A 57671-nucleotide genomic window follows, 5' to 3' on the forward strand; every position below is an offset into this window, starting at 1 on the left:
TAATTATAGCAATAAGGGCCGATTACTCGACCCTTATATTTACTCATTTATTCCTAATAATCAAATTATTAAGTCAATTGAGCCGCAGCAATTTTCTTGGTATCTACAGTGTTTGCAGCATCTGTATATTCGCCCATCTTGTCGAAGTTCAAATATTTATAGATGTCAGCAGACATGCTGTCGATCTGAGCAGCATACTGTTGATATTCTTCTGGGCTTGGAAGTTTACCAAGTACAGCAGCAACAGAAGCAAGTTCAGCAGACGCAAGGTAAACGTTTGCACCTTGACCTAAACGGTTCGGGAAGTTACGAGTAGATGTCGATACACAAGTCGTGTTTGGTGCAACACGTGCTTGGTTACCCATACAAAGTGAACAACCTGGCATTTCAGTACGAGCACCAGCGCGACCATAAGTATTATAGAAACCTTCTTCCATTAACTGATGTTCGTCCATACGTGTTGGTGGAGCCAACCATAAACGAGTTGTTAATGAGCCGCTTGGTACTTTTTCAAGTAACTGACCAGCCGCACGGAAGTGACCGATGTTGGTCATACAAGAACCGATGAATACTTCATCAATTTTGTCGCCTTGAACTTCAGAAAGAAGTTTCGCATCGTCTGGATCGTTTGGACAGCAAAGAACTGGTTCTTTAATGTCAGCAAGATCGATTTCGTAAACTTTGGTGTATTCAGCATCGGCATCAGCTTGAAGAAGTGATGGATTTTCTAACCATTTTTCCATGTTTTCGATACGGCGAGCCATTGTACGTGCATCGCCATAACCTTGTGAAATCATCCATTTCAACATGGTAATGTTAGAACGTAAATATTCAGCAACTTTCTCTTCAGAAAGTGTGATTGCACAACCCGCAGCCGAACGTTCAGCAGATGCATCAGACAATTCAAATGCTTGCTCAACAGTTAAGTCAGTTTCCATTTCAGTCAAGTCGATCTCAAGGATACGACCAGAGAAGATGTTCTTCTTACCTTTTTTCTCAACAGTAAGATCACCTTCCTTAATTGCATAGTAAGGGATTGCATGTACAAGGTCACGTAAAGTGATACCAGGTTGCATTTTACCTTTGAACTTAACAAGGATTGACTCTGGCATATCCAGTGGCATTACACCTGTTGCAGCAGCAAAAGCAACTAGACCTGAACCCGCTGGGAATGAAATACCAATTGGGAAACGAGTATGTGAGTCACCACCAGTACCAACTGTATCAGGTAACAACATACGGTTTAACCAAGAGTGAATAATACCGTCGCCTGGACGAAGCGATACACCACCACGGTTCATAATAAAGTCTGGAAGTGAGTGTTGCATTTGAACGTCAACTGGCTTTGGATATGCAGCAGTATGACAGAAAGATTGCATCACTAAGTCAGCAGAGAAGCCTAAGCAAGCCAAGTCTTTCAACTCATCACGTGTCATAGGACCAGTAGTATCCTGTGAACCTACAGTTGTCATTTTAGGTTCGCAGTAAGTACCCGGACGAATACCTTGACCTTCAGCAAGACCACATGCACGACCTACCATTTTCTGAGCTAAAGTAAAACCTTTGCCAGTGTCAGCAGGTTGTACTGGAGTACGGAACAATGTTGATGGCTCAAGACCCAAAGCTTCGCGTGCTTTAGTTGTTAAACCACGACCAATGATAAGGTTGATACGACCACCCGCACGTACTTCATCAAGAAGAACAGGCGTTTTAAGGTCAGATTCAGCGATTTGCTCACCATTTTTGAATGCTGTAACTTTTGCAGCAGCATGATCAATTTTTAGTGTGATTTCGTCGCCCATGTTCATGTTGGCAACATCAATCTCAACAGGTAACGCACCAGCATCTTCCATTGTGTTGAAGAAAATAGGCGCGATTTTTGAACCTAAGCAATAACCACCGTCTTTTTTGTTCGGAATGTGTGCAATTTCATCACCAAAGAACCAAAGAACAGAGTTAGTTGCAGACTTACGAGAAGAACCTGTACCAACAACGTCACCAACATATGCAACTTGGTTACCTTGTGCAATGAGGTCTTTGATCTGGTTAAGTGGACCAACTTCACCCGGTTTTTCTGGGTTGATACCATCACGCTCGTTTTTCAACATTGCATTTGCATGTAATGGAATATCAGGACGGCTCCATGCATCTTGCGCTGGAGACAAGTCATCAGTGTTGGTTTCACCCGTTACTTTGAAAACGGTTAGCTTGATTTCTTCAGGAACATCTTTACGGCTAGTGAACCATTCAGCATCAGCCCAAGATTGTAAAACAGCTTTTGCATTTGCATTACCTGCTTTTGCTTTATCAGCAACATCATGGAACGCATCAAATACAAGAAGTGTTTTTTTCAATGCTTCAGCCGCTAAACCACCAAGTTCAGCACTTTCAAGCAAATCAACTAAAGGAGCGACATTGTAACCACCAAGCATAGTGCCAAGTAAGTAAACTGCACGTTCTTTAGAAACTAATGGAGATGTCGCTTCACCTTTTGCAATTGCTGACAAGAACGCTGCTTTTACGTAAGCAGCTTGGTCAACACCCGCTGGAACGCGGTTTTCAAGCAAGTCCACAAGAAAAGCTTCTTCACCTGCTGGTGGATTTTTTAGCAATTCAACCAGATCAGCAGTTTGCGCATCATCAAGTGGCTTCGGTGGGACTCCGAGTGCGGCACGTTCTTCAACGTGTTGGCGGTAAGCTTCTAGCACAGTGTTATTCCTCTTTTTTAAAAAATTATTTGCAAATTCCTGCTTAGCAAAGCTTTGCAAATAATATGGACAGCAAAATTTTACTAAAAATCAAGTCAAAAGTTAATGCAAGCGCCGTGTTTCTTCGTGATTCTCATTATTTTATAGCGAAATAGTACTTGACAGTTTGCTATGTAAAAATCGTAGAAAATACAGAAGCTAATTAAGCTACTTGGCTTTGACATGATTTAAGTCAATAAAAAGGCAACCTATGTTGCCTGATTTTTTTGAGAAAAACCATCAAACATTAGTGGACAGTGGTGGTTTGTAAATATTGATTTAATGCGTCCCGATTTCCTTCAAATTTAATCTGGACTTCGTCTTCATGTAGCATTATATGGTCGGCACTGGCAAATGAGATAGTTACCTCATAGAGTCTGGCCTTTTCGTCAATCATTTCCTTGATATAAACTTTATCACCCACACTTAAAACGTAACTACTACCGCTGATGATTGCAACGCCTTGAGTATCTTCAAGTAACAAATCAGCATTATGCAGATAAGCAACAACTTCCATCTTTGCTCTCCTGTCGTATAATTATTAGTCAATTCATTATTCTTTATTTTTATAAAATTATCTATATTGTGTATTCATAAATACTCGATAAGTTTGTAACTGCATTATTTTCAATCCCGCAATAAAAAAACCGTTCTTAGAACGGTTTGTAGTGAGGCATTTTATCATGTGGTGTCGCAATACATTGGTCTGTTATCTGCTTGCGAATACTTTCACGGGCTGCGTCGGGATTATTTTTAAGCTGTTCAAGGGGCATCGCGTAAACTTCATCGATAATGTTTAAAATAAATGACCGCGTAATTTCATCTTCAATTTTTTTAGCATGTTCGACAGCCTGAGATTTTTCAATCGCATTTTGACGATCAAGCATAATTGATCGAGCAGCATTACCCATACTGGTACAGTATCCATGCCATTGCTCTTCAGGCGTTAATGGCTTTTTCTCGCTACAACCCGCCAGCGCTAAACCTAAAACAAGAAACAGAACTTTTTTCATCATCACACTGTACTTAATTTGGTGGCATTATCATACTGAATCTTGTCGAATTTTCCAAAAGCAATTACGTTAAAATCTTTTTCCTAATTTTAGATTTTCATTTATTACATTCCATTCTGTTTTTGTTCATCTGACACACACCACCACGTGATGATAGATAAGTATTCCCTGTAACTTTATTATAGTTATTACCTTTATCGTCACTACAGCGCACACCATTACATTGTTTGATCATATAACTTTGCTTTTTTGCCGAAGCTGTTGTGTGAACTATAGATTGATTGGTTTCTGTTTTATTCACTTTTACTGGATTTTCTTTTTCAGTGACAACAGGTGGTGCTGCTTGCTTGCTACTTTGTTTGTAGGGACTGTAGTATTCATCTGCGATTGTTGCGTTCGATTTAAAGCTTGTGCTCGTTGGCTTATTTTGACTCAATGGAGCCATTTTTTGAGATGCAAGTTGGGGTTCATTTGAACGATGCGTTGGGGGTGGCGTAGCTGAATAAGTCGTAACTCCATTGGCATCCACCCATTTGTAATATTGTTTGGCATTGGTCTGAAATATACCGCCTAAAAGTATTAAACCTACCACTGCCCAAATTCGTCCATAAATGACAGAATTCATCTTTATCTCCCCTAAATAGTCACAATTTTATTTAAAATATTCATTTAAATTCAATGATTTATATTAATATTTTTATTAAAAATGTGCAATAAATCAAGATCAGGAAAATAGAGACTTCAGCGTAAATTTATTTTCAATGCATGGCATCAACTTTTATATTCAGACGATATGGTCGTGACAGAATCCATGACAGATATATTTAGATAAGTATCAAAACTATAGATATAAAAATCCTGACGATTGCCGATCAATTTTTGAATCTCCCTGATCGACTCAAACTTATGCGCTTGATCAAAATTGGTCGTAAAAGATTTAAAAAAAGGAAATTCATTATTTTGATAGATAAAATCAATTGCAAGAAAATGTACCTGATTTTGATGAATTGGTTTTTTTATCAGGCAATAAAATTTAGTCATCATTGTATCCAACATCTATCTGTAAAGTGATTCATCAGTACGTCATAAACATCCTGCTCAATCCGTGATATTATTATGATTTTTCTTGTTTATTTCTTATCATTTTATGACGCTTTTTTTTCAATTCAAACATTCCGCTTTTTCTTGATCGGTGAATAAAACCAATGAGATAAAAAAAGCTGCTTCGAAAAGCAGCTATTTGTGTCACTAAAAACGCCAGTTATAAAATACGTCAACCGCTCTTTCTAAAGATTGACTGGCTTCTAGATACATTCGTTTGTTCATCTGGTAGCGTAGAGTCAATTTATTTACAGGTGTAAATACGCCGACACCATAGCGAATAAATAGATCTGGCGTAATATAACCCGTTAAGCTTACCTGAGTATCATCGCCTGTACCTTGTGCATCCAAAGCTAATCCACTCAAACCGAAACTGCGGCCAATCTGGTTAGTCAATGCTCGGGTTCCGCCCAAGCCCATACTGATCCCCGCGGCAGCGATTGTGTTGTTTACATCCGATTTAAACCCAGCAGTATTACTCAAACCGCTACTTCCTTCATTTATACGACCAGTCACAAGTGCATTAAGCGCTTCTTGTTCAGATAAGCCTGCATCGTTATAAATTTGAATATTAGGTACAGATGCCGTACCTGTCACACGAACACCCACTGTACTACCTTGTACGGATTTATTGGCATCTACATCTAATGTTGGATTAGAAATTGGTCCATTAAAACGAGCAATCGCACGATTTAAATCCAGACTTTGTCCATATGCTTCGATTTTAACTTTCTGACTAACCCCAATTGCACCACTGGCTCGCATTGCAGTTTCAAGACCACGCTGTGATAGATTCAAACGTCCCACCAGTGGAATTCGGCTGTTAAAGCCCTGAAAAATGACTCGCTCACTACCAATATTGATTGCGACATCCGCTCGAATATCCCATGGTTTTGCTGCTTTTAAAATTGCAAGTTGATCCTGACCATCTCGTACAATTCGTACGTCAGATGAAACTGCCACCACAGGTTCACTGGCTTCAGGCATAGAAATTAACGCACGTGGAATATCCAGCTTTCCATTAACAACCAAACGCTTACTAAGTGGATAAGCTTCCATCGATACATCTGGATTAACAATAGCAGTAATAAGAGGCGCTTGACGAACAAGTAAATTATCACCTTTTAAGCTTAGCTGAATACGTGGATCATTTTTCCAGTCCACACTTCCTGTGAGTTCACCCACACCGCGTCCACTATTAAAAGCACCTTTGATGGTTGCATTGTCCTGTCGGATAGATGAATACAATTGGATATTGGTAAGATTAACAGGCAATGACATCATGCTAATCGAACCATTTTTTAAGCGTAAATCACCTGTAATTTGCGGTTGGGTCAATGTTCCATTAATTTTTCCAGCCAGTGCTAATGTTCCATCCATTGAACGTACATCACTGATAAATGGTTTAAGCACTTTTAGTTGTACATTATTAAAAGCAACTTCACCATTCATTGGCATAGGTGTTTGATACGGATTGATAATGACTTTGGCATATCCAGTCCCTATTGCGGGTGTTTTAACATCAAGACGTAACAGTAAGCCCTGACTTACACTTTTTGCAATCACACTAAGCTGATCATAACTTAAAGTCGATGCAGGATCTTGCGGATAAGCCGCTGCCAGACCTATTTCCCCATTTTGGGTAATCAGCTGTGCATCCAGTTTTGGCTGTGCACCATTTGCCCATGATGCTTTGGCATAACCATTCAGCTTTCCTGTAATTGCCAGACCTTCAGGCATAAATGCACTAAAATCACTGAGATTCAGATCACGTGTTGCGACAGACACATTTCCGCGAGCCTGACTAACCCGTAAAGGTTGATCTAGACAAAGCTGACTATTTTGGCTCGACCAACAATGTTGCCCAACAAATAGCTCCTGACTTGCACGTGTATAAATGACAGCAGCATTTTGTTGCTGCTTTAATACCGCACGACGTGAATCGAAAATACCCTGCTGAATTTGTCCTAACCAATCATTATTTTGATTAAAACCACCTGCCAGTTGAACATAAAACTTGGAATAATAATTCCAGCCTTGTAACTGGACTAAGTGTGCCTTGCGTGTACCTGAAAGTGTAATACCCGCATATTGGATCTGGCGACCACCACGACGTAAATCATCAAGTGTTGCTTTTAATGAAGTTGGTGTAGTTTCTGAGGTAGGCAGCTCACCTAATACCTGTATTTTTTTTACACTGATATCACCAAAACCAAAATTATCCACGACCAGATTAGCGGTTGCTTTTAATCTTGGTTGAGCCTGAACATTCAAATATCCATAAGTGCGACCCCGCAAACCTGGATACAGTTCATACATTGCAGGTGCATTCACTTTCAAACGTAAATTTTGTGCATTTCCAGAAGCCTGTACCTGATTTTTACCATAGGCCAAAAATAAATTATTTGCTTCAAACTGTTGTGGCAAGAAACCTTTCTGGTTCGAATTTAGCACCATCGATAAATTACCCATACCACGAACCATTTTATTATTTATAAAGCCCGCCATATTAAGTTTTTCGATATTAATACGTTTTGAATTTTCAGCCCAAAGTCCCTGTGTTTTCAGATTTCCAGATAACTCACCCTTTACACTGGACACAAAGTATTGTGGTTTAAAACGCACCAATGACGCACTGATATCCCATCCAATCGCATTTTTTAAATTGACTGAACCCGATGCAAATATTTTACCTGCAACTCCATCGTGCTGTAATTCAGCAATTTTAATAAATTCTGGCGTCCCTGAAATATTAAACTTTAATAAACCTTTACCCTGATTAAAAGCGTTTAAGCCACCATCATAGCGCGCTGCAAAGCCTTTGAAGCCGCCGCCTGTTTTTTCTTCATTAAACACGATTGCAGCGGTGCTTTTCCCTGTGAGTTCGACCATTTCATTTTGAGTAGAATTTGCCATACGGCCCTTTAAGGAAATCGCATCAAATTGAATAATCTGCTGGTTTGGCTTGGCATAACCATTGGCTTTAATTTGACCATTTAATAAATTAACAGGCGCTGCGGCAGTAATGGTTTGTGGATTAAAATCATTGGCATTTAAAATAGCATTCCATTTGAGCTGACGTTTTTCAGATGGAAGCTCTACTTTTGCCTGACCACTTAAACTACCTTTTTGAAGTGCCTGATAGCTAAACTCAGGAATATTCAAAATATTGTCTTTCAAGTTCAGTTTTGCAGCATATTTACCCGCAGGTAATGTGGCCTGTTCGTGTGTTCGCACATTCGTAGCAACATGAATATCCTGCTTACCTTCAACCAATGCCAAATTGACTTGACCTTCATCACTATCCAACCAACCAATATAAGGCATAGCACGGTCAATATTTTTCCAGGAAACGTCTAGCATCATTGGTTGAGCTTTTTGTTGTATTGGTTGATCCTGATTGAGCTTAACTAACCATGATTCGTATTTGTCAAAATCAAGATTCGCTGTAAGTGCCATTCCTTTTTCAAGTGAACCTTCAGATGCAAGATTTGCATCTAGCGATGGTGGCAGAAAATCCACAATTGCCTGTGGAATCACCTTATCTTTAGGGTTGAGATGATTAAGCCGACCTTTAACATCCCAAGTAACATGATGATGCCAACCTACGTGCCCAGCCAGCGTCACAAACCCCTGCATAAGCTGACCATTAAAGTCATGAATATCCAGACCATTGACCAAGTCTGTAGACATTAAAGCGCTATATTGACCTTCTGGAATATTTTCGCCCTTTAAATCTGTTGCCAGTTCAAGATCAAGTTTTTCTACATTTCCTTTAAACTTGGCAATACCATCCTTAGAAAATAGCTTTTGCTCAGTCATTAGCGGCCAGTGATAATTTTTAAAATCAAGTTGACCAAACATAGGTACACCATCGCGTACTGGATGTACAACAACCCAACCTGTTAATAAATCAGGTGTATTGGTTGCCACACCAGCTTGAATGGTATCTAAACTCCCAAGCGCAGCAACTTTGATAGTGTCGATATTCAAACTTTTTAAAGACGGTATTTTTAAGTCTGCATGGGCATTGAGTGGATATTTACCACTGAATGTCATTTGCCCTGTCGCATTGTCTAGTGCAAGATAACCCATATTCATACGGGAGTTTTCAAATTTTAACTCTGTCCCAGACCATACTGCGTCCTCAAGATAAATATCATGAAAATCGACTTTTGATTTTACAGTTTGAATCAATAAATGATCAATTTCTGCTTCATTTAAACGCAATACAAACGGCAGTTTAATCTCGCTGAATTTAAAAGGCTCATTACTTGGAGGAGCATGACTAATAATTTGTAAATTACGAACATCTGCTCGACTTAAATGAATCTCTTTACTCAGGATCGCTCGCCAACCTAATGAAACATCCGCTTTGTCAATTTTGACATCCAGATCTTTGAGCTTAACCCAAATATTTTTTAAAATAATTCCTTGTAAAAGGTTACCGCCTTCGTATTCATAACTCAGGATATGCTGACGCGCCATCACTCGATCTAGTAAAAATTTACTGCCCCGATCCGTTGTGAACATAATGCCTAGCGCAGCCACTAAAAAGACAATCACAATCATGAACGTCAAAAAAACATTTCTAAGAATGCGACGTTTTTTACGAGGTGTAGGAGTAGCCGGTTGTTCTACGTCAGCCATAATAATCCTGAATCAAATTTATTTTAAAGTTGTGAACCGATAAAGAAATGCAATCGAATTGGATGATTATCATCAGAAACACCTGATGCAACATCGAGTCGAATTGGACCAATTGGTGATTTCCAGCGAATCCCCACGCCTATACTATAAGCCGTATCATTCTTAAATTTTTCGTCATACGCATTACCAAAGTCTGAAAATACTGCGGCTCGCCAACCATCCTTAAATTGATAGTTGTATTCCAAAGAACCTACAGCCAGACCCTGTCCACCGACTTTATAGCCATATTCTTCTGGCGACAAACTTTTATAGTCAAAGCCACGAATAGTTTGGTCACCACCAGCAAAAAATCTTAAATTATAAGGAACTTTGTCAAAATCATCCGTAAAGATATAACTTAAATCTGAACGTCCTACAAATTGATGGTCATCATTTTCACCCAACGAATAAATAAAACGCCAGCCTGCGGTCAAAATGGCCATATTGGCATCTGATAACAATGATTCACTGCCCAATTCAACTTTATAGCTCTGTTTAAAACCCCGTGTTGGGTTAACACTGCTGTTGCTCGTTGTTTTTGAGATTTCATAGCCAAATAACAAAGCTTCCTGCTCTGCATCTGAACCAGGCACTTTAAATGCATCTGGAATTTCATCGTTATCAACAACACCATGCTGAGTCAGACGATCCAAACGGTAACGGAAACCAAAACTTTGCTGCCAACCGCCCATAGGATTTTTAATAATCCGTTCCGCACCAAATACCGCAGATTCAGTTTCCAAACTGACATCAGGGCCAATATCATCACGGTCTTCGCGTTCGTAACCACCAACAATGTTGATATAATCATTAATCGGGTCTTTATATGGAATACTATAGCGGCCATCCAATGACTGACGAATTTTAGACAACTCAAGGTTAGCATCAAAAGAATGACCTAAACTATTGACGATAGCGCGGCGGTATTGAGTACGAATACGAAATTCTGTGTCCGTACCATAACCAATCCCCGTTTCCACACTATTTAAACGATCTGCATTTAAAGTCACAATCACAGGAACTTTCTTTTCTTCACGTGCTTGAGCTTGTAACTGTTCATTTTCAGAAGCGCGTTGCTCTAGACGTTGTTTTGCGAGTTGTAATTTTTCATTTTGTTCATCAGTCAGTTTCATGCCCGCAAACTGAGTTTCATCGGCGACATCTTGAGTCACCTCTTGACCAGACTTTGCATCTGCTTTTTGCAAAGAAGCAACTTGCTGTTCTTCAATTTTTTGCTGGTCAACCAAAGCCTGCAAATCTGGTGGTAACTCCAACGGTTTTTCAATTGGATCAGGTTTTATGGTATCGACCAACGTATAGTTAAAATAGCGTGAATTGGTCAGGTTATTTGCAAGGGTGTTAACACGCCAAAAAGCATAATCATCGCCGTCTTTCCACGGTGTCATGCTTTGCAATACTTCCATTTTTAAAGGTATTTTTTTGGAAGGATCACTCATTCTAAATTCGACATTACCCAGCTTATAACGCTCACCCGTTTCATATTTTAAATTAATCGCTGCGGTGTCTTCAGGCTGTTTGACTTTAACATCGTGCAAACGCCAATAAGCATCAAAATAACCATTATCAGATGCAGCTTCAACAATCCGACTTTTAGTCTGTTCATATTTACCATGATTAAGAATATCACCGACATCTAAATCTGGTACAAGTCGAATAACCTGAAATTGTGGAGTACTTGCACCCTCACCTGAAAATTCAATATTTTGTTCTTCAACTTTGACTGGATTATTGGGTGTTACTGTAACTTTGACTTTGCTATCGCTGAGTTTCTCAAAATTAAATTTAGCGTTGTAATATCCAACGGCTTGAGCTGCCTGATTACTTAAACTACGTAACTGTGGTAAGGCAGCATTAAAATCACCAAATGCTTCTTGAGTATAGCTAGACAATTTAGCACTGATGTTTGCTGCAAGATCCGCAGGTGCTCCCACCACTTCTGCACTAATGCGAGGATCAGCTTTCGCAGTATTTAAATTACTTGATGGTCGTATTTTATAAAGGATACGTCTAAAGAATCCGACCTTGGCATCATCTTGCTCACGTTCTGCTGTACTTACCTCATCTAAAGTTTTGCCTGAAGTGTTAGCATCAACCACGATTTGTTTATCTGATTCAATTTGTTGCATCAAATTGTCAATATTAACAGGCGCTTGATTAATCTGTGCGAGTTGCTGTTCAGTTGGATTGGAAACCCCACTTTCTACACCTTTGGAAGAGCCATTTCGGGCAGCGGCAGCCTCTTGTTTAGCCTCTTCTGCAACTTTAAAAATTTCGTTTGCCATACTGGCATCAATTTGCGTGTCTGGTAAATCATTAAGATCTTCAAACTCAATCGGTTTAAAGGCTTCAATTTTATTACCCGCCTGTTCTTGTTGTTGTAATAGAACTTGACTATCCTGCTGAGAGTTAACCTGAGATGCATGAAGTGTTGAAGGGTCAACTGGGCTTTGGTTTTGCACAGCAACCGTATCAGTCTGAGCCGATGGATTAACAACGTTATTTTTCTGTAGCACAGCCTGTGTTTTTGATTGCAGACTCTGACTTAAACTTGATGAAATCGGTTCTATATTTGTATCTTCAGCATGTGCAACAGGCGAAATATATAAGCCCAAAAGCATGCTTGAACAGATAAATTTGTTGATATCATGCACATTCAAAATAAAACGTACAGATTGGGCAAGAGTTGTATGTCTAAATTTAATATTCGCAAGCATGTAAAACTCTAAGCTTATTTTAATCGGATTAGCTTTAATGTATATAAATACATGGAAATCTATTGATTTTTCATCGTATCAACCGCTTAAAATATCATACATGATTTTCAAGGCGCTTTAACAAATTGATCACATTTCTTAATAAATCGCAATGAAGTTTTAAAAAATGAAAAATGATAGCAACCTCATGACATCGCGTCGCTTTTTACCTATGTTTTTAACGCAATTCTTTGGTGCGTTAAATGATAATGTCTACAAACAGGCATTACTGTTAGTGATTACTTATGGGCTGATTAGCCAACAGTCTGCCAGCGTCAGTACATTAAACAATCTAGCAGCCTTATTGTTTATTTTGCCTTATTTCATTTTCTCAGCGACAGCAGGACAAATTGCAGATAAATTTGAACGAGCCAGTTTGGTTCGTGCGATAAAGATTTTAGAAATTATCATCATGCTCATCGGCTCGGCAGGTTTTATCACAGGGCATTTATTATTATTGATGCTTGCACTATTTTTGATGGGTGTTCATTCCACGTTTTTTGGGCCCATTAAATACGCGATTTTACCTGAAATTTTAAAGCCCAATGAACTTATGTCAGGCAATGCTTTATTTCAATCAGGAACATCAATTGCGATTTTGCTTGGTATGATTTTGGGCGGTGCGGTGATTTCTTCATCTCATGGGAATTTGACTTGGATTAGCCTTACCGTGGTTAGCATTGCAGTGATTGGTTATTTATGCAGTCGCTTTATTCTTCCTCAAAAAATTGCTGAACCAAATTTAGAAATTGACTGGAACTTCTTTAGAACTAGCTTTCAAACCATCAAATATGCCAAAAGTCTTCCTTTAATTTTTACTATTTTGCTCGGCAACTCATGGTATTGGTTTTATGGCGCGACGTATTTGACCCAAATTCCACAACTCACCCAGCAAAATTTGCATGCTTCTGAAAATGTTGTGAGTTTACTTCTGACTTTTTTCTCGGTAGGAATTGGTGTCGGTTCGTTGCTATGCCGTAAAATTGGGGGTTCAGAATTAAATATAAAAATGGTTCCAATTGGGGCTGTCGGCTTGACGATATTTGCATTTTATCTTGCGGCTTGCTTGGCTTATGTCCCTGAAAAAACAGGTGCATTAATGTCTTTAACCGACATGTTTACTTCTGGATTGGTGTATTATCACGTCATGCTTGCAGTCACATTGTTGGGCATAAGCGGTGGATTTTATATTGTTCCACTGTATGCCATGATGCAGGCATATTCACCACGTTCACACCGTGCTCGCGTGGTTGCTGCAAATAACATTTTAAATGCTGTATTTATGGTGTCATCGGCAGTATTCTCAATCATCATTTTAAGTATCTTAAAAATCGACATTAAAATTCTATTTATCATTACTGCTGTCTTGAGTGCTATTTTTTCTTTTTGGTTGTTGCGGAAGTTGCCACCTATGTTAAATTCAGCACATGATTCTCTGGAGGATTAATTCCATGCGTCACTATACGGGTATCGACCGATTGATCAATTCTTTTGATCAGGCATTAAGAAGTCTTGTTCCTGGAGCAACTGCTGCTCATCGTAATAATCCTGCTGAACAATCTGATGCGTCATTGACAGTCAGTGATGCAAGACACGTTGCGGGCTTAATGCGAGTCAATCATAGTGGTGAAGTTTGTGCTCAAGCGCTTTATCACGGCCAAGCTTTAACTGCAAAACTACCCAATGTGCGTCATGAAATGGAACAAGCTGCGATTGAGGAACAAGATCACCTCGCTTGGTGTGAAGATCGCTTAAAAGAACTGGATAGCGTACCAAGTTTACTCAATCCCATTTGGTATGGCCTTTCGTTTGGAATGGGTGCAATCGCAGGTATTGCAGGTGATAAATACAGTTTGGGATTTGTTGCAGAAACCGAACGTCAAGTAAGTTCACATTTAATCGATCATTTAAACCAGTTGCCAGTACATGATCAACGTTCAAAACGTATTTTAGAACAAATGAATGAAGATGAACTACATCATCGTGATACTGCCTTACATGCAGGTGGTGTTGAATTACCTTTCCCTGTAAAAATCACGATGACTGCAATTTCAAAGCTGATGACTAAGACCAGTTATTATGTTTAATCGAAGCACCTAAAGTTGCCTTCGCATTGTAAATAATGCTCATCAATTCAGGATATTTAGTTAATTTTAGTCTAAATATCCTTTTTAAAATTTGCTCTCATTCACAAAAAAATTCGACGATAAAACGCTAATGCTTAACTGAACCAACAAGATAAAAATATGTTCTAACAATGATTTTTCTAAAATAGCGGTGCATCTAAAAACGATCAGTCAATTGAAAGTAGATGACACCTATCCGAAACTGGAAAGCAACAATACGCTATATTTTGTCATCATATTTCAAGAAAGTTGAATGAATTATCCTAAAAGTGCGCTTAGATAAAAATATCTAAAACACAACGATTAGGCGCTATTTCAATTCATCAAGGTAAAATCCGTCGCAAGGTTGCAAAACATTGTTGACCATTTTCGCCTGCACAGAAATTAATCGTATCTGCCGATTTCCACTGTACAAAATACTGCGAAACTTCCCCCGATTGATCTTCCTGCTGACCCGAACAATCGACTTCATTATTATCATATTTGATTTGCATAATCAGCGCAGGGAGCTTTTCTTTCATATCCTGAGATGGCTGATAATCATACACGCCGTATGACCACTCTTTACCGCTTTTTACCACAACTTCATTGGCATTACGGAAATTATAATATTCCACACATTTTTTATTGGTCGGAATTTCCATTCCCCATAAACCCATGATCTCTGGACGAGTTTCAATTTGAATGGTGTTGGCATTTAAATCCATCGCCTGAGTTTTCGCTTCCACTTGTTTTTGCTTTGCTTCATCTGCCATCGCAAATGAACAACAAAGACTTAATACACCAACAATATAAATATTTTTCATAGATTTATTGATAACTAAACGCATGAACCTAACTTACCATACTTTTTTAAAATTACATTCGATCATAACGATATAAAAACAATATTTTTATGCATAGTTGTCATCTCTCAAATCTGAATTTTTTATCACACTTGAATAAGTTACTTAATTGATTTAAAACCTAATTCAACAAAATAAAAGATACATAAAAAGGAACATATGAAACTGGATGAATATATCGATTATGATGGTTTAGGTCTAGCACAGTTAGTACAAAAGAAAGAGATTCAAGCCATAGAATTACTCGATCTTGCGCTAAAACGTTCAGAACAAGCCAATCCTAAACTCAATGCCATTATTATTCCCATGCATGAACATGCACGAGCCAGAGCACGACAAGTATTGACTGGTCCATTTGCAGGAGTACCTTTTTTGGTCAAGGATCTGTTTCAGGAATATGCAGGCATTCCCACTTCATATGGATGCAATGCTTTAAAAAAACTTCAGTATATTCCTGATCTAAATGCTGAAATTGTAAATCGGTGGGAAAAAGCAGGCATTATAACTTTTGGACGTACCAATACGCCCGAGTTTGGGATTAAAGGAATTACTGAATCTGTTGCTTGGGGAAGTTGTTCAAATCCGTGGAACTTAAAACATAACAGTGGTGGTTCCTCTGGAGGTTCCGCTTCTGCAGTTGCAGCAGGAATAGTTCCCATTGCTGGTGCTGGAGATGGTGGTGGTTCTATTCGGATTCCTGCATCTTATTGTGGACTGTTTGGTTTGAAACCCAGTCGCGGACGTACTCCATGGGGCCCACAAATGAGTGAAGCCATGCATGGTGCAGCAATTCAACATATTCTCAGCAAATCTGTACGTGATAGTGCGGCCATGCTTGATGCAACACATGGTTTCGAACATAGTTCACTTTTCAAAATAGAGAAACCAGAACACCCCTTTTTGGATTACGTACAGCGTTCACCTCGGCAGCTTAGAATTGCATTTAATACACAATCACCTATTGGTACAAAAGTATCTAAAGATGCCGAGGCAGCGATAAGACATACTGCTCTACTTTTAGAGTCATTGGGGCATATCGTCATTGAAGATGCACCCAAAATTGATGGCATGGCGGTTGCGAAAGACTTCATTACCACTTGGTTTAGTCAATTTTCCTATATGTTGCATCAAATCAAACAAATGTCGGGTGCAAGCAATAACGAGTTCGAATTAGATTCATTGGTACTTGCTGCATTTGGCGCACAAACTACAGCACATGAATATATCCATAACCTAAATAATTGGGGAGTTTACGTTACACGAATGAATCATTTTTTCGATGATTATGATTTATATTTAACCCCTGCAACAGCTTCGGTTTCTCCGAAAAATGGTGAAGTAACAACGCCAATATGGCAAAAACCAATTTTAAAAAGTTTATTAAAGATAGGAAAAGCACACTATTTAGCAAGAGGCAAACTAGTAGAACAAATTATTCGTGATAATCTAAAATGGGTTCCTTTTACCCAGTTGGCTAATATCACAGGTCTACCTGCAATGTCAGTTCCTCTGTATTGGAATCAAGACAATCTTCCATTAGGCTCTCAGTTTATTGCTCCTTTTGCTCGTGAAGATTTACTTTTACAGCTTGCAGGACAGTTAGAACAGGCTCAACCTTGGGCCAAAAGATATCAAAATATTGTTATTTAGTTGCCAATTGAAACAGGTTGTTCAAGCTGATTGGGCAACCACTTCACTAAGAATAAACCCAATAACACAATACCAGATGCCGTTATAAAAACCAGTGATCCACTAGATAGCTTCCAATAATGTCCTGCTAATATACTCCCACATGCAACGCCCAAGCCCCACATCGTGCTATACAAAGCTTGACCACGTCCTTGCTGCCCTGCTGAAAAATTTTGAAAGATCATCCGCATTGCAATCAAATGAAATAAACCAAAACTAAAAGCATGAATCGTCTGTGCCGCAAACTGAGCAATAAAACTACTGGCAAATACACCTGTAATCATCCAGCGAATACTGGTCATAATTAAACACAAACTTACTAGTTTTTTTAAACCATAGCGCGATAAAAATAAATGTGCATAGGCGAACATGATAATTTCAGCAATTACTCCAACCGCCCACAAGAACCCAATAGCAGTCGTTGTAAAATCAGATTCTTTTAAATAATTACTGTAGAAACTATAAAATGGTGCATGAGAAAATAGCAAAATAAATTCAATAGCAAAAAAAGCAAGGACTTCTGGACGTTTTAAAATAGGCAGCAACGGTTCAAGGATTTTTTGAGAGCGAGGTGCTGAATCGGGTTCCTTAATTGTAAAAGACCAAATGAATGCCAAAAATGCAACACAAAGTAAAACTATAGGTAGCATTGCGATTGGGATAATTTCAAGTAATGTTCCAACACCAAACACACCTACAATAAATCCTACAGATCCCCATTTACGAATTTTCCCATACAACTTTGCACGCTGATCCCCCAACCAGAATAAAGTTACTCCTTCAAACTGAGCTAAAATTGCATTTTGAAAAAAACTAAAAATGAGCATGAGCAATGCAATCGACTGAAAAGTATTCGGGATCATGAAAATTGCAAACCAAATACAAGATTCCATCCAAGTTGCTATGCGCACTAATTGCATTCTTTTTCCTGATTTATCTGCAATCCACCCCCAAATAAAAGGGGCAAAAAATCGGGTAATAATTGCAATGGAAGATAAAAGTCCAATCTCTTGATAATTAAAGCCACGATCTTCCAGATACAAACTCCAATAAGGCATGAATGTGCCAACAATTGAGTAGTAACAAAAGTAGAAACCACCGAGTTTAGTCGTGATTGGAAGTCGTAGCACTGGTTTATATTCCTTTGGAACTTTATGGCATCAAGAAAAAAACCGCCGAAGCGGTTTTTTATGACTTATTTGATTTTTGCTTTCGATTTTAAGTACTGCGTGTAATCATCCAGTTCTTGTTGTCCACGGAACTGTTGATATAGTTTGCTTAGCTCAGTTAACTGCTCTGGAGTTAATGCATTTGCAGTCGTTGAATTTACATTTGAAACACCAACCACCACTAATTCATCTGGAAGTTTAGCTGTCGTTACAGACCAAAACCCATCTTTAGGCGTTGTAACGCTAAATGCAGCACGTTCAATTTCACGTTTTAAACCTTGTGAACGTGTAAACGTACCAGCATCCTCAAACTTGATACCACTCGATGCAACAACTTGTGCCGCTGGTTGAGTTTTAAATGCGTCTAAAGACTGCGCAATCTTAGCTTTGGCAGCTTGATATGCTTTATCTTCAATCAGCTTAGCTTTTACATCAGCCGTTGCTTGTGCAAGTGGTTTAATGCCAGCAGCATGATAGTTGCGAACTTTTACCCAAACTGTATCGCCATTGGCAAGCTGAATATTACTCGAAGCATTACGATCACCATTTTTAACGTCATCATTGAAAATACGTGTTTTAACATTTGGATCACTTAATACAGGATGCCCTGTTGCCAAGGTAACGCCTTTTACAGACTCAAGATGTGTTGATTTGACTTCTTGAGTAATTGCCGTTAAGTCATCACTACTCACAACCATTTCATTCAGGCTATTCACTGCATCTGAATATGCATTTGCTGCTTTTGATTTTTGCACTTCGGCAGTTAAACGCGCTTTTTCAGATTCAAACGATGGAACAGTCGCAGCAGCAGTACTGACTTCAATAATATGATAGCCATACTGTGTTTTAACTGGCTTAGAAATTTGACCATTCGCCAAAGAGTTTATTGCTTGATCAAACTCGCTCGAAAAGACACCTGCTTGATATGCTGCAAGCAAACCGCCTTCATTTTTAGAACTAGTGTCGTCTGAATATTGTTTAGCAGCATCAGCAAAAGATAAAGTACCTGCACTAATTTTTGCATAAACATTGTTAGCAAGCTTTTGTGCATCAGCATCTGAACGTGCATCGGTCGTAATCAAAATATGTTTAATATCACGCTTCGCATCTTTCTGCTGTTTTTCGACAAACGCTTTATAAGCTTGCTGTAACTCTGCATCTGTGACTGGAGCATTTGTTACAACCTGCACAGGCGACAAAACAACATAATCAACATCTACGCTAGCAACTTGCTTAAAACTATTTTGATGTTTGTTATAGTAATCTGCAATTTCCTGATTGGTGACTGTAATCTCTTTTTTATAGTCATCCAATTTTATACTCGCCAAATGCAAGGTGCGCTGTTCAGTTTGCAGAGTCGCAATTTGATTAATATCAGCTTTACTGACCAGTGCTGTGCCATTAATGCTTGAAGTGAGCATTTTAAGCGCATGATCCTGACGAAGACTTGTAATCAATGCCTGACTGGTCATACCCACTGAACGTAAATAATTTTCATATAAGGTTTGAGAAAATTTTCCGTTTTCTTGGAAACTCGGCTGTTGTGCCAACATTTTCTCAATTTGACCATCACTAAGAGAAATTCCCAGTTTTTCAGCCTGTTGTAAAAGAACTGTACGAGCAATTAATGTATCTAATGCTGTTTGTTGTATAAATGGTTGGTTCAGTAAAGTTTCATCACCATGAGCCATCGATAAATACTGATCTTTATAAGTTTTTGTTAGGTTCTCAACATCTTTTTTAGGAATATCCTGACCGTTTACACTTTTTGCAACATCTGCTTTATTATGACTACCAAAATACCCTTCAATACCTACAAGCGCTAAAGGCGTCAAAAACAAGACAAGAAGGACTTTGCCAAGCCAACCCTTAATGATTGTACGAAACGATTCCATAAGTATTCCACTATTTTATTTCGGAGAGATTTTAACTGAAAAACCTTGCTGAATGAATGTGTAATCTCTTGCTTTTGCACTTTTTTAATAAAAAACGCGCCAAAAAAGGCGCGTTAATTTAACTAATGCAATTAAGCAACAGAATCTTTTAGACCTTTACCAGCTTTAAAGCTAGGTACTTTAGTCGCTTTAATCTGTAACTCTTCACCAGTTTTAGGATTACGTCCTGTACGAGCTGCACGGTCTTTAACACTAAAAGTGCCAAAACCAACTAAAGTAACAGTATCACCCGCTTTAAGTGCCTCTGTTACTGAAGCGATAGTCGCATCCAATGCTTTACCAGCATCAGTCTTAGACAATCCCCCTTTTTCTGCAATTGCATCAATTAATTCTGATTTATTCATGAAGATAACGTCCTCTTATTTCGTTTATTTAAAATCTAAGGCTGTAAGTTTAAAAGGCCATGACGCCTTTATAGCAATGCTTTAGGGCAAAAGGCAATACTGAATTAGGCGTTTTATCAAAAATAAACGTGAAATTTTTGTAGAAAAACGCCTAAATGCTATTTTTTTTATTTTTCACTCAATTTTGACTTTAAGTTTTCATTTTCTTCAAGTAACACATCAACCTTACTATGAAGCTGTAATAATAGTTGTTCTATATGCTGTAAATCCTTTGCAGTAACCAAACCAATTCGATTTAGAGAGTGATTAATACTCTGGTCAATCATGCGCTCAACTTTATCTTTAGTATCTGTAACCGACTCTTTGGCTTTTTCTGCTACTTTATTGACAGTGGTATCCGCAGCATCTAGCGTTTTTGACTCAAGTTCCTCGCCCACTTTGACTAATGAGTCAAATAATTTATTTCCTTCTTCTTCTGCACGTGAAAAAGCACCTAAACCAGCTAGCCAAATTTGCTTGGTATACTTTCTAAAATCAAGCGCAGATTTTCGGGAAGCTCTGGTTTTTCCTCTTGTTTTTTCAGATTCAAGTTCTGGCCCCTGTTCGATGCTTTCCTTTTCCATTATTTCATTACTCCTGATCACTTTACCGTCATGTAGCTACATTTAATCATAAAATGTATTCATAATAGCAAACCAAAGACTTGATCCTTTTGCTAAAGTGTTCTACAAAGCAGTTTAATTACTTTATTTTTTATTTATTTTTATAATTTGAGATTGGATCTCGAACTTTTTATAGCGTTAAGGACCATGTTGGTATGAGCGAGTCGCAACAAAGCAAAGAACAGTCTCATTTGTTGCTTAACATTTTGTTAATTGTACTTGAAACCGTTTTTTCGTTTATTTTAAAAAATGATGGCGTGATACGACTTCAGGCCAAAGCTTTTGTAAATAAAAAAGTTTCATTAAGAATCAATAGTTATATACCCTACTTTGACTTTTATGTGCAATTTACAGATAAAGGCGTTTTGTTTGATTTACAGGCGCCTGCCGATCGTAATGTTGACCTCGAAGTTAGTAGTACCCTGCTCGATTTGATTAAAATTTTTATTTTTGGTAATCGCCGTAGCATCAAGACCATGCGAATTGGAGGTGATACGGAACTTAAAGAGCAATTCAAAGATTTACTTTTATATTTTAGTTTGCCAAAACTTTTTGCAGATTGGAAACAATGGCTACGTCAGCCACATGAAGCAAATCAGGCGATTGCATCTAAAAAAAGAATTGCACCTTTACTTGAAAAAATTGATGCCCAACGTTCTCAAATTAATAACCTGCATGTTGAGCTTAAACAATATAAAAATCGTATTCGTCTTCTTCAACAGCGCCAACGTTTAATCAATATTGGTTTTACTATAATAACTGTCGTTTTAGTTGCTTTATTAGTGTATAATTTATGGTCAAAATAATTACAAAATAAAAGCAATTAATAAATCGATTGAATAAATATAAAAAAACTTGACTATTTTAGTCGGGATTCTTAAAATTAGCCTATCTAGTCTAAACATGTGTACCGAATCATGCGCCTTACAACTCGCGGTCGCTACGCAGTGACTGCTCTCCTTGATCTAGCTTTGCAGCCAACTGAACAAACGATCACGCTTGCCGAAATTGCAGCCCGTCAATCCATTTCAGTCGCTTATCTTGAGCAGTTATTTGCGAAATTAAAGCGTCATGGGTTAGTTTCTAGTGTTCGTGGTGCAAATGGTGGTTATCATTTAGCCCGTAAAGCCAGCGAAATTACCATTTTAGAAATCATTGAAGCCGTAAATGAAACTGTAGATGCAACACGTTGTGACCATAAAGGCAACTGTCAAAATGGTGCAATGTGTCTGACTCATGATTTATGGCAAGAACTCTCCCATCACATTGCCGATTACCTCGCAAAAATCACACTGTCTGATCTGGTCAATCGCGATACTGTACAAACTGTCGCACTTCGCCAAAATTCAACAGATTATGATTCTGCTCTCTTATCGGCTACAGGTATTTGAAATGAAACGTCCAATTTATCTTGATTATGCTGCAACTACGCCCGTACTGCCTGAAGTCGCAGAACGTATGATGGAATGCCTGACATTTGATGGTACATTTGGTAACCCTGCATCGCGTTCTCATGCGTATGGTTGGCAAGCAGAAGAAAAAGTTGAATATGCGCGTGAACAAATCGCAAATTTGATCAAAGCTGACCCACGTGAAATTGTCTGGACATCAGGTGCGACTGAATCCGATAACCTTGCATTAAAAGGTATTGCTCAGTTTTATGGTTCAAAAGGCAAACATATCATTACCAGTAAAATTGAACATAAAGCAATTTTAGATCCTTGCCGTGAACTAGAAGAGCAAGGTTTCGAGATCACTTACTTAGAACCAGAGCCACGCACAGGTTTAATCACCCCTGAAATGGTGAAAGCAGCTTTACGTCCAGATACAATTTTAGTTTCACTCATGATGGTAAACAACGAAATTGGTACTTTAACGGATGTTGCTGCTATTGGTGAACTCACTCGTGCGAACAAAACTTTCTTGCATGTTGATGCCGCTCAAGCTGCTGGTAAAGTTGAAATCGATCTTTCGACCATGAAAATTGATTTAATGAGCTTCTCAGGTCATAAAGTTTATGGTCCTAAAGGGATTGGCGCACTTTATGTTCGTCGTACTCCACGTGTTCGTTTAAAAGCACAAATACATGGCGGCGGTCATGAGCGTGGCATGCGTTCAGGTACCTTAGCAACCCATCAAATTGTAGGTATGGGTGAGGCATTTGAAATTGCTGGCAAAACCATGCAAGCTGAACAAACTCGCATTCGTCAACTACGTGACAAATTATGGAATGGCTTGCAGGGTCTTGAACAAGTGTTCTTAAATGGTCATCCTACTCACAACGTAGCAAACTATCTCAATGTTAGCTTTAACTTTGTTGAAGGTGAATCATTGATGATGGCACTTAAAGATGCGGCTGTATCTTCTGGATCAGCATGTACTTCCGCAACTCTAGAGCCATCGTATGTATTACGTGCTTTAGGTTTGTCTGATGAACTAGCACATAGCTCGATTCGTTTTAGTTTTGGTAAATACACAACTGAAGCTGATATTGACCACGTGCTCGAAATTACCAAGGCTGCTGTTGAGAAATTACGTGAACTTTCTCCGCTTTGGGATATGTATAAAGAAGGTATCGACCTTTCGACAGTGGAATGGGCTGAACATTAACCCAACGATCTATCGATTGAAAAACGTATTTCTGCCCTTATATTTAATATTAGGCTGACCCCGAGGTTTGGAGAAGCAACATGGCTTATAGTGAAAAAGTTATTGATCATTACGAAAACCCGCGTAATGTTGGTGTTTTAGATAAAAATGCTGAAAATGTAGGTACGGGAATGGTAGGTGCGCCAGCGTGTGGTGATGTAATGCGCCTACAAATTCAAGTCAATGACGAAGGTGTTATTGAAGAAGCACGTTTTAAAACTTACGGTTGTGGTTCAGCAATTGCATCTAGCTCTTTGGTTACAGAGTGGCTAAAAGGCAAGACACTTGATCAAGCGCAAGCAATCAAAAATATTGATATTGCAACTGAACTTGCTTTACCGCCTGTGAAAGTTCACTGTTCTGTTTTAGCAGAAGATGCAATCAAAGCTGCAATTGATGACTACCGCAACAAAAAGACTAAAGCTTAATTGAATGCTTTAATTTCACGGAGTTTTCATGATTCATTTAACTGAAAATGCAGCAACTCACATTCGCAATTATTTGCTGAATCGTGGTAAAGGTGAAGGCATTCGCGTGGGTGTGAAAACTTCAGGCTGTTCGGGTTTGGCTTATGTGCTTGAATTTGTCGATGACATGGATACACATGATCAAGTCTTTGAACAGCATGGTGTAAAAGTTTTTGTTGATCCCAAAAGTCTGGTCTATCTTGAAGGCTTGGAAATGGACTATGTTAAAAACGGTCTTAATGAAGGCTTTGAATTTAACAATCCCAACAAAAAAGGCGAATGTGGCTGTGGGGAATCCTTCACAGTTTAACGCCCTTGCTTTTTGAATTGATATTAAAAGCAGTGTTTTTACACTGTTTTTAATATATTTATTTACTACGGAATTCATCTCCCATGAATCATTTTGATTTGTTCAACTTGCCCGTAGCACTCGATATCGATTTAGCCACGTTAAAAGCAAATTTCCTGAACTTACAGCAACAATATCACCCAGATAAAGCTGAAGATAAAGATCAGGCGCTTATCAAATCCAGTGAAATCAATCAGGCGTATAAAACACTTTCACAAGTGGACAGTCGTGCGGCCTATCTATTATCACTCAAAAAGCAAGATCACCATCTGGATCAATCGATTAGTGATTTTGAGTTTTTGCAATCTGCTTTGGAAATTCGTGAACAGCTTGAAGAAGCAAGTGATACCGAACAACTTCAAACCCTAAAAATTGAAGTTAATCAATGGATTGATGGTTTGATTCGTGAATTTAAAATTGATTATGAAGATGAAGACTGGGGTGAAGCTCGCGATACTGTTCGTAAGTTGCGTTTTTTCCAACGCGTACTCAATGATATCGATAAAGCCGAAGATCAAATGTTGGATGATGACAGCTTTGACTTAGATGATGAATTTTAATTTAGTTGTACCGATTTACTTTCAAGGGATTTAACTCATGGCACTCTTGCAAATTGCTGAACCAGGTCAATCAAGTGCCCCGCATGAACATCGTATTGCGATTGGGATTGACCTTGGAACAACACATTCTTTAGTTGCCACTGTGCTATCTGGCAAAGCAAAAGTTTTACCAGATGACAAAGATCGCGTTTTACTGCCATCAATTGTGCATTATGCCGAGAAAGCGACTGCATATGGTGATAATGCCAAAGACTTTATCACGACAGATCCTAAAAATACCATTATTTCAGTTAAACGTTTTATGGGACGTTCTAAAGCGGATATTAAATTTCAACATCCTTATACTTTAATTGGTGCGGATAATGAAATGCCAGCTTTTGAAACTCGTGCTGGGCGTAAGACACCTGTTGAAATTTCAGCAGAAATTCTCAAGCAACTTAAAGATCGTGCAGAAACTAGCCTCAAAAATCCAGTCAATGGTGCAGTGATTACTGTACCTGCGTATTTCGATGAAGCCCAACGTCAAGCAACGCGTGATGCAGCTCAACTGGCAGGTTTAAATGTTTTACGCCTTTTAAATGAACCTACTGCTGCTGCTGTGGCTTATGGTTTAGATCAGGATACAAACCTACAAACAGATCATAATTATGTAATTTACGATCTAGGCGGCGGTACTTTTGACGTTTCAATTTTACGTTTTTCACAAGGCGTATTTGAAGTACTTGCGACAGGTGGTCATACTGCTTTAGGTGGCGATGATCTCGATCGTTTAATTGTGAAATGGGCAAAAAAACAGCTCAATATAGACACCCTAGATGATGCAGAATATGCCGCATTTATTGTCGCTGCACGTAAAGCAAAAGAAAGTTTATCCGATCTAGATCAAGTTAAATTTAAGGCACTCGACCATGTTTTAGAGTTAGATCGTGCGAGCTTTGAATCGATCATTAAAATTGCACTGGACAAAACGATCAGTGTTTGTAACCGCGTTTTACGCGACGCCAAACTGAGTCTGGATGATATTCAGAATGTGGTATTAGTCGGTGGTTCTACTCGCTCTTATGCTGTACAGAAAGCGGTTCGTGAAGTATTTAATCAAGAGCCTTTATGCACCATTAATCCAGATGAAGTTGTCGCTATTGGTGCTGCAATCACAGCCAATCAGTTGATTGGTAATTCGCAAGATGGCTCTCTCTTACTCGATGTCACCCCTCTTTCTCTTGGTTTAGAAACGATGGGCGGTTTAGTCGAACGACTGATTTCACGTAATACCGCAATTCCTGTCGCGCGTCGTCAGGAATTTACCACATATCAAGATGGTCAAACTGCCATGCTAATTCATGTGGTGCAAGGCGAGCGTGATCTGGTTGAACATTGTCGTTCACTTGGTCGTTTTGTGTTGCATGGTATTCCACCAATGACAGCAGGTCAGGCACGTATTGAAGTCACTTTTCAAGTCGATGCAGATGGACTATTAACAGTAGCCGCCCAAGAAACGACATCTGGCGTAAAAGCCCAGATTGATATCAAACCGTCTTACGGCTTGTCTGAAACAGATACGGAAAGATTACTGGTTGAAGGCTTTCAACATGCCGAAGAAGACAAACTATTACGTCATTTGCAAGAAACCAAAGTTGAAGCGCGACGCGAGCTTGAAGCACTTGAGCAGGCCTTAAAAGTTGATGCGGCCTTACTAGCCGAACCACAATTAGTCGCATTAAATGCTGCCAAAGATCATTTAAGCACCCAACTAAATGCAGACAACATTCAAGCTATTGAACAAGCTGTACAAGAGCTTAAAGTCTATAGCGATGAATTTGCAGCTTTACGTATGAACCGTCATATTGATCATGCACTCAAAGGCACCAAGCTTAACGACTGGTCAGACTCAAATTAAGAAACAGGTGAATATATGCCACGTATTAAAGTTCTTCCACATGCGCAAATTTGCCCAGAAGGTGCTGAGTTTGAAGTTGAGGAAAATGCCAACCTTTGCCAAAGCTTGCTAAACAATGGCATTAAAATTGAACACGCCTGCGATATGTCATGTGCATGTACGACTTGCCATGTGGTTGTTCGCAAAGGTTTTAACAGTCTCGAAGAAATGAATGATGTTGAAGCTGATTTGCTTGATCGTGCTTGGGGGCTAGAACCCGATTCACGCCTGTCTTGTCAGGTAAAAATCGTTGATGAAGATCTAGAAGTTGAAATTCCAAAGTATACGATTAACCATGCTTCAGAAAATCATTAATTGAGATGATTTAAATTTTAAGCCACTCAAAAGAGTGGCTTTTATTTTACTTCATCTTCAAGATTTAATTTGGCAACACCTTGTGAATTGGTTAGATTTTGTTGAACTTGAATCCGCTGGATCATTTTTTCTAACACTTCAACCAATTCTGGATATTCAAAATTTTGTACTTCTTCAAGGTTAAGTACCAAATGAAATCCTTTGTATTCATAATCAAACCATTGTTGATTATCGGTTTTTTTGCCCGTATATTTTTCCATGACTTGCCACGTCTTAACAACACCCTGAATACCTTTTAGATAAATAGGGGCTTTGGGCGCACATAGAAATTCATTTTTAACCAATTGATATGTGTCATCAGAAACTAAAATTTCATCAATTTCAGCCGCATATTGTAAGCGTGCTGCCAAATTTGCATCACGCCCTACAATGGTATAAGCCATACGATGAGTTGCGCCATAATTACCTACGTGACAGTAACCTGTACTTATTCCCATCCGAATATGTAGAGCGGGATAGCCCATCTTAATCCAACGCTCTCTTAAGAGTTTCATTTGTTGGCGCATGGCAATCGCCATTTCTACGCAAGATTTTGCGTCCTTTTCCACTCCCTGCGACGTTGGATCACCAAAAAATATGAGAATGGCATCTCCCATAAATTTATCAACAGTCGCTTCATATTGTTTGGCAATTTCTGTCATGTGACTTAAATAGTCATTCAGTAAAAAAGCCAAATCATCTGGAATTAAACTTTCGGAAAGCTCAGTGAATCCCTGAATATCAGAAAAGAAAATCGTCAGCTTTTTACGTTTATATTCGATTTTTGCTTCTGATTCCCCGCGCATGATCGACTGCCAAAGTTGCAACGGTGCATAACGACTGAGCTGATTAGAAAACGCCATATAACGCGTCATTTGATTATAATAGTGCTGACGCAAATGAGTCAGTTTTTCGATTTGTATATGCTGATAATAATTGCCAATATTAATAAACATAATCAGGCAAATTAAGCTAATGACCGTAAGTTCCTGACTTGTTGGCTCAAAATAGTCCTGAAAACCAAAAATAAAAATTGTACTGGCATAAAAAACACTAATCCCAATCATGCCTGACAACGAGGCAGCCATAAAAGAAATTTTGCTATTTATTGCGCTATATAATAAGGCAAATAAAGTGGTAAAGGTTAAAACCAAACTTAAATGCACACCAGCCAATGAGACTGCAACGACAATACTATCTATCACAAAAAAAATATTTCTGGATACATTCTTATCAAATTTGTATTGTAACCAGCGATCTAATTTTGGAGTTATAAATAAAATAAAAACAAGAAAAACTGGAATATAGAGCTGATAGTTAGCATCAGGCGAGGTAAAAGAATAAATAACCTCTATCAGTGACAGTATGAAATATCCCATCATACGATGAAAATAAGCAAACTGACGCGGTTCTCTATCGACCAGCCTATCTAATGGCACACTACTCTCCGATCTTTAACTTAAACCACATAAATCCCTATGTGGTTCAACACAGACTTAGTTCATATGCCAATCGAATGGCATATCACCCTGTCCACGCAAAGCTAACATCAAAGTCTGGCGCATGTGTGCGAGTACATCATTGCTATAAGGCACAGCAGGCGTTCCCCAAACTGGTTTAGGCCAAGCCACATCATTTTGATAACGAACTACATGATGAAAATGCAACTGTGGAACCATATTTCCAAGCGCAGCCACGTTCATTTTATCTGCACGAAAAACACGTGCTAATTGGCTTGACAACCAGCTAGATTCACGGAGGAACTGTTCCTGATCAGCTTGGCTCAATTCATAAAGTTCGGTAATACCTGGCACGCGCGGCACAAGAATCAACCATGGAAATTGCATATCATTCATTAAACGACATGTTGAAAGCGGAAAATCGCCTACAAAAAAAGTATCTTGAGCAAGTTGTGGATGCAAACTAAACATATCTTTATAAATGACGCATGAATTATGATGGCTAATACTATCACAACACTTGTGATGTGAATATTATTAGTACCTTGTTTACTTACAAATAACAATGATTTTATTCAATTATTCATCAATAAAAGTTCAATTTTACAGCAGCTTGATCACACATTGCAGCAATATAAAGTTAAACTAAAAAATGTAATGAAAATCGATGGATTTTCATTACAGATACTTAATGAGAAGTTAAATGTGTTAATGCAACTCATTCAGAAGTTTTCCAAGTAAATCCTGAATATATTGAATGCGTTTGTCATAATCCTGTAATTGCACTGTAATTTTTAGGCGCTGTCCACCTTCCATACGATAGTGAGTTGGATTTTTCTGCATTAACTGAATAATACTTATCGCCTGTACAGGTGTATCTGGCGAAAACTCAACATAACCACCATTTGCATTTATATCGACTTTGGTCATTCCAAGGTGTTCAGCTTTGAGTCGAATCTGATGCACACTAAATAACTGTTTCACCGCTTGTGGCAAAGTACCAAAACGGTCAATCAACTCCATACGAATATTATCAAGTTTTTCCTGTGTATCGGTGTTACTAATGCGCTTGTAAAATAATAAACGCTGATGAACATCACCAAGATAATCATCTGGAATTAACGCTGGCATATGCAGATTAATTTCAGCAGTCAGTGATAAAGGTGCATCGAAGTTCGGTGTTTTGCCTTTTTGAATGGCTTTGGTGGCTTTTTCCAACATTTCCATATACAGGCTATAGCCTATTGCCTGCATTGAACCACTTTGTTGTTCACCCAATAACTCACCTGCACCACGAATTTCCAGATCTTCTGTGGCAAGCATAAAGCCTGCGCCGAGCATCGAAGCACGTTGAATCGCATCTAAACGTTTTTCAGCATCACCTTTTAAATGTTTAATCGATGGTACAAGCAAATATGCATAAGCCTGATGATGTGAACGTCCAACCCGTCCACGTAACTGATGTAATTGTGCTAGTCCAAGTTTGTCGGCACGCTCAATAATGATGGTATTGGCATTTGGTACATCAATACCCGTTTCGATAATTGTTGAGCAGACCAGAACATTAAACTCTTTATGATAGAACTGCTGCATGACTTGCTCAAGTTCACGTTCACGCATCTGTCCGTGTGCAACAGCTACGCGGGCCTCTGGAACAAGGTGACGAATATTTTCGGCGGTACGCTCAATCGTATCAACCTCATTATGCAGAAAATAAACCTGACCACCGCGCAGTAACTCACGCAAAATTGCTTCTTTGACAGATTCGTCAGTATGTTCCTGTACAAAGGTTTTTACAGCTAGACGGCGCGCTGGTGGTGTAGCGATGATAGATAAATCGCGCATTCCAGAAAATGCCATATTCAATGTGCGTGGAATTGGTGTTGCAGTTAAAGTCAACATATCCACATCAGCACGTAATGCTTTGATTCGTTCCTTATCTCTCACACCAAAGCGGTGTTCTTCATCTACAATCATTAGTCCTAAGTCTTTGAACTGGACATTTTCCTGTAGCAGTTTATGCGTACCCACCACAATATCGACTTTCCCATCGATTAAATCATCAATAATCTTTTGATGAGTTTTGTTTGAGCCAAAACGAGATAAAACTTCAATACGCACAGGCCAATCAGCAAAACGATCTTTAAAAGATTCATAGTGCTGCTGCGCTAACAAAGTTGTTGGCACCAATACTGCGACTTGTTTATTATTTTGAACCGCGACAAATGCTGCACGCATCGCCACTTCGGTTTTACCAAAACCAACATCACCACAGACTAAACGATCCATCGGCTTTGCCAAATGCATATCATGTATCGTTGCTTCAATCGCATTCGCCTGATCGAGCGTTTCTTCATACGCAAACCCACTGGCAAATTGCATATAAAGACTCTGATCAAGTTCAAAAGCAAATCCAGGTTTAGACTGGCGACGTGCCTGAATATGTAAAAGTTCTGCGGCTACGTCATGAATTTGCTCTAGGGCCTTACGTTTTGCCTTACTCCAAGTATCTGTTCCCAATTTATGTAATGGTGCTAGATCGGGATCACCACCACTATAGCGACTAATTAAATGCAAATTGGTCACAGGCACATAAACTTTTGAACCTTCAGCATAATCAAGTTGTAAAAACTCGTGATCCTGTCCATCGATTGCAAGTGTAATCAGCCCTGCATAGCGCCCAACCCCATGATCAATATGCACAACAGGCGCACCGATGCTAAGCTCGGTTAAACTCCGAATCAGAAATTCTTCAGAAACTTCCTGCTGACGTTTACGGCGACGTTGAACAACACGATGTTCATATAATTGATTTTCTGAAATGACTGAAAGCTGATCTCGAATCACCAAGCCACGATCTAAAGGCGCATTGGTAATCGCAATTGCATATTGTTGCTTTAAAAAATCTGTAAAGCCGTCAACATTTGGAATTTCACCCAAACTTGATCTTAGCGAATCTTTTAAACTTTCACGACGACCTGCACTTTCAGCAACCAAAAGCACAGGATGATTAGACTCATCAATATAGGTTTTTACACTTTCAAAAGGCTGTTCTTTTTTAGCATCTACATGTAGTTTGGGTGGTTGTAAGGTATCGAGATTAATTGAACCTGCACGTCCATCAATTTGCTCAGAACTGGCTAAAATTCGAGGGAATTGATTAAGACGCTCAAGCACCATATTGGGCATCAGGAATAAATCTTCGGGTGCTAAAATTGGTTGATCAACGTTATGCCTGCGATTTTCATAACGTTGCATGACATCTTTCCAAAACTGCATCAAATTTTCATCAAGGTCTGAATTTGTAATGACAATGCAATTTTTTGGTAAGTATGAAGTCAATGCACTCTGATTTTGCATCACTTCTTTTTCAAAAAATAAAGGAAGATAAAACTCAACGCCAGGTGACGAAATTCCATCAAGTACATCCTGATAAATTGGATTTTTCTTAGGATTTGCTGTTGGAAAACTTTCTGCATAACGATCACGAAACACAGAACGCCCTTCTTTTAATGGAAATTCTTTTGCAGGCAATACTGTAAATTGACTCAAACTTTCAGTCGTTCTTTGGGTTTCTGGATCAAAAAATTTGAGTGTATCTATTTCATCATCAAATAAATCTACACGAATCGGCTGCTCTTGCCCTGAAGCAAAAATATCCATGATACTGCCACGTACCGCAAACTCACCGTGATCATAAACTGTATCAACCAGATGATAGCCAGCCTGAATCAATCTTAATTTTTCTTTTTCTAGATCGAATTTTTGTCCAACTCGAATATCAAAATGCTCCCCCAATACCCACGAAACAGGTGCGACACGTTGAGCCAATGTTGCAGCAGAAATGAGTAAAATACCCTTTTGCGGCATATTGGATAAAATCGCAAGACGTTCGGAAACAATATCCTGATGTGGTGATAATCGATCATAGGGCAAAATTTCCCAATCAGGAAAAATCGTCGGTTTTATGCCATAAAATTCAAGTTCGCTTTCTAACTGTGCTAAATGTTGGTTATTTCTTGCCACAATAACCAACAAAGAGGTGCATTGATCGGCAATTTCTTTAAATAGAAACGCGCCAGATGAACCCAGTATTGATCCGATCCAGCGTTTTTCGCCTGCTTTTAATTGCTGTAATTTGAGCTGAGAGATTTCTTGTTGGAACATTGAATGTATTTAGATAAAAAGACATAGCATCTATATTAACATGATGAGCCAAGACCAAACTTGATTTATGTTGTTGTTTGAGCAAGCTTTGAAGGAATTATTGATCTCGCTTAAATGTTCGATAGTACTGATTAAGCTTTTCAATCAGACCTTTGAATTGTTCTAAGTTTTCTTGTTTATTTCCCAAGCGAGCAACATAACGCCCTGTTGCAATTTCCAGATCAATTTTTTCATTAATCAACATTGATCTTAAATAAAGCTGTTCCAAATCATTAAAACTGGATAATTTTCGATTTGAAAAATATTCCAGCCGTTCCGATAAATCATTCATGACAATTCCATCAACAATATAACCTTGCTGTGAATCGAACTGAATTTGATGCTGTTGCATATATTGCTGTTCAGCCGATGGCTTGCCAGATTTAAATAGATTTGAGAGCTTGTTTAACATTGCTAGTCATCACGAATACAGTTCATTAATAGTAATAATGCTTGGGTCGTGCATGTAAAAATGCAGGAATCAGTCCCGTTAAAGCAGCACGTATATCAGCTCGCTCATTGATCAGTTGATGCGAACCCTCTTCAAGCATCAACAGAGTTTGCAGTCGAAATTTACGTCGAATAAACTCGATGTTGTAACGCCAATCCACAGTTTGATCAAGTGCGCCTTGTGCCAACCAGACTGGAATACGACATGGCGGACGTTGCTCCATTTCAAGCATCCATTTAGACATTGCCAAAATCCAGTCCATTCCCATCATACGCGGTTGTAAAGGATCTTTAAGCCGAATAAAACGTAGAAACTCAGGATTATGATTATTACGTCTGAAATGTCGCGGCACTTGGCGTTTAATCCGTTTGATAATGCCTAAGCCCACCGAGTTATGCCACCATGCGGTTTTAGCAGGCCGAATTAGTGGCGATAATAACAGCACACGATCTACAATCGGATCTTGTCTTTTTTCTGCATATTCAAGTAAATGATGCATCCAGATCGCACCACCCGTACTTTGCCCAATACCTAACCAAGGTTTTGGAAGCTGACTGGCATGTTTAACGTACTGGTGAACTGCTTTCAATACTTGCTGATAATGATCAAAATTTTGAATATTGGCAGGTGAACCATCGCTTAGACCGTGACCCGGCAGATCATAAGTCAATACACTAAAGCCCTGTTCCAATATTTCACGAATAATCGGTTGATAAATTCCACTATGTTCCAGATAACCATGCAGCAAGCAGACCGTACCCAATGGCTTCTGGTGCGGTTTGAACACCTGCACGTGTAGCTTAAATAGTGGCATTTGAATATAGCCTTGCCATTGTTCACAATCGAGCAAATCAAGACCATAGAGTTTACGATAAGCTAAAATATCTTTTGATGGCTCAAAGGCGTGATTCAGATTTAAAGGCTCAAGAACTTGCGGCGTTAAATCACGACTCGGAATTGGCAAATCCAGTTGCTGAAGAACCGCAGGATTTAAAAAAGGAATTTCTGGCATTTAAGGTACCTCCCGACATCCGCTAGAGCCAAAAAGTACATCACGAATTGTTGCCAATAATTCATAATTTGCACGGCGACTATGATCATAATTTTGTTGGCTCGGCTGCCATGCGGTCAATTGAGTTGGCATCGGGGCTTCCACAGGAATTGTTTCTATTCCATTTAAAGCAAATAAACGTCTTGTTCTTGGCATATGATATATATCAGTAACCAACATGACTGTTGGTGCACCGCCTTTCTTTTGTAATAGTAATGAACTAAATCGCGTGTTTTCACAGGTATTCATACTTCTATTTTCAAGAAGCTTCGCATCTACACCACGCACTTTTAACCACTTTTGCATGTAAGGTGCCTCAACCCCGCTTAATACTATTGGTAAATGATTCTGGTTATGTAACTCCAGCGTCTTTTCCAACCGTAAGCGTGTATAAGGATTCACAACGATATCTTTTTTATTTTCATCCAATGTAAGCCCTCCACCTAACACCACAATCGCATAAGGTTTGTTATGAGTGCTTAGCTTTTCATCGTTTTGATTTTGTTTGACCAAAGCAATATCCTGTGTGGTCTGTTGGTCAATCACTTGATCATGCTCGACAGGAACAGGATGCTTCTGTAAAAAATCAACATATTGCTGCATGAGAGCTTTGCTTTCAGAACTATTTAAGTCGAGTAATGGATTTTGTTGACTTGATTCTAACTCTGGCTCACTACTACTTAAAACTTGTCCAGGTTCGGAAACTGATGGTTTTAATAACGGAATGGCTGGCTTTTCTGGCTCGTCAGCGTCTTCCTTTTTTTGTTGTTCTATAATGCGCTCTTGCAAAAGCTTATAACGAGTTTGCAACAACGCTAAAGATTGTGAATCTTTAGAATTTAAGGCGTTTTCAATTAAACTTAAATACGCCTGTCGGGCAATCCAAAGATTTGATCCGGGCTCTAAATTATCATGTTCACTTAAAGATGCCTGTTGCTGACTTTTCGCAGCAACCTGATTCACTTCGACAGGTACAAAATAATTAAGCGCTTTTACGATCAATTTTGAATAAAATGGTGTGTAAATAAAAACCACAAGACATGCAAAAAGTACGAATAATATTCCTACTACGCGTACAAATCGAATCATCCAGTGAGTTTTGCTCATAAATACTATTCCGAATGCGATCGAATTAAGCCATTTGTATCAAATAACACAGGTTCAGGTTCAAGCTTGATATTAAACTTTTGTTTCACATCTTGTTGAACAGCCTGATAAGTGTGCTTGACATCATTTAAAGAAGCATTGGCATAATTCACTAAAACCAATGCCTGTTTTTCAAACATACCGACTGAACCTATTTTTTTACCTTTCCAGCCTGTTTGATCAATCAACCAACCTGCCGCGATTTTAACGCAACGATGTGCTTGAGGATAATGTGGAATTTGCGGAAATTTTGTAAGTAACTGGTCAAAATCTGTTTGATTAATCACGGGGTTTTTAAAAAAGCTGCCGACATTTGGATATTGTTTAGGGTCTGGCAGTTTACTTTGACGAATCTGAATGACCTGTTTTTGCAGATTTTCAGGCGTTAAATCATCACCCATCGCCGCTTTTAAATCCCCATAATGAATCCTAAGCTGTGGCTGTTTCAGTAATTGGAAAGTAACATGAGTAATAATGTAACGATTTGGATCGTGCTTAAAAATACTGTCTCTATAAGCAAACTGACAATCGATAGCTAAAACATCTTGTGTGGTTTTTTCTAATCTGTCATACACCTGCACAGACTCAATAAACTCCCCAACCTCAACGCCATAAGCACCGATATTTTGTACAGGTGATGCACCGACCAAACCCGGAATCAGTGCCAGATTTTGTAATCCATACCAACCTTTTTCAGTTGTCATCAAGACAAAATCATGCCAAATCTGCCCCCCACCCACTTTTATTTTGATATGTTCAGCAGTATCTTCAACGATCTCAACACCCTGAATATTCATATGTAATATCAGCGCATGAATCTGCTCTGGCAACAACATATTGCTTCCACCAGAAAGAATTAAGCTATTCAATTGCTGTTGATCGGCAAAATCTAATGCTGCGATTAAATTCTCGATTGAATCAATTTTGACGTAATGTGAAGCAATGGCATTTAAATTTAAAGTATTAAACGCTTTTAACTGGACGTTTTGTTGGATTTGAATCACTAGAAACCTATTTTATTGATCAGCAATTGTGATTTGCTGTTTAAACATTTGTACCCAAGCCTTAGCACTGGATTCACATTGATCCAGAACACGTTCAAAACCATCTGCCCCACCATAGTAAGGATCAGGTAGAGCTTGCTGTTTATACACAGGATCATGTTCACTCATTAATGCAACGTTTGCACGAATCTGATGCGTTTTATATTGTTTTAATGCCTTTTGCTTAAATAACTGAATATTGTCAAAGTTTTCGTGATCCATTGCCAGTATCAAATCGAACGCCAGAAAATCTTCAACTGTTAACTGGCGCGCGCGCAAAGTAGATAAGTCATAGCCACGTTTCAAAGCATGTTCTTGACTTCGGGAGTCAGGCGCTTTGTTTGGATGATAATTACTTGTACCTGCCGAATCCACAATAACATTAAGCTGATGTGCATCACAAAAGTGCCTTAAAACTACTTCTGCCGTAGGTGAACGGCAAATATTACCCAAACAGACACATAGCACCTTATAAGGTGAGTGTGATGACATATAAACCTCGAAAGTGCTTTATTTTCAGGTGTCTTATGTTAAGTTATTTAAAAGCAGAATCCTATAGAAGAACAGAACAGAAATGTTCGATTTATGATGAAAAATAAGGAAATATCCATGAGCCATTTTCAATTTCAGACAGCATCTAGCATTGTTTCAGGTCTTGGCTCAATACAAGAACTTAAGAATATCATTCGCGATGGCAATTATCGCAAACTACTGATCGTCACTGATGCAGGTATGGTTCAACATCAACTTCATTTGCCCATCATTGAGATCTTGGAACGTCTTAATATTGCGTATACTGTTTATTCAAATATTCAAGCAGACCCTCCTGAACATATTGTGCTCGATGCTACAGAGTTCGCAAAAAAAGAAAAGGTCGATGCGATTTTGGGGTTTGGTGGAGGTAGTTCAATGGATGTCGCCAAGATTATCGCACTCCTTGCACACCCTCTGCAAAAACAGACCCTGGCAGATATGTATGGTGTCAATAACGCGAAAGGGCCGAAACTTCCCTTAATTTTGGTACCAACCACTGCGGGAACTGGCTCTGAAGTTACCCCTATATCAATCGTAACGACTGGTGAAACCACCAAAACAGGAATCGTTTCACCTGCCTTGTATGCAGATTTTGCCATATTGGATGCCAATTTTACGCAAGGTTTACCTGCGCACATTACCGCAGCAACAGGGATTGATGCCATGGTACATGCCATTGAAGCCTATACCTCTAAAATAAAGAAAAATTTCTATGCCGACATGCTGGCAAAAAATGCATTGCGATTACTCAATGAGAATTTGCCTAAGGTGCTAAAAAATGGTGCTGATATGGAAGCACGGCAAAACATGCTACTGGGTTCAATGCTTGCGGGACAAGCCTTTGCTAATGCGCCTGTTGGTGCAGTTCATGCACTTGCCTATCCATTAGGTGGACATTTTCATCTTTCGCATGGACATACCAATGCACTGGTTTTGGCTGAAGTTCTTAAATTTAATGCGCCACATGCCAAACAATTGTACGCAGAACTGATGCAATGGCTTGACCCGCGCAGTAATGGAAGCTCCGATGGCTTATGTGATTTGTTTGTCGATCATATGCAAAATCATCTTGATCAAAGTGGGCTCGTTTTAAAGCTACAAGATTTAAATGTACCACGGCAGAGTCTTGAGACACTTGCTAAAGATGCGATGCTACAAACTCGCCTTTTACAAAATAATCCACGAGAAATGACCGAGCAAGCTGCGCTTGAAATCTATGAGGCGATTTACGCATGAGTAAAGAATCTACAAAACCTATCCGTAGAACTCGGGATCAATTTCATTTCTTTTTAAACATTCAGACGCGCTGGGCAGATAATGATATTTACGGTCATGTCAACAATGTCACGTACTATAGTTATTTTGACACAGCAGCCAATTCTTTATTAATTCAGCATGCAGGATTTGATATCCACCAATCCCCCATCATTGGTCTGGTTGTAGACTCGGCCTGTAGTTTTTTTCAGGAATTATCATTTCCCGAAAGCATCGAAGTGGGTGTCGCAATTGCAAAAATAGGAAATTCATCCTTAAGATATGAATTAGCCATTTTTAAACAGCATCATATTGAGCCTTCTGCTCAGGGTCATTTTGTACATGTTTTTGTTGATCGCGAGAACCGAAAAAGTACCACCATCCCAGATGCCATGAGAATAGCTCTTAAACCTTATGTATTAAAAGCGGACTCAGATTAATAACGTTTTTCTAAAAAATTGTTCATTATTTTAGCTGAATATTTTGTAATTCACCTTCAAAAGTATTCAATAATTTCTGAACCACAGTATCGGTTTTAAGCAAATATTCTGCGCGCTGGAACGCTTTTTGTTTGCGTTCCGCTTGTTTAACAAACGGAGTTTCACCTGCAACTTCAGCATATTGCACCGTAAACTGCGTATTTGGCCATAAAGACTTAATTTCAGTTTCCAATGCATATTGAAGCTGTGAAAGCATGCCTTCATATTGCTGCGGAATGGTAAAGGTACACATTCCATCGATTTGACCCAACATTAAACCATGTTGAGCCAACTCTTGAACGGCGGGTGAAAGTTGACTATTTCTAAACCAGTATTCCCATTTTTCTAGCGTCCATTCTCCTTCTAAAATTTCTACAGAAAGTTGAAGAATATCTTGTGGCATTAAATTTAGAGGATCTGTAATAACGACCTGATCATCTACACGATGATTCATTTGTGCAGCGTCTTCGGCATTTACAGCGACTTGAGCCTCCAACTCAATCGAATTTTGCACGTCCTCAATTGAATGTTTTAAATCTTTATCGGATGGATCTATATTTATAGACGATGAAGAAACAAAAGTATTTTCATCAATATGATTTTCAGATAAAGCTCTAACTTGCTTTTCATCAACCATTTCAATCGATTGCTGCTCTCTTAGAGATGCGAATGAAGGATTTGACTCTAATTCAGTTGAAAACTCTTCTACAGGTAAAACCTGCATTTCATCAATCGATAGCGTTTGTATAGATGCTTGTGAATCAAAACCAATCAAATTATCAGCGTTTGCATCAAAAACGACGATGCTTTCTTGGTCATCTACTAACGGCGCAGGAGAAGATTCTAAAGCTTCATGATCCATTGCCACCAATTGCTCTGGCTCATCAAAGCTTTGTGGCTCTTCCTCAAAACCTTCAGTATTTAATGGAGTAGCGTTTTCATCAGCTTGATCTCTTTGGGAAGAAACTTCCTGAACATTCAATTTTGCAGTTGAAGCAACTGGAATCTCAGTTGTTTTTTTTTCAAAGTTAGATGCTGTAGATTCAGAAGAAATCTCAGACCCCTGCTCAATGACAATTTCATTCAAAGCCAATGGACGAAATGCCAATAAACGCAGCACACACATTTCAAAGCCTTGTTCCTGCGTCACAGCAAGCTGTAATTCAGCACGACCTTTACATGCAATCTGATAATAAAGCTGTAAATCCTGAGCCGATACCATTTTCGACAATGATAAAATTTTCTGATTAATTTCCTCACTGTATTTGAGGCTTAACTCTGGTAAATATTGCAATAGAGCCAGTTCATGTAAGGTTGAGATTAACTGATCTAACACCAAAGAAACATCGAGTGCCTGCTGGCGAAATTGTAATAATAATTGGCTGACACGTGCCTGTTGATTTTGATGAATAGCAATAATCAGATCATAAATAATGGTACGATCAATCAGACCCAACATTTCCTTAACATCTTGATGATGGACTTCACCTTGCCCGTAAGCAATGGCTTGATCTGTTAAAGATAATGCATCTCGCAAAGAACCTTGTGCAGATTCTGCAATCTGCCAAATTGCATCTTTATCTGCGCTGATCTGTTCTTTGTCTAAAATAGTCGTCAGATGTTCGGTAATTTCATCTACAGCTAAAGGACGCAAGGTGAATTGCAGGCATCGAGAAATGACGGTAATGGGTAGTTTCTGTGGGTCAGTTGTCGCAAATAAAAATTTGACATGTTCTGGTGGTTCTTCAAGCGTTTTGAGCAAGGCATTAAATGAATGTGTAGACAGCATATGCACTTCATCAATCAAATAAACCTTAAAACGCCCCTGAGTTGGTGCGTAAGGCACATTATCTAAAAGCTCACGTGTATCTTCAACTTTGGTACGTGATGCTGCATCAATCTCAATCAGATCAATAAAACGACCTTCATTGACAGCACGACAAGTTGCACAGACTTCACAAGGTGTAGACGTTACCCCTGTTTCACAATTTAGACACTTTGCCAAAATACGCGCTATGGTCGTTTTACCCACGCCGCGCGTACCTGTAAACAAGTAGGCATGATGCAAACGTCCACGCTCAAGCGCACTAGTGAGTGCACGCGACACATGGTTTTGCCCGACCAATTCAATAAAATTACGAGGACGGTATTTTCTAGCCAGTACTTGATACATGAATGCTCCTTAATGTATTTATAAGGATACTGGTTTTTTGCCCGATAGTGAATGAATTCAGCAACAATACATCAACAAGCAAATATTAAATAAACAAATTATTTTAATACCTATTTCCCTAATCACTTACTTGCTTAGAAGGCAATGCCCACCACACAAAACCAGATAAAATTAAAAACAGGCTTCCTGCAATCGCAAGTACTTTCGCATGTGAGTGACTAAAGGCATCTGATGCTGCCTGAGTCAATGCCAACACTAAGCTTTTATCATCAAGTTGTTGTGCAACTTGCATCGCTTCAGCAATTGAATGACTGGCTGTTTGAGCTAACTCAGGTGATAACCCATGTGGAACCAATAAAGATTGCGTATAGAAAAAAGAAAGTAAAAGACCAAATATAGTAATCCCTAAACCCGCACCGAGTTCGTATGCCATTCCCTCTATCGCCCCTGCTGCGGTTGCTTTATGTGGGGGTACAGCAGACATAATCGCAGCAGTTGATGAAAGCAATGCAATTTCAACGCTGATGCCCATAACAATCATAAGACTCCAAGTTTGCAAATGTTGTGTATCAAAATTGGTAAGTGCAAAACCCCATAGACTCAAGGCACACATCATCATCCCTAAAGTGGCGACTGGGCGAAGTCCATAACGATTCATTAAAAAACTGGTAAACGGCCCACCTAAGCTGATCGCAATCATAAAAGGTAAAATAAATAAGCCTGCTTGCAACGGCGTATAACCATAAACAAACTGTAGCTCTTGCGAAAGCAGAAGTTCAAAACCGACCAAAGCAATCATCGCCACAATTGCCATCACCATGCTGGTGGAAATCACAGGGTGTTTAAATAAACTAAAATCAATCATTGGCGTTAATGACTTTAATTGTTGTTTTACAAATAAAATTAAAGTGCCTAAACCCATCATGAACAGTATAACAATAAAATAATTTAATCCATGCATTGCAGTTTTAGCAGCATAAATGATCATTAAAATTGCACTCACCAGAACCAGAGCTTGTATCAAGTTCAAGGGTTGTTTGGTTTCGACGTGCTGCTTCGGTACAATCCATGCAGTTAAAATTAATACCAAAATAATGATAGGAATATTAATCAGGAATACAGCTCCCCAATCAAAATGCTCCAAAATAAAACCACCCAGTAACGGGCCAAAAGCTGCGCCACCACCACCAACCGTTCCCCAAATCCCTAGCGCATAATTACGTTGTTTTTCATCCAGAAAGCTGTTTCTAACGCCCGAAAGAGTAGCAGGAAGAATCATGGCAGCGCCTAACCCAAGTAAAGCACGAGCAAAAATCAGAACATAAGCCGTTTGAGCCAATGCCGCCATCAATGACGCTAAACCAAATATAGTCGCGCCGATCATCATTAAACGTTTAAAACCGATACGATCACCTAATGCACCCATTGGTAAAATCAATCCAGCCATAATCAGGGAATAAATATCCATGACCCAAAGCATTTGATTACCACTTAGTGCTAAAGCTGAACTTAAAGAAGGAATTGCAACATGCAATACCGTGGCATCGATAGAAACAGGAAGATAAATTAGGACGATGATTGCAAGAATCATCCACTTACGGGACATAACACACTCAATGCAAAGTTGGACACTTGTTCAAATTAAATGAATTATACCCAAACTTGAACAAACGTCCAACTTTTATTAAAATTATGCGAAGTAAGCACAAAATATTGAAATCCAATCCTAATGAATTATTTAAATCGTGAGCAACGCCGTGAAATGATTTTAGCTGCTGCTAAAACTTTGGCATTAAAAGAAGGTTTAAATGCATTGACCGTTCGGGCGATCGCAACGCAAGCACATGTTTCTACTGGTCAAGTTCATCATCATTTTGAGTCTGCCTCGCACTTAAAAGCGCAAGTTTTTATTGAATTGATGGATCAATTGAATGAACTTGAAGCTCAGGTACTTACAGATTCATGGCTTCAACGTATTTCTTTACTACTGGGTTGTGAAAATATCGAGCAAACTCAGCCTTATTTGCGCCTTTGGAATGAAGCTGAAATTTTGATAGAACAAGATATCGAAATAAAAAAAGCCTATAACCTTACCATGCAGCGATGGCACAATTTATTGGTGCAGTTAATTCAAGATGGCATACAACAAAAGCAGTTTAAAATGCTTGAGACGACAACTGCTCAAGATGCTGCTTGGCGTTTGATTGCTTTTGTTTGTGGTTTAGAAGGAATTTACCAACTCGGCTTACAAGGCTTGGACGAACAGTCCTTTCAACATCATGTCGAAATCATGATCAAAATGGAGTTGATGAATTAAATGTCATCTCACTATATTTGCAAATGATTATTATTTATATATGATAATTAAATCCTTTCCCGCTCGTTAAATTACATAATGTCTCATGCACTTTGCCTTTCTTCAGCCCGACTATCTATAGAACCTTTTAAGCTTCAAGACTGCTCAGATATTTATCCATGCATCAGTTTAAGTCTAACTCAGTTTATGTCATGGGAACCCGCCCAATCTTTCGAGGAGTTTGAGTCAATTGGTAAAAGTTGGCTACAAGCACAAGCATTGCAGACAGATCAACATTTTGTATTCCGAGATAAAACTACCCAAAAGTTTATTGGTTTGATTGGTATTCATCGTATTCAGACTAAAACGCCTGAATTCGGTTTATGGATACGTGAAGATCAACATGCTAAAGGCTTTGCAAAAGAAGCACTGAAAGTGATTTATGATTGGGGCATTGTAACTTTTGAAGCGGATTATTTTATTTACCCTGTAGCAGAGCAAAACTATGCTAGCCGAAAACTGGTAGAAGGTTTAGGTGGAATCATCAGCCACGTCAGACAGCAACCTAAATATCTTCAGGTTACTTATCACATTCCTGCAAAGCTGAAAATTTAAATTAGAACCAGCCTTTATGCCCTTTCAATATTTTATCTGCACAACGCAAAGTTTCCTGAGTTAATCCCCATAAACGGTAATCACCTGTAATCGAACCGATTTTAAAATTATGGGTATAAGCAAAGCTTAAATTTCGATCTGGATCACACCATGCTCCAGAACCGTTATAACCTATGTGCCCAAAACCATTTTTGGCACGTTTCCCCATAGTTAAAACTCGGTGATAACCCAACCGCCAATTCATAGGAATCGGCATTACTTTATCTCTTGCATAACTTTGAATGGTGCTTAATTGTTGAAATACCTCAGGCTTAATCAATGTCTTCCCTTCCCATTGCCCACCATTCGCCAACATGGCATATATTTTACTTAGGCTATTTGCTGTAAAAGTACCATTCGCAGCAGGAATAATCGCTTGAAGTCCTTCATCACTAAAGAAACTAAAATTTTTCATGCCCTTCGGGATCATCGCATCCTGAAAATCCTGTGGATTTTGCCCTGTCCAAGTCACCAATTTATCGGTAAAAGCAGGTTTATGTGTTTTTGAAACTTTTGATTTTTTGAATTGCTGTTGCTGTTCCGATTTAGTTTTTTGAGGTATGAGTCTTGCTACACGAACAAGCTCAGAAGTCGGCACTCCAAAGTAGGCGCCCTCTAATTGTAATGGTTCTATTAAATAGGTCTGCATTAAATCAGGTAAACTGCGTTTTGTTGCTTTTTCGAGCGCCCCACCTACCAACCATCCAAACGTCAAGGCCTGATATGCATTGCCTTGACTGGCTGCAAAACGTGGCGTCGCTTGTTCAAATACCTGAAGCATATGCTGCCACTCAAGCATTTCACGTGCATCATTAATTAAATTGCGAAGATCATACAAACCACTTTGATGGCTCAGGATATGCCTAAGCGTTATTTTTTCTTTACTGTTTTGTGCAAATTCAGGCCAATAATGTGCAATTGGAACATCATATTCAAGAAACCCTTCACTGACCAAAATATGTGCCAGAGTGGCTAAAACACCCTTGCCTGTAGAATAACAAACAGAAAGCGTATCTTCAGCCCACTGTTCATTAAGGGATTTTTTTCCCGTATAGATATCAACTACTTTTTGTCCCTGAAAAAAAACAGCTAATGCCGCTCCACCCTGATCAGTACGCGCATCCTGCAAACGGCTGAATTGAACTGCCAAATCATGAAAACGCTCATCAAGCGTCCCGCGATAATTGTGAGTATCTGCAAATAAAATTTCCGTTAATGCGCTCATCACTCATCCTTTGAGAATTTAGTTTTATATAAAAAGCCCGAACTCATCGGGCAATCTTAAATCATGGTCTTATAATTCAGTGACCGTCCCAGAAACATGAGGCTTTTTAGACTTTTCATTGCGAATTAAAAAGTCAGTTTCTTTTGACTGTTGTGCGGTCAAAAACTCAACTTTTGAAGGGAGATACATAGGAAGTTTAAACCATACATCTGCTTCATAAGCATCAGGCAAGTTCACGTTTGCCAATGCTTTCGCCTTACTCCACATACCATGTGCAATTGCTTGTTTAAAACCAAATGCTTTTGCTGTCACGGCATGAATATGGATTAAGTTAAAGTCACCCGAAACTTTGGCATAACGACGACCTGTATTTTCAGCAATATCCCAAACTTGTTGAAGTTGATATTCTGGTGCTCTGTTTTCTTTCGGTTTTTCAGCCGACTTTTTCTCTACTTTCTGACGGGCTAAATATGTGGTCACGCCCTCCATGACCACTTCATTACCAACTTTAGCAGTAGTAATGAAATCAAACTGAACGCCTTTATCGTGTGGCTTTAGCTCACCAAATTTACAAGACAAAGTTAAGTTTTCATTAACCCCAATCTTACGGGTCTGTTTAATTTGATTGCGGATATGTACTAAACCCAGAATTGCAAAAGGAAATGCTTCTGTGGTCATCATATGCATTTGCAGACTTTGAGACAGCACCGCTAAATAAATCGCTGGAATAAAACCATCATTTTTAAAGCCACAAACTTCATTGTAAGCTTGTAAATGCTTTTGATCGACCTGAAATGAATCCACAACATATTCGACTTGTGGCAAAACGTTTGGGCCTTTTGGCTTTTTAAATACAAGACCTTGTATGACTTTTGGATAAGCCAGATAAGGTTTCGGAAGTTGGCTAAAATGGCGTGTATTCATGGTTGACCTTATTCAAATTTTTATAGATTTAACATAAGAATACCCTTTCCTTAAATTTTAAGAAAAGGGCAAGCATTATTTTGATCTAAAAGCGATCAAATACGATAACAACAAATTATGCACCAAGTAAGCTTTGTCCACATACGCGAACAACGTTACCATTTAAGCCAGTCGATGCTGTCGATGCATACCATGCGATTGTTTCAGCAACATCGACTGGTAAACCGCCCTGATTCATCGAGTTCATACGGCGACCAGCTTCACGAATTGCAAATGGAATCGCGGCGGTCATTTGTGTTTCGATAAAACCTGGCGCAACAGCGTTGATGGTAATTCCATTTTTCAATATTGGTGCAGTAAATTTCACCAAACCGATCACGCCTGCTTTAGATGCAGCATAGTTAGTTTGACCCAAATTACCTGCGATACCGCTGATTGAAGAAACGCAAACAATTCGACCATTTGTATTCAAACCGTCATTAGCAAGCAAATAGTCATTAATACGTTCAGCCGCAGACAAATTGATATTAATCACCAAGTCCCAAAGCTCAGGCTTCATATTGCCCAAAGTTTTGTCACGTGTAATACCTGCGTTATGTACAATGATATCCAGACCGCCTTGTTTTGCAGCAGCCGCTTTAATTTTTTCACCCGCATCTGCTGCAGTAATGTCCAGTCCTAAAGCTGATCCGCCAATTTCTGCTGCTACACGATCAAGATCCGCTTGCTGCTGTGGGACATCAAGACAAATGACATGTGCGCCATCACGTGCCAATACATGCGCAATTGCTTCACCAATACCACGACTAGCACCTGTTACCAATGCAGTTTTACCTGCCAATGGCTGATTCCAATCTACTTTTACCACATCTGCTTTAGATACACGGATCACCTGACCAGAAACATACGCTGAACGTGGAGAAAGCAAGAAACGTACAGTTGACTCAAGATTATCGGCTGCACCTTCATCAACATAAACTACTTGAGCGGTAATTCCTTTTTTGAATTCTTTACCAACAGATTTCACAAAACCTTCAAGTGCACGTTGTGCAATCGCTTGCTTAACCGTTTTTGCTGATTCTGGCGTTGTTCCAATCACAATCACACGACCAGAACTCTGAATTTGACGCGCGACTGGATGAAAGAATTTATACAATTCATTTAACTGCTCAGAGTTTTGAATCCCAGATGCATCAAAAACCACCGCCTTAAATTTAGATTCTTTATCGCCTGAATTAAAGGCACGTAAATTTAAACCCGCTTTTGCGGCAGTTTGCTGTAACTCTGCATTGTTACCTGCATAGCTATCTGCATGGATATTACTCAATACTTGAGCAATTGCACCAGACAATGAACTTGAAGGTGCAGCACCAAGTAATACAGCACCATTAATCACAGGCTCCGCACTTTCAAAACGATCCAGTACCACTGGTGATGGTAAACCTAAATTTTTTACGACAAACTTACCAAGTGGTGATTGGGTAAATGCTTGGTATTGATCAGTCATGGTTATTATCTCTCATGCAAAATAATGTATGTATAAACCCAGCGTGTTAATTGCTGTTTATATCCTTTGTTGGAAACTTGTGAACATATTAGGTTCATGGATTTGAATAAAATAATACTTGAGTTACTCTTGATATGTCTTGACCTGAATGCACTCTAGAATGTCATTCCAGTCAATACAGGTCTATTTTAATTATGTTAATGTACATCTCAAGAATATCATAAACATGCTTGGAAAAGCCTTATGAGCAAAACAACTCAAGACAATCCACAAGAGCAGTTAACAGCCACTAAATCTGCTTCTGATAATGTGTCAAATACATCAAAGCGTGCACCACGCACAACAAAAAGTGCAACTTCAGGTTCAGCCAAAGTAAGTGCTGCTACCCCTGCAAAAACTCCACGTACACGTGCCAGTAATCCGCGCACAAGAACCACTGCTGCAAGTAAAACACCAGCAGCTAAAACAACCGCTTCTCCTACTCAACCTTCTGTTCAACAGGATCAAAACATGAGTCAGAACTCTATTCGTCGCGTCGCCATTATTGGCGGTAACCGTATTCCATTTGCGCGTTCTAATGGTGCTTATTTTAAAGCATCGAACATGGACATGCTTACTGCTGCATTAAATGGTCTGGTTGAACGCTACAACCTTCAAGGTCAACGTCTAGGTGAAGTCGTTGCAGGTGCTGTACTTAAGCACAGCCGTGATTTTAATATGACTCGTGAATGCGTACTGAGTACTGCACTTGCACCAGAAACTCCTGCTTATGATATCCAACAAGCTTGTGGTACTGGTTTACAAGCCGCATTTGCTGTTGCCAATAAAATTGCACTGGGTCAAATCGATGTTGCAATTGCAGGCGGTGTAGATACAACTTCCGATGCACCTATCGCATTTGGTGACGGTTTACGTAAAGCATTGCTTGAACTGAACATTGCAAAAACGGGTAAAGATCGCTTAAAAGCATTGACCAAGATCAATCTTAAAGATCTTATGGATGCGCCAAAAAATGGTGAACCAAGAACTGGTCTTGCGATGGGTGATCATGCTGCAATTACAGCACTTGAGTGGAATATCGGACGTGAAGAACAGGATGAGCTTGCTGCTGCCTCTCATCACAAAATGGCCAAAGCCTATGAAGAAGGTTTCTTTGACGACCTAATTACACCATTTATGGGTCTTGAGCGTGATAATAACTTACGCCCTGATTCATCAGTCGAAAAGCTTGCCAAACTTAAACCAGTTTTTGGTAAAGGCGAAAATGCAACAATGACTGCGGGGAACTCAACTCCATTGACCGATGGTGCATCTGTGGTGCTTTTGGCTTCTGAAGAATGGGCAAAAGCGAATGGTCATGAAGTATTGGCTTATTTAAGTTTCTCAGAAACTGCGGCAGTTGACTTCGTTGGCAAAAAAGAAGGTCTGTTAATGGCGCCTGCTTATGCTGTTCCGCGTATGCTTGAGCGTGCTGGTCTTAAACTTCAGGATTTCGATTATTATGAAATTCATGAAGCTTTTGCATCACAAGTACTTTCTACGCTTAAAGCATGGGAAGATCCTAAATTCTGTAAAGAACGCTTAGGTTTAGATGCACCTTTAGGCGCTATTGATCGTTCGAAGTTGAACATTCATGGTTCTTCTTTGGCAGCGGGTCATCCATTTGCTGCAACTGGTGGTCGTATTCTTGCCACTGCCGCTAAAATTTTGAATCAGAAAGGTTCTGGTCGTATTTTAGTGTCGATCTGTGCTGCTGGTGGTCAAGGTGTGGTTGCCATTGTAGAAAAATAACGTTCTATAGTTCACACTGAAAAAAACAGCATCCGATTTGGATGCTGTTTTTTTTGCTGAAACAGGCTAATTTGAACGCTGTTTGAGAAAAAGAATCGATTGATCAAAAACCTCATGGCTTGCTTTAAATCGCATATTAAAGTTGAAATCATGATTAATCTGTTCAGCGTATTCTTTTGGATAAATCTGGGAGATAACTGGCACACCCAATTTCTTTAGCTTGTTTATAAAAGGAATCGTTTGAGTTTTGGTAAGTAAATCTACATCTGTCGCACTGATATAAACAGCTGAAAATTTAGCATTTAACCAAGGATATGCAGACATCAAATCGAGTTGATGATCTGAAGGTTGATTTTCCCCACTATATTTTGCAATCACACTCTGCGCACCCCAAGCCACAATTTTTCCAGCCTTCGCGCTTGAGTGGTATAAAGTTTTTAAATCATAGACACCGCTATGCAGAACTAGTCCTTTCACCTGTTGAGGTGAAATTACGGGTTTTAATTTAAGTTGTTGAGCCATCTCTGCCGCATTTAATGCCGCCACATAACTACTCGTAATATTTGCCCCCGCAGAGTCTCCACTAAAAAAAACTTGTGATAAGTCTACTGGTAATTGATTTTGATGTTGAATAACATAATCAACTGCCTGATTCAATTCTATTACTTGCTGTGGATATGCGGCTTGTGGAACCAATGTATATTCAACATTTATAACCAAAAACCCCTGATCTGCAATCAGCTTGGCATAAGGCAACATTCCTTCTTTATTGCCTGCAACCCAACCACCACCATGTACAAGAAATAAAACTGGAAGTTTGGTGCTTTGGAGTTTTTCTGGATAAACAATATCTAGTCTTTGGCTATTTTGATCACCATAATGTTGATCTGGTAGCACAATAAGCTTCTGTTTTATATTTTCATTGGCATAGTGTTCAAGATATTGAACATTCTCACGAGTTTGCTGATTATCCATTAATTTAGCAACTAGCGTGGTTGGTAAATTTTGGCAACCTGATGAAAAAATGCTTAAACCCAAAACAAGACAAAGCGTTATTTTTTTCACTTTAATCACCTAAACATAAATAATAGTTTTTGATTCATATTTGCTTTAATCAACAAAGAACCTACTCGACATAAAGAAATATAGCATTAGGAATTAAAATTCATGTCGGATTGTGCAACGAAAATAACAAAAATTACTATTTTTGATCACTAAAAAGTATGCCTCTCAACATATTGACAAGCATACTTTTTTTAAACTTGATAAATTAAAAACGATAACCTACGCCCAAATATGTAATGATTGGATCAATATCCATCTTGGTCGAAGAATGGATAAGCTCTCGATTGGTATTACTATCAATCACATTAATGGTAGCCTTATTATTCAATTTTGCATAAGACACCGAAGCCACAGTGTACCAATTAGGCGTTATATCATAAGTAAAACCAGCAGTTACAATTGGGGCAATAGCATCATCGGCATCGACATCCACACTTGGGTTTGCACTCGACTTTTTCCCATCCAACGCCGCGCCTGCCAGTCCATCATGAATGTTTTGGATCATATGACCCGCTGCTTCTAAATCAGAACGAATACCCGAATTTAGTTTAATATCACTAAAGTGAGCATACATCACCCCTGCACCCACATATGGTCTAAATTTATTAATTCCTGCCTTACCCCATTGGTATTGTGCCTCTAATGCTGGTGTCCATGCTCGTACTGAGGCTGCTTTGCCATAGGCATCCAGATTGGTAATTGGGATATCTTTTTTTAGTCCCAGATTATTCCCAATAATACTACCCGCTAAACCGCCAGGCGCAGCAGAACCAGTTAATGGTGCTTTAATAAAACCTTTTCCTTTAATATCAACTTTAGGAGGGATACCACCAATAAACTGCAAGGAAACATTGTCATTTAAGTAATAATTAAAAGTTAAGCCCAGAGTGTCTACATCATCAGCTTCCAACCCACTGCCCGCATTTTGCCAATGATCAATACCATTAATTGTTGCTACGCCTGACGTTTCAGCAGTTACGTTTCCATTTGCATCTACAAAACCCAGAGACTCTCCAATACTTGGCCCTCCATTTTCTTGTTTTTTAAAGACTAAATTTAAAATATCTTTAGCATTTTCACCTGTAGATGGGATTGTAGCATCTGGATCAACAGCCCCCATAAAAGCAGGAATTGAAATTTGACCTACATTGGCTTTAGTACCGCTTGGGACAGAGGTGGATATATCAAAGGGGTTCGCCTTTCCTTGAGGCATTACATGCAACCAACCCGCGGAAACTGAGAATCTTTTAAAATTATCTGCATGTGCCAGAGAGCCAGCAGTAATACCGATTAAACCGCATAACATTGTTTTGTAAAATATTTTACTTTTCATATTATATTCCTTTTATATTTAGCCCATCATCAATGATGAAACCTAGTTTATCGTACAAAAAATATAGGATAAAAATCATACAAAACCGATAAGTGGTTGTTTTATAAATTCCTTATTTTTCATAAATATACTTTTTAATATTAAATAAAAAACTAATAAATTCAACAATTAATAAAAAGTATTCGATACCTTAAATTATGTTATTTTTCATAAAAAAAGTCACTGATTTTACAATCAGTGACTTCGAGAATTAATTCTGAGGAACGTAACCTAAACGTATTTCTAAGTAGTCGTAACACCACTGAAATATAAAGGTATAAATTAAAATACACATGGTTAAGCCAAAATCTAAAACAATGGCCTGCCATATACTCATATTCATGGCATAGGCCACCATTGGAATCGTTGCAAGCATTAAGCCTCCTTCGAAACCTATAGCATGGAGAATACGAACTTTAATGGTTCTTTTTAGCTGATGCTTATGCTCAAATTTTTCAAAAAAATGGTTAAAAACCATATTCCAAATCACTGAAGTGACTGCCATCGCGATACCAAGCGAACCTGTTACCTCCATAGGAACATTAAAAATAAAACTTAATGCAATTGCTATGATGACCAATAGAATCACTTCATAGCTTAAAGCATGAATAATTCGTCTTTTGGAAATCAACATTTTAAAACACTCTTTTTGTTTGAAGTGTGCTCATTTTATTTTTATAATCTTGATAAATCCAATCAGGTTCTTTCAATAATTTTGACAGATGAACATTAATCAAGAGCAACTCATCATTTTTAAGACTGTTATAGAAACAGGGTCTTTTTCTGCTGCCGCCAGAAAACTAGGCAAAGTTCCATCCGCAGTCAGCATGTCTATAGCGAATCTAGAGATTGATCTTGATTTAAATTTATTTGAGCGTATCGGTCGAGAACCCGTTGCAACTCCTGAAGCACATATCCTCTATGAGAAAACCACTCAGCTCCTTATAGAAATGAATCAATGGAAACAACACGCCCATGCCTTGAGTACAGGACTTGAATCTGCCCTTAATATTGTAATTGTGTCTGAACTACTAGACACCAACTGGACAGATTATGTCAGCTTACTTTCAAGACAATTTCCAGATTTACAAATCAATATTATTTCTGCACCACAAGAAGATGCTTTAGCGATGCTACTAGATCAACGTGCACAATTGGCTTGGATGTTTGAGCGCGAACATCTGGATTATCGGGAACAATTTGTTGAAATTAAAAAAGAGTCCTTAATTCCAGTGGTCTCCAAAACACATCCGCTAGCGCATATGCAAGATATTAAATTTGAAGATATTTTACAGCAACGTCAAATCGTGGTTGCAAGTCGTGACAATACCATTAGACCTGAATTATTATTTTCAAAAAATTACTGGCGCACAGATAATCATCATTCAGCCTGTATGATGATTGTTAGAAATTTGGGTTGGGGTGTTTTACCCTCAGAAATGTTTCAAGAAAACCCTAGACTAAAACAACAATTGAAAGTTTTAGATCTTCTAGATTTCACGCCCAAATTTGAATATTACATTGATCTCGTCTGGAGTCGAGAAAGTAAATTAGGTTCTGCTGCACGATATTTAATCGAACATATTCGACAAGACAGAAAATAATCAATCGACAAGTTTTAACGTGGATTTACAATAGAATATGCTATAACTAAAGAGATAAATATTTTAAACCAAGAATGTTGATTGCAATGACACAAACAGCTTTAGACCAATTAAAACATGTAACGACCGTTGTCGCCGATAGTAGTGATCTTGAAGCTATTCGTCAGTTTCGTCCTTTGGATGCCACAACCAATCCTTCATTAATCACTGCGGCTGCAAGCCAGCCTGAAAATCGTGAACTTATTGAAGCTGCCTATGCACAGGCACGTCAAGAAGGTTATCAAACAGATCAACTGGTTGAACGTACCATTGATATTTTGACAGTCAAATTTGGCGTTGAAATTTTAAAACTGATTGAAGGTCGTGTGTCTACAGAAGTTGATGCATCTTTATCTTATGATACAGATGCCACTCTTCAAAAAGCGCGTGAATTATCTAAACTCTATAAAGATTATGGTATCGATCAGTCTAGAGTGTTAATTAAAATTGCATCGACATGGGAAGGCATTCAAGCTGCGAAAGTGCTTGAAGCTGAAGGTATTGCGTGCAACTTAACGTTATTGTTTGGCTTGCATCAAGCTCAAGCCTGTGCTGATGCCAATGTCACCCTAATTTCTCCATTTGTTGGGCGTATTTTGGATTGGTACAAAAAGTCTGAAAATGTAGATCATTATCCAATTGAAAAAGATCCCGGTGTCTTATCCGTTAAAAAAATCTATTACTATTATAAACAGCAAAATATTCAGACTCAGGTGATGGGTGCAAGCTTCCGAAGTGTCGATCAAGTCCTCGGTTTGGCGGGTTGCGATCTACTCACGATTGCCCCTGCTTTACTTTCTGAATTAAGTCAGGATAACCGTCAGGTTGAAACTGTTTTAAGCCCAGAATCGGCATTAAAAGCAGAGAAAATTACGCTTGAACCACAAACTCATGAAAGTTTTAAAGCCGAGCTTGAACATGACTTAATGGCTTTTCAACTGTTACAGGGCGGTGTTGATGGCTTTATTCGAGCGCGAGATCAACTCAATACTTTATTGCGTCAATCTTTTGGCATTGATGCCGAAATTCAACCCTAATATTTGATTATTCACATATTAAAACCGATTTTTGTTATAGTACAAAAATCGGTTTTTTTATGAGTAAATATTCGTGTTCGGGATTACAGATCTTGCAACTTACATTATTGGTACTTTGTTAATTGTATTTTTGCCTGGACCAAACTCGATCTATGTGATGTCTATTGCTTCACGCTATGGAATCAAAACGGGTTATCGCGGCGCATTCGGTATTTTTACTGGAGATGCCATTTTAATTTTGTGTACCGTTTTGGGTGCAGCATCCCTTATGCATGCTTTTCCATGGATATTCACCACACTCAAAATTGTAGGTGCATTATATCTATCTTACTTAGGATTTAAACTACTTCAGGCAAGTTATCAACGCTGGAAAAATCAGTCGGTGGATGAGATTGAAATGGCAGATTTACCTCAACTTGATCAGATTCACCCTTATCGAACAGCTTTAGGAATTAGTCTATTAAACCCCAAAGCGATCTTATTTTTCTTGTCCTTCTTTGTTCAATTTGTCGATCCTGCTTATCCTTATCCTGCCCTAAGTTTTTTTGTGTTATCCATCATTTTACAATGCGTTAGTCTCAGCTATCTCACAATTCTAATTTTTTCAGGTGTGAAGTTATCTGCATTCTTTAAATCCCGACATAAAATTTCTGCGGTTAGTATTTTTATGGTAGGTATTTTATTTTTTTGTTTTGGTTTAAAACTTGCGACTTCAACTTTGTAAGATTTTACCTTTTGTTTAATTCACCACGCGATTAGAATACAGTTCATGCTTTTCTGATCGTTTTATTTAAAAGCATTTTTCTTAAACGCCTTATAACTTAAAGCTCAATCATGCAAAAAATTATTCGTGATTTTTCACTTCCTGCTGCTTTTGCTGGATTTGTTACTTTTCTCATCGGTATTAGTGTTTCTGCCGTACTGGTGATTCAAGCTGCCCAAATATTGGGGGCAAATACTCAACAAATTACATCATGGTTTTGGGCATTAGGAATTGGTATTGGCTTATCGGGTCTGATTTTGTCATGGAAATTTAAATATCCTGTCGCAACGTCTTGGTCTACGGCGGGTCTAGCCTTAATTATCGCCACAGGTAGCGGTTATAGTTTGCATGAAGCAATTGGGGCATTTTTAGTATGTGGACTGGTTACAGCTCTACTTGGTTTTTTTGGTGTTTTTGAAAAAGTTCTTGCCTATATTCCACAAAGCTTAACCAGTGCGATGCTTGCAGGGGTTTTACTTAAATTTGGAATTGCTATTTTTGCAAATATGCAGGATCACTGGCAATTTATTTTGAGCTTATTGGCGGTTTATATTGTTTCTAAACGTCTATGGCCACGTTATTGCATTGTCATTACAGTGATTATTGGCATTGCCATGTGTCCTTTTTTTATGGAGTTTCATCCACCTGTTTTACATTGGGATTTAGCAAAACCTGTTTGGATTGCACCAGAGTTTACATGGTCTGCTATTTTGGGATTAGCTCTGCCTTTATTTGTCATCAATATGGCATCTCAGTATCTACCCGGTATTGCTATGATCAAAAGTTATGGCTATCAACCTCATGTTAATCAGTTGATTGGTTGGACTGGAACCGCTCAAACATTACTGGCACCTTTTGGCTGTTATACGGTCAATATTGCAGCCATTAGTGCTGCAGTCAGTCTGGACGATCAAGTGCATCCAGACCCTGCCAAGCGTTATATTGCAGGTATCAGTTGTGGATTTTTTTATATTTTGATGGGATTATTTGCAGCAACATTAACCAGTTTATTGATGTCATTTCCGTCGTTATTCATCATGGCACTCGCAGGGATTGCCCTGTTTGGCACCATTAGCCACAATATCGCGATTGCTTTTCATGAACCTAGTGATCGTGAAGCGGCCTTGCTGACTTTTTTATGTAGCGCATCTGGCGTTCAATTTTTTGGCATTGGCTCTGCATTTTGGGGCTTAGTCGTCGGAATTGTTGTTTCACTTGTACTTAAAGTGAAATTCAAGAAATCATAATTAATCTCTTAAATTTCACATGTCGTTCAAATCAAATACGATGCTTAAGCCATCGTATTTTTATCCCAATACGCCTGCTGTATCTGTGGTATCTGATTGAGTTGCTTAATCATTTCATTCATTTCTACTGGATCGATCGATGTCGCAATCAAAGTCGCCTCAATCTCAATATCATTTTCGCCAAAAGGCTCAACATCCAAATCCTTAAGTGGATAATTTAAATTCTGCAACATATCAGTCAGCTTATACATCACCAATTTACGATGATCTTTATTGGCGATAAGATAAATAATATGCGTCATTTCAGATTCAGCATCCAAAGGTTGCCGATCCATCATATTTACGATAGGTCGTAGCAAGGTATTTGCTGCAATAATAAATGACGTAGCAACCACAGCCTCAATAATTAGATCTGAACCTGCAGCAGCGCCAACAGCAGCGGAACACCAAAGTGTCGCTGCTGTATTTAAACCATGAATATTTCCCTCTTGACGCATAATCACACCTGCACCCAGAAAACCAATGCCAGAAACGACATAGGCAATCACACGAACCGCACCATCTGCCCCTGAAAGATTGTTGGCAATATCGACAAAGATGGCAGCCCCTAAAGCGACTAGCACATTCGTTCTAAGTCCAGCGGTACGCTGACGATACTGTCTTTCAAAACCAATCAATCCACCCAGAAAAAAAGCTGTTGCTAAACTAATCAACGTATCTGCCATATTGGATAGACTGGTATTTTGTAAAAATTGCAAAGCCATATTGCACCTGTTATTGCCAACCGTAGCGACGAATATAAATACGTTTTACCCACTGTGTTACGCACATGTAAGCCAACAAAATAAAAGGTAAATATAAAAAATAAGACAATGGTAAGGCCTGAAGCTTAAAATAATGTGCCAAAGGTCCCATCGGTAA

Annotated in this window: 50 protein-coding genes (2 of these 50 only partly in view); 21 read left to right on the plus strand and 29 right to left on the minus strand. The window is 38.8% G+C overall.

The annotated features are described in order from the left end of the window. A protein-coding gene (locus A7A69_RS00815; protein ID WP_152875980.1) for a hypothetical protein crosses the window boundary here: on the plus strand, positions 1-3 show its 3' portion. Its footprint begins 390 nt before the window's first position; the window shows 3 of its 393 coding nt (coding positions 391-393); the start codon falls outside the window, past its left edge; its stop codon occupies positions 1-3. Between the two features lie 65 nt (positions 4-68). On the opposite strand, the gene A7A69_RS00820 is transcribed toward A7A69_RS00815, so the two are convergent. The 6 genes from A7A69_RS00820 to A7A69_RS00845 all read right to left on the minus strand — a co-directional run bounded on the left by A7A69_RS00820 (position 69) and on the right by A7A69_RS00845 (position 12285). Then, the gene (locus A7A69_RS00820) at positions 69-2708 is read right to left on the minus strand and encodes a bifunctional aconitate hydratase 2/2-methylisocitrate dehydratase (RefSeq protein WP_120369213.1); all 2640 of its coding nucleotides are present in this window, start codon (positions 2706-2708) and stop codon (positions 69-71) included. Between the two features lie 286 nt (positions 2709-2994). Beyond that, positions 2995-3264 carry a hypothetical protein gene (locus A7A69_RS00825; protein WP_120369214.1) on the minus strand — a complete coding sequence of 90 codons (270 nt, stop codon included), beginning with the start codon at positions 3262-3264 and terminating at the stop codon, positions 2995-2997. A gap of 136 nt (positions 3265-3400) precedes the next feature. Beyond that, positions 3401-3760 carry a hypothetical protein gene (locus A7A69_RS00830; RefSeq protein ID WP_171406715.1) on the minus strand — a complete coding sequence of 120 codons (360 nt, stop codon included), beginning with the start codon at positions 3758-3760 and terminating at the stop codon, positions 3401-3403. Between the two features lie 97 nt (positions 3761-3857). Beyond that, entirely contained in the window at positions 3858-4385 is a 528-nt protein-coding gene (locus A7A69_RS00835; RefSeq protein ID WP_152875982.1) for a DUF4124 domain-containing protein, read from the minus strand. Positions 4386-5008: 623 nt separating this feature from the next. Further along, positions 5009-9511 (minus strand): translocation/assembly module TamB domain-containing protein, encoded by a 4503-nt coding sequence (locus A7A69_RS00840; protein ID WP_152875983.1) that lies wholly within the window; start codon positions 9509-9511, stop codon positions 5009-5011. Between the two features lie 23 nt (positions 9512-9534). Next, on the minus strand, positions 9535-12285 hold the full coding sequence (locus A7A69_RS00845; RefSeq protein WP_152875984.1) for an autotransporter assembly complex protein TamA: 2751 nt from the start codon (positions 12283-12285) through the stop codon (positions 9535-9537). Positions 12286-12451: 166 nt separating this feature from the next. Between A7A69_RS00845 and A7A69_RS00850 the strand changes: the two genes are divergently transcribed. After that, complete coding sequence (locus A7A69_RS00850) at positions 12452-13771, plus strand: MFS transporter (RefSeq protein ID WP_152875985.1); 1320 nt, start codon at positions 12452-12454, stop codon at positions 13769-13771. Between the two features lie 4 nt (positions 13772-13775). Further along, a complete protein-coding gene (coq7, locus tag A7A69_RS00855) occupies positions 13776-14411 on the plus strand; it encodes a 2-polyprenyl-3-methyl-6-methoxy-1,4-benzoquinone monooxygenase (protein WP_120369221.1) in 636 nt (211 codons plus the stop codon). A gap of 362 nt (positions 14412-14773) precedes the next feature. On the opposite strand, the gene A7A69_RS00860 is transcribed toward coq7, so the two are convergent. Beyond that, positions 14774-15280, minus strand: coding sequence for a hypothetical protein (locus A7A69_RS00860; protein WP_120369222.1), 507 nt, complete (start codon positions 15278-15280; stop codon positions 14774-14776). Between the two features lie 174 nt (positions 15281-15454). On the opposite strand from A7A69_RS00860, the gene A7A69_RS00865 reads away from it, so the two are divergent. After that, positions 15455-16945, plus strand: coding sequence for an amidase (locus tag A7A69_RS00865; RefSeq protein ID WP_152875986.1), 1491 nt, complete (start codon positions 15455-15457; stop codon positions 16943-16945). On the opposite strand, the gene A7A69_RS00870 is transcribed toward A7A69_RS00865, so the two are convergent. The 4 genes from A7A69_RS00870 to A7A69_RS00885 all read right to left on the minus strand — a co-directional run bounded on the left by A7A69_RS00870 (position 16942) and on the right by A7A69_RS00885 (position 21075). Beyond that, a complete protein-coding gene (locus A7A69_RS00870; protein ID WP_187349141.1) occupies positions 16942-18114 on the minus strand; it encodes an MFS transporter in 1173 nt (390 codons plus the stop codon). The genes A7A69_RS00865 and A7A69_RS00870 overlap by 4 nt on opposite strands. A gap of 65 nt (positions 18115-18179) precedes the next feature. Further along, positions 18180-20048, minus strand: coding sequence for a SurA N-terminal domain-containing protein (locus A7A69_RS00875; protein WP_152875987.1), 1869 nt, complete (start codon positions 20046-20048; stop codon positions 18180-18182). A 131-nt stretch (positions 20049-20179) separates the two neighbouring features. Next, complete coding sequence (locus tag A7A69_RS00880; protein WP_120369226.1) at positions 20180-20452, minus strand: HU family DNA-binding protein; 273 nt, start codon at positions 20450-20452, stop codon at positions 20180-20182. Positions 20453-20619: 167 nt separating this feature from the next. Beyond that, positions 20620-21075 carry a phasin family protein gene (locus A7A69_RS00885; RefSeq protein WP_151982142.1) on the minus strand — a complete coding sequence of 152 codons (456 nt, stop codon included), beginning with the start codon at positions 21073-21075 and terminating at the stop codon, positions 20620-20622. Positions 21076-21269: 194 nt separating this feature from the next. On the opposite strand from A7A69_RS00885, the gene A7A69_RS00890 reads away from it, so the two are divergent. The 8 genes from A7A69_RS00890 (at position 21270) to fdx (ending at position 27390) form a co-directional block, all read left to right on the plus strand. Next, a complete protein-coding gene (locus tag A7A69_RS00890; protein ID WP_152875988.1) occupies positions 21270-21920 on the plus strand; it encodes a hypothetical protein in 651 nt (216 codons plus the stop codon). A gap of 111 nt (positions 21921-22031) precedes the next feature. Further along, the gene (locus A7A69_RS00895) at positions 22032-22505 is read left to right on the plus strand and encodes an Rrf2 family transcriptional regulator (protein WP_120369229.1); all 474 of its coding nucleotides are present in this window, start codon (positions 22032-22034) and stop codon (positions 22503-22505) included. 1 nt (position 22506) lies between these two features. Next, positions 22507-23724: an IscS subfamily cysteine desulfurase gene (locus A7A69_RS00900; protein ID WP_152875989.1), complete on the plus strand. Its 1218-nt coding sequence runs from the start codon at positions 22507-22509 to the stop codon at positions 23722-23724. Between the two features lie 80 nt (positions 23725-23804). Then, complete coding sequence (gene iscU, locus A7A69_RS00905) at positions 23805-24191, plus strand: Fe-S cluster assembly scaffold IscU (RefSeq protein ID WP_120369231.1); 387 nt, start codon at positions 23805-23807, stop codon at positions 24189-24191. Between the two features lie 28 nt (positions 24192-24219). Further along, complete coding sequence (gene iscA, locus A7A69_RS00910; protein ID WP_120369232.1) at positions 24220-24540, plus strand: iron-sulfur cluster assembly protein IscA; 321 nt, start codon at positions 24220-24222, stop codon at positions 24538-24540. An 83-nt stretch (positions 24541-24623) separates the two neighbouring features. Further along, positions 24624-25139: a Fe-S protein assembly co-chaperone HscB gene (gene hscB, locus A7A69_RS00915; protein WP_120369233.1), complete on the plus strand. Its 516-nt coding sequence runs from the start codon at positions 24624-24626 to the stop codon at positions 25137-25139. A 37-nt stretch (positions 25140-25176) separates the two neighbouring features. Beyond that, positions 25177-27036 carry a Fe-S protein assembly chaperone HscA gene (gene hscA, locus A7A69_RS00920; protein ID WP_152875990.1) on the plus strand — a complete coding sequence of 620 codons (1860 nt, stop codon included), beginning with the start codon at positions 25177-25179 and terminating at the stop codon, positions 27034-27036. A gap of 15 nt (positions 27037-27051) precedes the next feature. Then, entirely contained in the window at positions 27052-27390 is a 339-nt protein-coding gene (gene fdx, locus A7A69_RS00925; protein WP_120369235.1) for an ISC system 2Fe-2S type ferredoxin, read from the plus strand. A 41-nt stretch (positions 27391-27431) separates the two neighbouring features. Here the strand turns inward: fdx and A7A69_RS00930 are convergent, their stop codons facing one another. From A7A69_RS00930 to A7A69_RS00965, 8 genes are all read right to left on the minus strand, one after another. Then, positions 27432-28811: an adenylate/guanylate cyclase domain-containing protein gene (locus A7A69_RS00930; protein ID WP_152876176.1), complete on the minus strand. Its 1380-nt coding sequence runs from the start codon at positions 28809-28811 to the stop codon at positions 27432-27434. A 114-nt stretch (positions 28812-28925) separates the two neighbouring features. After that, the gene (locus tag A7A69_RS00935; protein ID WP_120369237.1) at positions 28926-29360 is read right to left on the minus strand and encodes an HIT domain-containing protein; all 435 of its coding nucleotides are present in this window, start codon (positions 29358-29360) and stop codon (positions 28926-28928) included. Positions 29361-29597: 237 nt separating this feature from the next. Next, a complete protein-coding gene (mfd, locus tag A7A69_RS00940) occupies positions 29598-33056 on the minus strand; it encodes a transcription-repair coupling factor (protein WP_152875991.1) in 3459 nt (1152 codons plus the stop codon). A gap of 97 nt (positions 33057-33153) precedes the next feature. Beyond that, on the minus strand, positions 33154-33507 hold the full coding sequence (locus A7A69_RS00945) for a hypothetical protein (RefSeq protein ID WP_120369239.1): 354 nt from the start codon (positions 33505-33507) through the stop codon (positions 33154-33156). 25 nt (positions 33508-33532) lie between these two features. After that, entirely contained in the window at positions 33533-34558 is a 1026-nt protein-coding gene (locus A7A69_RS00950) for an alpha/beta hydrolase (protein WP_152875992.1), read from the minus strand. Beyond that, complete coding sequence (locus tag A7A69_RS00955; RefSeq protein ID WP_152875993.1) at positions 34559-35704, minus strand: YdcF family protein; 1146 nt, start codon at positions 35702-35704, stop codon at positions 34559-34561. It abuts the gene before it with no gap. Positions 35705-35709: 5 nt separating this feature from the next. Beyond that, complete coding sequence (gene murB / locus A7A69_RS00960; protein ID WP_187349150.1) at positions 35710-36744, minus strand: UDP-N-acetylmuramate dehydrogenase; 1035 nt, start codon at positions 36742-36744, stop codon at positions 35710-35712. Between the two features lie 15 nt (positions 36745-36759). Continuing rightward, positions 36760-37278, minus strand: coding sequence for a low molecular weight protein-tyrosine-phosphatase (locus A7A69_RS00965; protein ID WP_151982157.1), 519 nt, complete (start codon positions 37276-37278; stop codon positions 36760-36762). A 117-nt stretch (positions 37279-37395) separates the two neighbouring features. On the opposite strand from A7A69_RS00965, the gene A7A69_RS00970 reads away from it, so the two are divergent. Together A7A69_RS00970 and A7A69_RS00975 are read left to right on the plus strand one after the other, a co-directional pair. Continuing rightward, complete coding sequence (locus tag A7A69_RS00970) at positions 37396-38556, plus strand: iron-containing alcohol dehydrogenase (RefSeq protein ID WP_120369244.1); 1161 nt, start codon at positions 37396-37398, stop codon at positions 38554-38556. Next, on the plus strand, positions 38553-39014 hold the full coding sequence (locus A7A69_RS00975) for an acyl-CoA thioesterase (protein ID WP_152875994.1): 462 nt from the start codon (positions 38553-38555) through the stop codon (positions 39012-39014). The genes A7A69_RS00970 and A7A69_RS00975 overlap by 4 nt, the downstream gene beginning before the upstream one ends. 25 nt (positions 39015-39039) lie before the next feature. On the opposite strand, the gene dnaX is transcribed toward A7A69_RS00975, so the two are convergent. Both dnaX and A7A69_RS00985 read right to left on the minus strand, forming a co-directional pair. Next, a complete protein-coding gene (gene dnaX / locus A7A69_RS00980) occupies positions 39040-41226 on the minus strand; it encodes a DNA polymerase III subunit gamma/tau (protein WP_152875995.1) in 2187 nt (728 codons plus the stop codon). 118 nt (positions 41227-41344) lie between these two features. Continuing rightward, on the minus strand, positions 41345-42832 hold the full coding sequence (locus tag A7A69_RS00985) for a SmvA family efflux MFS transporter (protein WP_152875996.1): 1488 nt from the start codon (positions 42830-42832) through the stop codon (positions 41345-41347). Positions 42833-42955: 123 nt separating this feature from the next. Between A7A69_RS00985 and A7A69_RS00990 the strand changes: the two genes are divergently transcribed. Both A7A69_RS00990 and A7A69_RS00995 read left to right on the plus strand, forming a co-directional pair. Then, complete coding sequence (locus tag A7A69_RS00990; RefSeq protein WP_120369250.1) at positions 42956-43543, plus strand: TetR family transcriptional regulator; 588 nt, start codon at positions 42956-42958, stop codon at positions 43541-43543. 78 nt (positions 43544-43621) lie between these two features. Then, on the plus strand, positions 43622-44137 hold the full coding sequence (locus A7A69_RS00995) for a GNAT family N-acetyltransferase (RefSeq protein WP_152875997.1): 516 nt from the start codon (positions 43622-43624) through the stop codon (positions 44135-44137). A gap of 1 nt (position 44138) precedes the next feature. Here A7A69_RS00995 and A7A69_RS01000 read toward each other — a convergent pair whose 3' ends face one another. The 3 genes from A7A69_RS01000 to A7A69_RS01010 form a co-directional block, all read right to left on the minus strand. Beyond that, positions 44139-45401, minus strand: a complete 1263-nt coding sequence (locus A7A69_RS01000) for a serine hydrolase domain-containing protein (protein ID WP_152875998.1) — start codon at positions 45399-45401, stop codon at positions 44139-44141. A gap of 69 nt (positions 45402-45470) precedes the next feature. Next, complete coding sequence (locus A7A69_RS01005; protein WP_152875999.1) at positions 45471-46325, minus strand: MaoC family dehydratase; 855 nt, start codon at positions 46323-46325, stop codon at positions 45471-45473. A 115-nt stretch (positions 46326-46440) separates the two neighbouring features. Further along, the gene (locus A7A69_RS01010) at positions 46441-47832 is read right to left on the minus strand and encodes a 3-oxoacyl-ACP reductase (RefSeq protein ID WP_152876000.1); all 1392 of its coding nucleotides are present in this window, start codon (positions 47830-47832) and stop codon (positions 46441-46443) included. A gap of 243 nt (positions 47833-48075) precedes the next feature. On the opposite strand from A7A69_RS01010, the gene A7A69_RS01015 reads away from it, so the two are divergent. After that, complete coding sequence (locus tag A7A69_RS01015) at positions 48076-49623, plus strand: acetyl-CoA C-acetyltransferase (protein ID WP_152876001.1); 1548 nt, start codon at positions 48076-48078, stop codon at positions 49621-49623. A 66-nt stretch (positions 49624-49689) separates the two neighbouring features. Here the strand turns inward: A7A69_RS01015 and A7A69_RS01020 are convergent, their stop codons facing one another. The 3 genes from A7A69_RS01020 to aceI all read right to left on the minus strand — a co-directional run bounded on the left by A7A69_RS01020 (position 49690) and on the right by aceI (position 52694). After that, positions 49690-50688, minus strand: coding sequence for an alpha/beta hydrolase (locus tag A7A69_RS01020; protein WP_338325109.1), 999 nt, complete (start codon positions 50686-50688; stop codon positions 49690-49692). 205 nt (positions 50689-50893) lie between these two features. Beyond that, positions 50894-52021 carry an OmpW/AlkL family protein gene (locus A7A69_RS01025; RefSeq protein ID WP_152876002.1) on the minus strand — a complete coding sequence of 376 codons (1128 nt, stop codon included), beginning with the start codon at positions 52019-52021 and terminating at the stop codon, positions 50894-50896. Positions 52022-52271: 250 nt separating this feature from the next. Beyond that, positions 52272-52694, minus strand: coding sequence for a chlorhexidine efflux PACE transporter AceI (aceI, locus tag A7A69_RS01030; RefSeq protein ID WP_151981917.1), 423 nt, complete (start codon positions 52692-52694; stop codon positions 52272-52274). Positions 52695-52782: 88 nt separating this feature from the next. On the opposite strand from aceI, the gene aceR reads away from it, so the two are divergent. From aceR to A7A69_RS01050, 4 genes are all read left to right on the plus strand, one after another. After that, positions 52783-53664, plus strand: coding sequence for an HTH-type transcriptional regulator AceR (gene aceR, locus A7A69_RS01035; RefSeq protein WP_120369259.1), 882 nt, complete (start codon positions 52783-52785; stop codon positions 53662-53664). Between the two features lie 86 nt (positions 53665-53750). After that, complete coding sequence (gene tal / locus A7A69_RS01040; RefSeq protein ID WP_152876178.1) at positions 53751-54740, plus strand: transaldolase; 990 nt, start codon at positions 53751-53753, stop codon at positions 54738-54740. A gap of 73 nt (positions 54741-54813) precedes the next feature. Next, positions 54814-55464: a leucine efflux protein LeuE gene (leuE, locus tag A7A69_RS01045; protein WP_151981922.1), complete on the plus strand. Its 651-nt coding sequence runs from the start codon at positions 54814-54816 to the stop codon at positions 55462-55464. A gap of 110 nt (positions 55465-55574) precedes the next feature. Next, on the plus strand, positions 55575-56750 hold the full coding sequence (locus A7A69_RS01050; protein WP_152876003.1) for a benzoate/H(+) symporter BenE family transporter: 1176 nt from the start codon (positions 55575-55577) through the stop codon (positions 56748-56750). Between the two features lie 44 nt (positions 56751-56794). On the opposite strand, the gene A7A69_RS01055 is transcribed toward A7A69_RS01050, so the two are convergent. Both A7A69_RS01055 and mgtA read right to left on the minus strand, forming a co-directional pair. Continuing rightward, complete coding sequence (locus A7A69_RS01055; RefSeq protein ID WP_120369262.1) at positions 56795-57514, minus strand: MgtC/SapB family protein; 720 nt, start codon at positions 57512-57514, stop codon at positions 56795-56797. A gap of 10 nt (positions 57515-57524) precedes the next feature. Beyond that, a protein-coding gene (mgtA, locus tag A7A69_RS01060; protein ID WP_152876004.1) for a magnesium-translocating P-type ATPase crosses the window boundary here: on the minus strand, positions 57525-57671 show its final stretch. 2616 nt of this gene lie beyond the right edge of the window; the window shows 147 of its 2763 coding nt (coding positions 2617-2763); its start codon lies off the right edge, out of view; its stop codon occupies positions 57525-57527.

The organism is Acinetobacter guerrae (genome assembly GCF_009372255.1).
Taxonomy (GTDB): domain Bacteria; phylum Pseudomonadota; class Gammaproteobacteria; order Pseudomonadales; family Moraxellaceae; genus Acinetobacter; species Acinetobacter guerrae.

Bases quoted from the DNA above. Each gene is read 5' to 3' on its own strand.
- A7A69_RS00825 (WP_120369214.1), bottom strand. From the start codon at position 3,264: ATGGAAGTTGTTGCTTATCTGCATAATGCTGATTTGTTACTTGAAGAT.
- A7A69_RS00830 (WP_171406715.1), bottom strand. From the start codon at position 3,760: ATGAAAAAAGTTCTGTTTCTTGTTTTAGGTTTAGCGCTGGCGGGTTGT.
- A7A69_RS00835 (WP_152875982.1), bottom strand. From the start codon at position 4,385: ATGAATTCTGTCATTTATGGACGAATTTGGGCAGTGGTAGGTTTAATA.
- A7A69_RS00840 (WP_152875983.1), bottom strand. From the start codon at position 9,511: ATGGCTGACGTAGAACAACCGGCTACTCCTACACCTCGTAAAAAACGT.
- A7A69_RS00845 (WP_152875984.1), bottom strand. From the start codon at position 12,285: ATGCTTGCGAATATTAAATTTAGACATACAACTCTTGCCCAATCTGTA.
- A7A69_RS00850 (WP_152875985.1), top strand. From the start codon at position 12,452: ATGAAAAATGATAGCAACCTCATGACATCGCGTCGCTTTTTACCTATG.
- coq7 (WP_120369221.1), top strand. From the start codon at position 13,776: ATGCGTCACTATACGGGTATCGACCGATTGATCAATTCTTTTGATCAG.
- A7A69_RS00860 (WP_120369222.1), bottom strand. From the start codon at position 15,280: ATGCGTTTAGTTATCAATAAATCTATGAAAAATATTTATATTGTTGGT.
- A7A69_RS00865 (WP_152875986.1), top strand. From the start codon at position 15,455: ATGAAACTGGATGAATATATCGATTATGATGGTTTAGGTCTAGCACAG.
- A7A69_RS00875 (WP_152875987.1), bottom strand. From the start codon at position 20,048: ATGGAATCGTTTCGTACAATCATTAAGGGTTGGCTTGGCAAAGTCCTT.
- A7A69_RS00880 (WP_120369226.1), bottom strand. From the start codon at position 20,452: ATGAATAAATCAGAATTAATTGATGCAATTGCAGAAAAAGGGGGATTG.
- A7A69_RS00885 (WP_151982142.1), bottom strand. From the start codon at position 21,075: ATGGAAAAGGAAAGCATCGAACAGGGGCCAGAACTTGAATCTGAAAAA.
- A7A69_RS00890 (WP_152875988.1), top strand. From the start codon at position 21,270: ATGAGCGAGTCGCAACAAAGCAAAGAACAGTCTCATTTGTTGCTTAAC.
- A7A69_RS00895 (WP_120369229.1), top strand. From the start codon at position 22,032: ATGCGCCTTACAACTCGCGGTCGCTACGCAGTGACTGCTCTCCTTGAT.
- A7A69_RS00900 (WP_152875989.1), top strand. From the start codon at position 22,507: ATGAAACGTCCAATTTATCTTGATTATGCTGCAACTACGCCCGTACTG.
- iscU (WP_120369231.1), top strand. From the start codon at position 23,805: ATGGCTTATAGTGAAAAAGTTATTGATCATTACGAAAACCCGCGTAAT.
- iscA (WP_120369232.1), top strand. From the start codon at position 24,220: ATGATTCATTTAACTGAAAATGCAGCAACTCACATTCGCAATTATTTG.
- hscB (WP_120369233.1), top strand. From the start codon at position 24,624: ATGAATCATTTTGATTTGTTCAACTTGCCCGTAGCACTCGATATCGAT.
- hscA (WP_152875990.1), top strand. From the start codon at position 25,177: ATGGCACTCTTGCAAATTGCTGAACCAGGTCAATCAAGTGCCCCGCAT.
- fdx (WP_120369235.1), top strand. From the start codon at position 27,052: ATGCCACGTATTAAAGTTCTTCCACATGCGCAAATTTGCCCAGAAGGT.
- A7A69_RS00930 (WP_152876176.1), bottom strand. From the start codon at position 28,811: ATGATGGGATATTTCATACTGTCACTGATAGAGGTTATTTATTCTTTT.
- A7A69_RS00935 (WP_120369237.1), bottom strand. From the start codon at position 29,360: ATGTTTAGTTTGCATCCACAACTTGCTCAAGATACTTTTTTTGTAGGC.
- mfd (WP_152875991.1), bottom strand. From the start codon at position 33,056: ATGTTCCAACAAGAAATCTCTCAGCTCAAATTACAGCAATTAAAAGCA.
- A7A69_RS00945 (WP_120369239.1), bottom strand. From the start codon at position 33,507: ATGTTAAACAAGCTCTCAAATCTATTTAAATCTGGCAAGCCATCGGCT.
- A7A69_RS00950 (WP_152875992.1), bottom strand. From the start codon at position 34,558: ATGCCAGAAATTCCTTTTTTAAATCCTGCGGTTCTTCAGCAACTGGAT.
- A7A69_RS00955 (WP_152875993.1), bottom strand. From the start codon at position 35,704: ATGAGCAAAACTCACTGGATGATTCGATTTGTACGCGTAGTAGGAATA.
- A7A69_RS00965 (WP_151982157.1), bottom strand. From the start codon at position 37,278: ATGTCATCACACTCACCTTATAAGGTGCTATGTGTCTGTTTGGGTAAT.
- A7A69_RS00970 (WP_120369244.1), top strand. From the start codon at position 37,396: ATGAGCCATTTTCAATTTCAGACAGCATCTAGCATTGTTTCAGGTCTT.
- A7A69_RS00975 (WP_152875994.1), top strand. From the start codon at position 38,553: ATGAGTAAAGAATCTACAAAACCTATCCGTAGAACTCGGGATCAATTT.
- dnaX (WP_152875995.1), bottom strand. From the start codon at position 41,226: ATGTATCAAGTACTGGCTAGAAAATACCGTCCTCGTAATTTTATTGAA.
- A7A69_RS00985 (WP_152875996.1), bottom strand. From the start codon at position 42,832: ATGTCCCGTAAGTGGATGATTCTTGCAATCATCGTCCTAATTTATCTT.
- A7A69_RS00990 (WP_120369250.1), top strand. From the start codon at position 42,956: ATGAATTATTTAAATCGTGAGCAACGCCGTGAAATGATTTTAGCTGCT.
- A7A69_RS00995 (WP_152875997.1), top strand. From the start codon at position 43,622: ATGTCTCATGCACTTTGCCTTTCTTCAGCCCGACTATCTATAGAACCT.
- A7A69_RS01000 (WP_152875998.1), bottom strand. From the start codon at position 45,401: ATGAGCGCATTAACGGAAATTTTATTTGCAGATACTCACAATTATCGC.
- A7A69_RS01005 (WP_152875999.1), bottom strand. From the start codon at position 46,325: ATGAATACACGCCATTTTAGCCAACTTCCGAAACCTTATCTGGCTTAT.
- A7A69_RS01010 (WP_152876000.1), bottom strand. From the start codon at position 47,832: ATGACTGATCAATACCAAGCATTTACCCAATCACCACTTGGTAAGTTT.
- A7A69_RS01015 (WP_152876001.1), top strand. From the start codon at position 48,076: ATGAGCAAAACAACTCAAGACAATCCACAAGAGCAGTTAACAGCCACT.
- A7A69_RS01025 (WP_152876002.1), bottom strand. From the start codon at position 52,021: ATGAAAAGTAAAATATTTTACAAAACAATGTTATGCGGTTTAATCGGT.
- aceI (WP_151981917.1), bottom strand. From the start codon at position 52,694: ATGTTGATTTCCAAAAGACGAATTATTCATGCTTTAAGCTATGAAGTG.
- aceR (WP_120369259.1), top strand. From the start codon at position 52,783: ATGAACATTAATCAAGAGCAACTCATCATTTTTAAGACTGTTATAGAA.
- tal (WP_152876178.1), top strand. From the start codon at position 53,751: ATGACACAAACAGCTTTAGACCAATTAAAACATGTAACGACCGTTGTC.
- A7A69_RS01050 (WP_152876003.1), top strand. From the start codon at position 55,575: ATGCAAAAAATTATTCGTGATTTTTCACTTCCTGCTGCTTTTGCTGGA.
- A7A69_RS01055 (WP_120369262.1), bottom strand. From the start codon at position 57,514: ATGGCTTTGCAATTTTTACAAAATACCAGTCTATCCAATATGGCAGAT.